Source organism: Bacteroides sp. GD17 (genome assembly GCF_038448625.1).
Taxonomy (GTDB): domain Bacteria; phylum Bacteroidota; class Bacteroidia; order Bacteroidales; family Bacteroidaceae; genus Bacteroides.
This window is the reverse complement of record NZ_JBCEZS010000008.1, coordinates 115,343-173,013: the sequence shown is the minus strand read 5'-3', so window position 1 is coordinate 173,013 and position 57,671 is coordinate 115,343. Positions and strand designations below refer to the sequence as shown.

At 46.6% G+C, this 57,671-nt stretch carries 55 protein-coding genes and 1 pseudogene (2 of these 56 running past the window's edge); 14 read left to right on the top strand and 42 right to left on the bottom strand.

Annotation, left to right across the window (positions count from 1 at the left end):
• The 6 genes from AAE250_RS14510 to AAE250_RS14485 all read right to left on the bottom strand — a co-directional run.
• On the bottom strand, positions 1-861 hold the 5' portion of the coding sequence (locus tag AAE250_RS14510; RefSeq protein WP_342289123.1) for an E2/UBC family protein. Its footprint begins 822 nt before the window's first position; only the first 861 of its 1,683 coding nucleotides appear in the window; the start codon lies at positions 859-861; the stop codon falls past the left edge of the window.
• 55 nt (positions 862-916) lie between these two features.
• Positions 917-1,903 carry a cyclic GMP-AMP synthase DncV-like nucleotidyltransferase gene (locus AAE250_RS14505; RefSeq protein WP_342289122.1) on the bottom strand — a complete coding sequence of 329 codons (987 nt, stop codon included), beginning with the start codon at positions 1,901-1,903 and terminating at the stop codon, positions 917-919.
• A 4-nt stretch (positions 1,904-1,907) separates the two neighbouring features.
• Positions 1,908-2,921 carry a CBASS cGAMP-activated phospholipase gene (locus tag AAE250_RS14500; protein WP_342289121.1) on the bottom strand — a complete coding sequence of 338 codons (1,014 nt, stop codon included), beginning with the start codon at positions 2,919-2,921 and terminating at the stop codon, positions 1,908-1,910.
• Positions 2,922-3,216: 295 nt separating this feature from the next.
• Positions 3,217-4,575, bottom strand: coding sequence for an AAA family ATPase (locus AAE250_RS14495; protein WP_342289120.1), 1,359 nt, complete (start codon positions 4,573-4,575; stop codon positions 3,217-3,219).
• 237 nt (positions 4,576-4,812) lie between these two features.
• On the bottom strand, positions 4,813-5,130 hold the full coding sequence (locus AAE250_RS14490; protein ID WP_342289119.1) for a helix-turn-helix domain-containing protein: 318 nt from the start codon (positions 5,128-5,130) through the stop codon (positions 4,813-4,815).
• 3 nt (positions 5,131-5,133) lie between these two features.
• A complete protein-coding gene (locus AAE250_RS14485) occupies positions 5,134-5,412 on the bottom strand; it encodes a helix-turn-helix domain-containing protein (protein ID WP_342289118.1) in 279 nt (92 codons plus the stop codon).
• Positions 5,413-5,990: 578 nt separating this feature from the next.
• Between AAE250_RS14485 and AAE250_RS14480 the strand changes: the two genes are divergently transcribed.
• The 4 genes from AAE250_RS14480 to AAE250_RS14465 are packed head-to-tail and all read left to right on the top strand — an operon-like array spanning position 5,991 to position 8,871.
• Positions 5,991-6,227, top strand: a complete 237-nt coding sequence (locus tag AAE250_RS14480) for a hypothetical protein (protein WP_342289117.1) — start codon at positions 5,991-5,993, stop codon at positions 6,225-6,227.
• A 10-nt stretch (positions 6,228-6,237) separates the two neighbouring features.
• Complete coding sequence (locus AAE250_RS14475; RefSeq protein ID WP_342289116.1) at positions 6,238-6,447, top strand: hypothetical protein; 210 nt, start codon at positions 6,238-6,240, stop codon at positions 6,445-6,447.
• A 35-nt stretch (positions 6,448-6,482) separates the two neighbouring features.
• On the top strand, positions 6,483-8,492 hold the full coding sequence (locus tag AAE250_RS14470; RefSeq protein WP_342289115.1) for a ParB/RepB/Spo0J family partition protein: 2,010 nt from the start codon (positions 6,483-6,485) through the stop codon (positions 8,490-8,492).
• A gap of 52 nt (positions 8,493-8,544) precedes the next feature.
• Positions 8,545-8,871, top strand: a complete 327-nt coding sequence (locus tag AAE250_RS14465; RefSeq protein ID WP_342289114.1) for a molybdenum ABC transporter ATP-binding protein — start codon at positions 8,545-8,547, stop codon at positions 8,869-8,871.
• A 305-nt stretch (positions 8,872-9,176) separates the two neighbouring features.
• On the opposite strand, the gene AAE250_RS14460 is transcribed toward AAE250_RS14465, so the two are convergent.
• The 18 genes and pseudogenes from AAE250_RS14460 to AAE250_RS14375 all read right to left on the bottom strand — a co-directional run bounded on the left by AAE250_RS14460 (position 9,177) and on the right by AAE250_RS14375 (position 22,892).
• On the bottom strand, positions 9,177-9,620 hold the full coding sequence (locus AAE250_RS14460; protein ID WP_342289113.1) for a PH domain-containing protein: 444 nt from the start codon (positions 9,618-9,620) through the stop codon (positions 9,177-9,179).
• 162 nt (positions 9,621-9,782) lie between these two features.
• Positions 9,783-10,235: a DUF3872 domain-containing protein gene (locus AAE250_RS14455; protein ID WP_122127224.1), complete on the bottom strand. Its 453-nt coding sequence runs from the start codon at positions 10,233-10,235 to the stop codon at positions 9,783-9,785.
• Between the two features lie 12 nt (positions 10,236-10,247).
• The gene (locus AAE250_RS14450; RefSeq protein WP_342289112.1) at positions 10,248-11,132 is read right to left on the bottom strand and encodes a DNA cytosine methyltransferase; all 885 of its coding nucleotides are present in this window, start codon (positions 11,130-11,132) and stop codon (positions 10,248-10,250) included.
• A 7-nt stretch (positions 11,133-11,139) separates the two neighbouring features.
• Positions 11,140-11,727 (bottom strand): conjugal transfer protein TraO, encoded by a 588-nt coding sequence (locus AAE250_RS14445; RefSeq protein WP_342289111.1) that lies wholly within the window; start codon positions 11,725-11,727, stop codon positions 11,140-11,142.
• 2 nt (positions 11,728-11,729) lie between these two features.
• Complete coding sequence (traN, locus tag AAE250_RS14440) at positions 11,730-12,683, bottom strand: conjugative transposon protein TraN (RefSeq protein ID WP_342289110.1); 954 nt, start codon at positions 12,681-12,683, stop codon at positions 11,730-11,732.
• Between the two features lie 26 nt (positions 12,684-12,709).
• Positions 12,710-14,110 carry a conjugative transposon protein TraM gene (gene traM / locus AAE250_RS14435; protein ID WP_342289109.1) on the bottom strand — a complete coding sequence of 467 codons (1,401 nt, stop codon included), beginning with the start codon at positions 14,108-14,110 and terminating at the stop codon, positions 12,710-12,712.
• Positions 14,091-14,378, bottom strand: a complete 288-nt coding sequence (locus AAE250_RS14430) for a TraL conjugative transposon family protein (protein WP_342289108.1) — start codon at positions 14,376-14,378, stop codon at positions 14,091-14,093. Before AAE250_RS14430 ends, traM begins: the two co-directional genes overlap by 20 nt.
• Positions 14,379-14,386: 8 nt before the next feature.
• On the bottom strand, positions 14,387-15,010 hold the full coding sequence (gene traK / locus AAE250_RS14425; protein WP_122127230.1) for a conjugative transposon protein TraK: 624 nt from the start codon (positions 15,008-15,010) through the stop codon (positions 14,387-14,389).
• Between the two features lie 14 nt (positions 15,011-15,024).
• The gene (gene traJ, locus AAE250_RS14420) at positions 15,025-16,023 is read right to left on the bottom strand and encodes a conjugative transposon protein TraJ (protein WP_342289107.1); all 999 of its coding nucleotides are present in this window, start codon (positions 16,021-16,023) and stop codon (positions 15,025-15,027) included.
• Positions 16,024-16,026: 3 nt separating this feature from the next.
• Complete coding sequence (locus AAE250_RS14415; protein ID WP_342289106.1) at positions 16,027-16,647, bottom strand: DUF4141 domain-containing protein; 621 nt, start codon at positions 16,645-16,647, stop codon at positions 16,027-16,029.
• Positions 16,648-16,709: 62 nt separating this feature from the next.
• Positions 16,710-17,003, bottom strand: a complete 294-nt coding sequence (locus tag AAE250_RS14410; RefSeq protein ID WP_342289105.1) for a DUF3876 domain-containing protein — start codon at positions 17,001-17,003, stop codon at positions 16,710-16,712.
• A gap of 21 nt (positions 17,004-17,024) precedes the next feature.
• Complete coding sequence (locus AAE250_RS14405; protein ID WP_342289104.1) at positions 17,025-17,486, bottom strand: DUF3876 domain-containing protein; 462 nt, start codon at positions 17,484-17,486, stop codon at positions 17,025-17,027.
• A gap of 35 nt (positions 17,487-17,521) precedes the next feature.
• Positions 17,522-20,120 (bottom strand): annotated as a pseudogene (locus AAE250_RS14400) (TraG family conjugative transposon ATPase).
• Entirely contained in the window at positions 20,113-20,448 is a 336-nt protein-coding gene (locus AAE250_RS14395; RefSeq protein ID WP_122333319.1) for a DUF4133 domain-containing protein, read from the bottom strand. Before AAE250_RS14395 ends, AAE250_RS14400 begins: the two are co-directional and overlap by 8 nt.
• 22 nt (positions 20,449-20,470) lie before the next feature.
• Positions 20,471-20,773, bottom strand: coding sequence for a DUF4134 domain-containing protein (locus tag AAE250_RS14390; RefSeq protein ID WP_122126476.1), 303 nt, complete (start codon positions 20,771-20,773; stop codon positions 20,471-20,473).
• Positions 20,774-20,934: 161 nt separating this feature from the next.
• Positions 20,935-21,669, bottom strand: a complete 735-nt coding sequence (locus AAE250_RS14385) for a hypothetical protein (RefSeq protein ID WP_342289103.1) — start codon at positions 21,667-21,669, stop codon at positions 20,935-20,937.
• Positions 21,670-21,681: 12 nt separating this feature from the next.
• Positions 21,682-22,116: a DUF3408 domain-containing protein gene (locus AAE250_RS14380; protein WP_342289102.1), complete on the bottom strand. Its 435-nt coding sequence runs from the start codon at positions 22,114-22,116 to the stop codon at positions 21,682-21,684.
• Between the two features lie 5 nt (positions 22,117-22,121).
• Positions 22,122-22,892, bottom strand: coding sequence for a ParA family protein (locus AAE250_RS14375; protein WP_122333323.1), 771 nt, complete (start codon positions 22,890-22,892; stop codon positions 22,122-22,124).
• Positions 22,893-23,559: 667 nt separating this feature from the next.
• Between AAE250_RS14375 and mobA the strand changes: the two genes are divergently transcribed.
• Genes mobA through mobC form a run of 3 tightly spaced genes read left to right on the top strand, consistent with a single transcriptional unit; the run spans position 23,560 to position 27,286 of the window.
• Positions 23,560-23,988 (top strand): conjugal transfer protein MobA, encoded by a 429-nt coding sequence (gene mobA, locus AAE250_RS14370; protein WP_342289101.1) that lies wholly within the window; start codon positions 23,560-23,562, stop codon positions 23,986-23,988.
• A 4-nt stretch (positions 23,989-23,992) separates the two neighbouring features.
• Positions 23,993-25,237, top strand: a complete 1,245-nt coding sequence (gene mobB, locus AAE250_RS14365) for a conjugal transfer protein MobB (RefSeq protein ID WP_342289100.1) — start codon at positions 23,993-23,995, stop codon at positions 25,235-25,237.
• Between the two features lie 36 nt (positions 25,238-25,273).
• Positions 25,274-27,286, top strand: a complete 2,013-nt coding sequence (gene mobC / locus AAE250_RS14360; protein WP_342289099.1) for a conjugal transfer protein MobC — start codon at positions 25,274-25,276, stop codon at positions 27,284-27,286.
• 34 nt (positions 27,287-27,320) lie between these two features.
• On the opposite strand, the gene AAE250_RS14355 is transcribed toward mobC, so the two are convergent.
• Together AAE250_RS14355 and AAE250_RS14350 are read right to left on the bottom strand one after the other, a co-directional pair.
• Positions 27,321-27,896 carry a hypothetical protein gene (locus tag AAE250_RS14355; RefSeq protein WP_342289098.1) on the bottom strand — a complete coding sequence of 192 codons (576 nt, stop codon included), beginning with the start codon at positions 27,894-27,896 and terminating at the stop codon, positions 27,321-27,323.
• Between the two features lie 6 nt (positions 27,897-27,902).
• The gene (locus AAE250_RS14350) at positions 27,903-29,909 is read right to left on the bottom strand and encodes an ATP-binding protein (protein WP_342289097.1); all 2,007 of its coding nucleotides are present in this window, start codon (positions 29,907-29,909) and stop codon (positions 27,903-27,905) included.
• Between the two features lie 209 nt (positions 29,910-30,118).
• Between AAE250_RS14350 and AAE250_RS14345 the strand changes: the two genes are divergently transcribed.
• Complete coding sequence (locus AAE250_RS14345; RefSeq protein WP_342289096.1) at positions 30,119-31,642, top strand: DUF4099 domain-containing protein; 1,524 nt, start codon at positions 30,119-30,121, stop codon at positions 31,640-31,642.
• Between the two features lie 32 nt (positions 31,643-31,674).
• Complete coding sequence (gene topB, locus AAE250_RS14340; RefSeq protein WP_342289095.1) at positions 31,675-33,786, top strand: type IA DNA topoisomerase; 2,112 nt, start codon at positions 31,675-31,677, stop codon at positions 33,784-33,786.
• A gap of 95 nt (positions 33,787-33,881) precedes the next feature.
• On the opposite strand, the gene AAE250_RS14335 is transcribed toward topB, so the two are convergent.
• Positions 33,882-34,013 (bottom strand): hypothetical protein, encoded by a 132-nt coding sequence (locus tag AAE250_RS14335; protein WP_342289094.1) that lies wholly within the window; start codon positions 34,011-34,013, stop codon positions 33,882-33,884.
• A 186-nt stretch (positions 34,014-34,199) separates the two neighbouring features.
• Here AAE250_RS14335 and AAE250_RS14330 point away from each other — a divergent pair, with 186 nt between their 5' ends.
• Both AAE250_RS14330 and AAE250_RS14325 read left to right on the top strand, forming a co-directional pair.
• A complete protein-coding gene (locus tag AAE250_RS14330) occupies positions 34,200-34,397 on the top strand; it encodes a hypothetical protein (protein ID WP_342289093.1) in 198 nt (65 codons plus the stop codon).
• A gap of 276 nt (positions 34,398-34,673) precedes the next feature.
• Positions 34,674-35,201 (top strand): antirestriction protein ArdA, encoded by a 528-nt coding sequence (locus AAE250_RS14325; RefSeq protein ID WP_342289092.1) that lies wholly within the window; start codon positions 34,674-34,676, stop codon positions 35,199-35,201.
• 124 nt (positions 35,202-35,325) lie between these two features.
• Here AAE250_RS14325 and AAE250_RS14320 read toward each other — a convergent pair whose 3' ends face one another.
• From AAE250_RS14320 to AAE250_RS14265, 12 genes are all read right to left on the bottom strand, one after another.
• Positions 35,326-35,664, bottom strand: a complete 339-nt coding sequence (locus AAE250_RS14320) for a helix-turn-helix domain-containing protein (protein WP_446715760.1) — start codon at positions 35,662-35,664, stop codon at positions 35,326-35,328.
• 13 nt (positions 35,665-35,677) lie between these two features.
• On the bottom strand, positions 35,678-35,986 hold the full coding sequence (locus AAE250_RS14315; protein ID WP_342289091.1) for a helix-turn-helix domain-containing protein: 309 nt from the start codon (positions 35,984-35,986) through the stop codon (positions 35,678-35,680).
• 554 nt (positions 35,987-36,540) lie between these two features.
• Complete coding sequence (locus AAE250_RS14310; RefSeq protein ID WP_342289090.1) at positions 36,541-37,104, bottom strand: dihydrofolate reductase family protein; 564 nt, start codon at positions 37,102-37,104, stop codon at positions 36,541-36,543.
• Between the two features lie 317 nt (positions 37,105-37,421).
• Positions 37,422-38,246: an RteC domain-containing protein gene (locus AAE250_RS14305; RefSeq protein ID WP_342289089.1), complete on the bottom strand. Its 825-nt coding sequence runs from the start codon at positions 38,244-38,246 to the stop codon at positions 37,422-37,424.
• 74 nt (positions 38,247-38,320) lie between these two features.
• Positions 38,321-38,905 carry a hypothetical protein gene (locus AAE250_RS14300; protein WP_342289088.1) on the bottom strand — a complete coding sequence of 195 codons (585 nt, stop codon included), beginning with the start codon at positions 38,903-38,905 and terminating at the stop codon, positions 38,321-38,323.
• Positions 38,906-38,951: 46 nt separating this feature from the next.
• Positions 38,952-39,440, bottom strand: a complete 489-nt coding sequence (locus tag AAE250_RS14295; protein WP_342289087.1) for a FimB/Mfa2 family fimbrial subunit — start codon at positions 39,438-39,440, stop codon at positions 38,952-38,954.
• Positions 39,441-39,450: 10 nt separating this feature from the next.
• Positions 39,451-40,455: a DUF5106 domain-containing protein gene (locus tag AAE250_RS14290; RefSeq protein ID WP_342289086.1), complete on the bottom strand. Its 1,005-nt coding sequence runs from the start codon at positions 40,453-40,455 to the stop codon at positions 39,451-39,453.
• Between the two features lie 199 nt (positions 40,456-40,654).
• The gene (locus AAE250_RS14285) at positions 40,655-41,689 is read right to left on the bottom strand and encodes a reverse transcriptase domain-containing protein (protein WP_342289085.1); all 1,035 of its coding nucleotides are present in this window, start codon (positions 41,687-41,689) and stop codon (positions 40,655-40,657) included.
• A 269-nt stretch (positions 41,690-41,958) separates the two neighbouring features.
• Entirely contained in the window at positions 41,959-45,105 is a 3,147-nt protein-coding gene (locus AAE250_RS14280; RefSeq protein WP_342289084.1) for a hypothetical protein, read from the bottom strand.
• Positions 45,106-45,130: 25 nt separating this feature from the next.
• Positions 45,131-46,102, bottom strand: a complete 972-nt coding sequence (locus AAE250_RS14275) for a FimB/Mfa2 family fimbrial subunit (protein WP_342289083.1) — start codon at positions 46,100-46,102, stop codon at positions 45,131-45,133.
• Positions 46,103-46,213: 111 nt separating this feature from the next.
• Positions 46,214-47,566, bottom strand: coding sequence for an Mfa1 family fimbria major subunit (locus AAE250_RS14270; RefSeq protein WP_342289082.1), 1,353 nt, complete (start codon positions 47,564-47,566; stop codon positions 46,214-46,216).
• 56 nt (positions 47,567-47,622) lie between these two features.
• Positions 47,623-48,984, bottom strand: coding sequence for a DUF3575 domain-containing protein (locus tag AAE250_RS14265; protein WP_342289081.1), 1,362 nt, complete (start codon positions 48,982-48,984; stop codon positions 47,623-47,625).
• Between the two features lie 303 nt (positions 48,985-49,287).
• Here AAE250_RS14265 and AAE250_RS14260 point away from each other — a divergent pair, with 303 nt between their 5' ends.
• The gene (locus tag AAE250_RS14260; protein ID WP_342289080.1) at positions 49,288-50,160 is read left to right on the top strand and encodes a helix-turn-helix transcriptional regulator; all 873 of its coding nucleotides are present in this window, start codon (positions 49,288-49,290) and stop codon (positions 50,158-50,160) included.
• Between the two features lie 342 nt (positions 50,161-50,502).
• On the opposite strand, the gene AAE250_RS14255 is transcribed toward AAE250_RS14260, so the two are convergent.
• The 3 genes from AAE250_RS14255 to AAE250_RS14245 form a co-directional block, all read right to left on the bottom strand.
• Positions 50,503-51,768, bottom strand: coding sequence for a site-specific integrase (locus AAE250_RS14255; protein ID WP_342289078.1), 1,266 nt, complete (start codon positions 51,766-51,768; stop codon positions 50,503-50,505).
• 252 nt (positions 51,769-52,020) lie between these two features.
• Positions 52,021-52,983, bottom strand: coding sequence for a nucleotidyl transferase AbiEii/AbiGii toxin family protein (locus AAE250_RS14250; protein ID WP_342289144.1), 963 nt, complete (start codon positions 52,981-52,983; stop codon positions 52,021-52,023).
• Positions 52,984-53,044: 61 nt separating this feature from the next.
• Positions 53,045-53,653 (bottom strand): DUF6088 family protein, encoded by a 609-nt coding sequence (locus AAE250_RS14245; protein ID WP_342289077.1) that lies wholly within the window; start codon positions 53,651-53,653, stop codon positions 53,045-53,047.
• 483 nt (positions 53,654-54,136) lie between these two features.
• Between AAE250_RS14245 and AAE250_RS14240 the strand changes: the two genes are divergently transcribed.
• Both AAE250_RS14240 and AAE250_RS14235 read left to right on the top strand, forming a co-directional pair.
• Positions 54,137-55,645, top strand: coding sequence for a cellulase family glycosylhydrolase (locus tag AAE250_RS14240; protein WP_446715761.1), 1,509 nt, complete (start codon positions 54,137-54,139; stop codon positions 55,643-55,645).
• Positions 55,646-55,766: 121 nt separating this feature from the next.
• Positions 55,767-57,671 carry the 5' end (the start) of a hybrid sensor histidine kinase/response regulator transcription factor gene (locus tag AAE250_RS14235; RefSeq protein ID WP_294601648.1) on the top strand. 2,181 nt of this gene lie beyond the right edge of the window, so the window shows 1,905 of its 4,086 coding nt (coding positions 1-1,905); it begins with the start codon at positions 55,767-55,769; its stop codon lies beyond the right edge, outside the window.

The window sequence follows — 57,671 nt, the reverse complement described above, 5'->3', positions numbered from 1 at the left end:
TCGTTCCAATAGTTGTTTCTTTTTTTCAAAACGCAATAACACATCACATGCTGTAAGTTTATTACAGCGAAATCCATTCTTTTTTGTATTCACTCTATCTATATAAATACCACCTATTGTAGTTTCAGATAGCTGAAAGACTATAATCCCACCATGGTGAGTATTGATATAACGCTTAATGTTCTTACGATCTTCTGTTGATGAAGTATATTTCAAAAGCTCTTGCAATGTTAGACAGTATGGCGTCTTCTGTGGCACACAGACACTCTTTATAAATAATGCCTCAGTTTCTTCCACCTTGTTATGGCATTTTAAATAGCGTTCAATAGCTGTCTCTTCATCATTCTGTGGAAGCAGCAAAGCTCTCGTTATAGTCTTGGATTTTTTTGTTCCTAAAAGCCTTTGGTCATAAAGTAAAACTTTTAGAGTACAAGTTTCAATAGGAAAGTCCCCACACATTAACCAATAGTCAAAAGTATCAGGTTCTCCATTATATACCCGCACCCAATAGCTATTTATTTCCGCATTGAAGTCGTCTATATTCTCTCCTTTGATACCCTGCTCAATTAAAATTTTTGCCCGTCTCAAGCAATGTCGTATGATTTCGTAAGGATTATCTATCGGATAATTGGTTCCGTCAGCCATTAAGCATAACTTTCCCCCCACACTCTCTATGTGGGGCAAATATCCAAAAACCTTACTTGGAAAGTATACATCGGGGAACGTGTAAGGAAATGACTTTTTAAATCCAAAATAGAGCTCTATTTCCTTAGTCTTATCATTTATGTCTACTTCAGTTATAACTTTCCATTGTTCGGCATAATAATCCGTACGAACATCAGGGATTTCCTCTACACGCATTACATTCTCTATTCTATAGAGTTGTTCAAAGCATGAGATCAATATGTCTGTTAGATTATGCAAAGCGACTATTGGTGTTTAAGGCTCCTGAAAATGATTTTGCCTGTGCATCTTCATCCTCATCCTTTGCCGTACTACAAGAGAATCTATCGCCAAAATGCTTTTGCCATTTCATACAAGCATCATGGGGATTCTTACATTCAATTGCTCGAGTTGCATCATCCTTAAAAGATTTGAGTTCTGCAAGAAACTTCTCTTTACGAGTTTTTTTGTAATGCTCAAACAAATCTTCATAAGGATATGTCGGTCGCCAACAATGGAATCCGTCATCTTTACTCAAAGCATTATGCATTGCTGTTAGAATATCACGCATTGCAATATCTTCACGTAAATCGGCATTATTCTTATAGTATTCAGCAGCAAGCATTGTCATAATGCAGCCGGTTGGCATCTTAAAATCTTTTTCATTGTTAATATTTTCACACCAAGCCTTGAAGTAGCGTACTAGCCGACGTAACATTGTCTTTTTGCCACATTCTTTACTAAACCAGTCTATTAACTCACGAGGATCTGAATACATCCAAGGGTCTTTACGATGTGCTAATTGAGGATGGTCATCTCCATCTACCATGAAGTAAATAGGTAAGTCTATATGATGTCCGTCAGCATAGAGAACTGTTACACAAGGAGCATTGTCCTCGGCACCTTTTGTTGTATGTTTTTCTACCGCTTTTAGTACTTCTTTATGATACCAATCTAAGTCCTTACGTTCATCTTGCGATTCTCCAACAAAGTATACGCCATCGTCAAGATCGTAAGCACCCAACCCCTCCTCGTCTTTGATAGGAGCAAGAATCGTATGCATAGCATACGATCCCTGCCAGTGAAAATTAGGCTGAATATAATCAGAATGATTTTCTTTGAAGTATTTTCTTATACGATCACGTAACGCATCACGATTCTTCTTCAGTGTCGTTCGTCTATTTTTGGTTGCATTTATGGTATCATGAAATGCATTAAATTGCTCTTGATTATTTGCCATGTATTTAAATCTTTAAAGTTTTATTTGTTTCAAAAAAAGCCTCAATTTCCGAGTCCATTTTTATATTATTTGCGACATTCTGTCCGCAAGACTCAAGTAGTTTCAATGAACTATATGATGCATTGTCCATATCCAGGCAATCAATATGATCCTTTGATTGTTTAACGTGGTCTATTCTTTGATAGTTGATATTCCAATGAGGAGATAGCTTTCGTATAAAAAGATCGGTAAAAAAACTTTGTCCATCAGAATATGCGTCAAATAACTTTGCACCCCAATTTAAAAACCCTCGAACAGAATTTGCATCTGCATTTTCTCCCTTAGGAGAGGATAGGCATCCAATAGATAAAACGGATAATTTCTGATATGCTTTACCCTCTCCAACAAAATATTCATACGCCTCAAGAATACCACACAATGTTGGATTGTTAGCCCATAACCCTCCATCAATATGCTGATCAGGACCTATATTAACTGTATTAAAATAAGTAGGAGCCGCAGTTGTTGCCATAGCTACCTCCACACATGTCTTATTATTATCTCGAGTTAATAGAGGGGTATGATCATATTTGAAAACACAAGGTGTCCACTGTGTGATATTAAAAGAAGGAATACACAGTAAATTATTACTTTCTCCTATTTTTCTGTTTCCAAATACGGAAACCAAAGCATTTCTTAGTATATTACTCTCATACTTAGGTTTACAGAGCATACGATATGAAGGTAGATGCTTTATTCTATAAAGATATCTCTTTAAGAAGTGCTTTTTTTCTCTCTCACTAAAAATATCAGGACCATGTTCTCGATAAAAGTCACACACTTCTGCCATTGGAATTTTCATAGCAATGGCTAAGGCAAGAATCCCTCCGGTTGATGTACCACAAACTAAATCAAACATATCTGAAATGTACGCTTGCTTTCTTTTTTCAACATCAGCCAAAATAGTCGCTCCAAATAACCCTTTTATTCCTCCTCCGTCAAGAGATAGCACCTTAAAAACCTTGGATTTTTCATCCATAACTATACATATTTTACATCGACCTTATTCGATGGTTCTATGAAATTATTAAATAAACAATAACTCATTCTCATGAATCATTGTAGTACCAAGGCTGTTTTTGTTTAAAAAATCTAAGAAGAATGGTACTTTGCCATTTTTCTTCTATCTTTGCCGCAAATAAAAGACCATATAAAATTCGACTATTTTTTATATGGCTTGTCCCCAGCCAAAGGACATACTTTCGAAATAGAGAGCGGCCCCTTCCAAAAGCATGCTCTCTTTTTCTTTATATTTCTAGTCGCTAACCCCTTCACTACATCATATGCTCATCTATTTTTTTATTTCCATTTTCCCAATTTAATGTCTTAACATCAGCAAAGAATGGTATTGCACCATAACGTCCCTGTAAGTAACTCTTACGAATATCTTCGCGAGGTTTAAATTCAGCCAATAACGTTAATTTAGTAGACCCATCCTTATCTTTTTCTACAAACCAAACCTCATCTGTGCGAATAAAATTAGTATCCAGCAAATGAGACTCATGGGTAGTACAAATCAATTGAGTGTTTTTATCTTTAGACAATTGCGAAAAATAGTATTCCAACATCTTTTGAGACATCATCGGATGCATACTACGATCAATTTCATCTATAAGATAAACGGCTGAATTAAAACGCAAGTCAATAAGCATAGGAATAAAATCTAACAAACGAATAGATCCATCAGATTCTTCATCCATATCAAAAATGACATCTTCATTTTGACTATTCTTATGAACCGTTTTTTGCTTATATATCTTTGTTTGCCCCTCTTTATCTGTTTCAAAGAAATACACAGACTGTTGGTCCGAAGAAGCTACGCAGCAGTTCTCATCAGGCTTAGCTTCTGATAAAATTTGTGATATTAGTTCTTTGGGCAAATCTGTTTCTTCCTTACATGTTAAAACTCTTTTAATATCTGATATCCCAGTATTAAAGAAACGTAATAGTTCTTTTGTTGCTTCGGAAAATTCATCATCCTTTTCTAACCGAAAAGATAAACCTTGAAAACGAGTTTCAGGAAAGATAATCTTCAAATCATTATCGAACCAACTGTAAACATCATCAATAGCGACTATTCCTTTCCCATTTCTTTTACAATATTCGGAAAGAAAACTTCTATCCAATGGAGTTCCATTAGATAAAAACCTAACAAACTGTCTAGCCTCATCATCTCCTTCAATATCCCCGAAAAAATAATCCACTGTATCTGTTTCACATTTTCGCTCAAATATTCTTTTCTTCGTCCGACTATTAATTTGATGTAAAAATTCATTCTTGATTCCCTTGATACTAAAGACTATACCGTAAGAATAATATGACGAATTAACCTTTATTTCTATTTCCAGCTTAGAGTCTATCTTTTTGTCAGTGGCAAGTTTGAACACATTCCAACTATTTTTAGGAAATCCACCTAATGCAATTTCTTTCAGAATACTTATGCAACGGATAGTATTAGACTTACCAGATGCATTAGCACCATAAATAATAGATGATCGTAAAACCGATATATCGTCTCTTTTTTCAGCTCGATAAACGTGTTCCGAAAGAGATGTGCCTTTTCCTGCTATGAAATTAATTTCCGTTTCAGAGTTAAAAGATAGTATATTTTCAAATTTTGCTCTTAATATCATTTGTCGTAAATATCATTTTTTTTGCAAACATACGACATATACTTGAAAATAAAAAGAAATTTCGTCTTTTTTTGCAAAAAAAACGCCATCTATTCAAATTTCTATTTCAGAACATATGTTCCGACATGAAAATGGTTCAAAGCAAAATAAGTTTGACCGAAACTTATTGATTTCGGGAGTCGCGGGTGTCGGAATAATGAAAAGGCTATCTGTTGGAGTTCAGATAGCCTTTTTCATTCACTTAAATACCTTCCGGTAATTGTCTTTCAGCATTTTCTCTATATCGGATTCCTTATACAAGACCTTGGTCCCTATCTGATAATAGGGTATTTTCCCTTCGCTCCGGTAATCCTGCAAGGCCCGCCTGCTTATCTTCAACCGTTCGGATAACTCCCGATCGGTTAAATATCTCTCCCCGTTAAGGGGCGGACGGCCCTTCTTCGAGAGTTTCTCGATCCTGTCAAGCATCCGGTCTATGGAATCAAAAAAGGCCGCTATTTGAGGGGCTGTCCTCGTAAGGAGGGTATTCAGTCCCTCCGCATTTAATCTTTCCATCGCTTAACCTCCTACAACATCCGTTATTAATCTTCTCACATCTTCCGGCTTATAGAATATCTTGCCGTTAATCATCGAATAAGGTATCTTGCGGGAGTTCCTTAAATACTGCAACTTCCTTTTCCCTATATTCAGTATCATACAAACATCCTGGCTGTCCAGCCATTGTCTCATTTCCTTTTCCTCGCCTTGATCGCAAAGCGTATCGACTTTCTTCGTAAACTGCTCGAAGCGGTTTAACATCTGCTCAAAAGTATTCTTCTCAATGCTTACTATTTCCATATCATTCTTTTTTTATTCGTAATTATCACGGGGAGGACAAATATAAAGCATTAATATTCAGCTTGTATCGGTTTAACGGTCGCTGGTCGCTTGTGGCTGCGAGTGGCACAGCCCTTTGATTGTCGGGCTGTGTCACTTATCTATATTCAGCCGTTATTTGCGACACCACTAAGAGGACTAAATGGTGGCGTAGGGATTTTTTTCGACTGTTTCAATCCTAATTTCTTCCCCGTTTTAAGCGGTAACTGTTCGTTGCCTATCAGATTGTTTCGATTTCAGGCGCGAATTTACCGCCGTGCCCGGCCTCGCAAGGTGGCTGCACTTTGAAGGTTTGTTCCGCTGGTTGCACAAAAAATCTTCCTCTTTCCCTCCATTCCCTTATCCGGGCGAGCGTATTTCGCGCGAAAGCCACCCGCTCCTCTTATCGAACGCTCCGCGTCCGTACCCCCGGCGCAGGCGGCTTTTGTTTGTGCAAACCTTGCTGTGATGCCTATACAAGGCGGTTTACTGCCCCCGAAACTCGAACACTCCTAACCGGCTCCGAGCAGCATTGCGGTTAAAAAAAAAGGTCAGAAATTATGAAACAGACAGAAAAAAATAAAGAAACTCGATCCTCCAACCTTCCAATCAGCATTGGGTTGGTTTTGAGAATAGCTCTCATGGTTACGGGATTTGCCCTTTGGGGCTGGTCTTTCGTGGCGGTGGCGGTAGGTATTCAAATAGCCCTTGCGGTCGTTAAAACCCTGCTTTCGTGCCTTGTCTCCCTGCTCGCACTGGCTGTCATAGTCGCCCTGGCCTTTGGTTTAATCTTCTAAAATTAACGGTATGGAAACAAAGTATTTTAATTCAGTGGATGCGGTAAGGGATTACGCACAACAAATGTACCCCGAAAACTATTTCCGGGTAGAGTATGTCCCCCAAAAATGCCGATGTAACGGCGTTCGGTGCGGGTATGAAGTGAGCGACAGACAGGACAGGGAAATACTGGAAATCCTTGTAGTGTGCCCGGTCTGTGCAAAAGAGGAAAGCAAGTAAATAATCAACTAATAATCACTTAAAAAATTAATGTTATGACAACGAGCAAGAACAACAACGGCATAGCCGTAACAGTAAAAGAGAACAGCAACAACGAGTTATTAACCGCAGTAGTGGCAAGCAAACCCGCAGACGGCGCAAGGAAAGCCGTGCCCCTCCCCTCTGACAAGATAGAGCCGAGTGACTACAACGCCCGTAAGACGTTCGACCCCGAAGCTCTCCGGGAACTCTCGCAAAGTATTTCCGTACATGGACTGATACAGCCCGTTACGGTACGTGCGAAAGGCGAGGGCGAGCGTATGCGTTACGAAATCATTTGCGGAGAACGGCGTTTCCGTGCGTGCCGTTTGCTCAACATGAAAGAAATCCCGTGCATCATCCGGGAGGCAACGGACGAACAGGCACGGCAACTGTCCGTAACGGAGAACGTGCAACGGGTGGACGTGCCCCCAATGGAAGCCGCCGAGGAATATAAATACCAACTGGAAAAAGGGTGCGACGTGGCAAGCCTCGCCATAATCTACGGCAAGAGCGAAAAACATATTTATCAAATGCTGAAACTTTGCGACCTCATACCGGGCATAGCCCGGCTCGTAAGGGAACGCAAACTCTCCGCTTCCGCAGGTATCGTCATAAGCAAGTACGACAAGAAAATACAGGCGGAAATACTGAACGACCGTTTAGGAAAGGACGGTACGGGAGACTGGTGCTGTATCTCTGCGGGTGTGTTGGAGGGCAAGATACATACTTGCTATACCAACAAACTTGAAAATTATCTTTTCGACAAGGCAGCTTGCATGAAATGCGCTTTCAACACCTCCAATTTTGACCTTTTCGCAGAGGGAAGCGGATGCGGAAGGTGTACGAATAAAAAATGCCTCTCCGACAAACAAACGGCGTTCCTGGTGGACCAAGCCAAGGCCGAGGCACTCAAAGACCCGAAACTGACATTCATAAACGACTCATACGGCAGCGCAAGCGAGGCGAAACAAATCATTCAAAAAGCCGGGTACGAATTTAAGAACGTTCAGACTTACAACCTTGTCAGCTATCCGAAAGCCCCGGCCGCACCCCAAGCCACCGACTACAAGAAACCGGAGGACTTCGAGAAGGCACAGGCAAGGCACGACAAGGATATGAAGCAGTACGACAAAAGGGTTAAAAAACTTCAGGAACTTAAAGAGCAGGGAAAAATCCGGGTATATGCCAACATCACAAGGGATGCCGTTACCCTGCATTACAAGGAAGTGGCAACCAAAGACACCAAGAGCAACGAGCAATTAATAACCGAACTAACCGCCAAGAAAAAACGGAACGTTGAAATACAAGGCGAAAAAACCGCCGAGGGATTGAAAGAGCTTTTACGGACTGAAAGCCTCCCGGTGTCCGCATTTACCGCAGACGAGGAAACGGCGATGTATTTCTTTATGCTATCCAAGCTACGCCGTAGCCATTATCCGGCGGTAGGATTGGAAGAGAATGACTATTACGCTTTGACGGACGAGAAGAAACTGGAAATCGCCCAAGCACTGACAGAGGAACAAAAAACAGTGATACGCCGTGATTATCTGTATAGCCACCTCACCGAACACACGACCACGGTAGCCAATGCCAAAGGAGGTATCTTACTGGCCTTTGCCCGTCAACACCTACCCGAAAAAACAGAGGCTGTCGTGAACGCACAAAAAGAAGATTACGGCAAGAAGAACGCCCGACTGGACGAACGTATAGCCGGACTGAAAAAATCGGAAAAGAAAGCCAAAAGCGAGGCCAAAGGGAAAGCGGAAAAGCAGAAAGCCCCGAAAACGGCCGGAGCGGAAGCCGTGGCCGTCAAAGCAGGGAATAAGGTGCAGAAACAGCCGACAACCACCCCGAAAACCGGGGCGGTAGAGGTTACAAGCTCCATAAAGACCGATACAAAAGCGAAAGAACAGGTACAAATGCCCCCCGCTTCGGGTAAGGCGTTGATTGTTTCCGTTCCGGAAACCCAGCCCAAACCCGCCACCGCCACAGGCAGGCCGGAAGCGATACCGCAAGCAGTTTAAACCAAGTATTAACCGGGACGGGAGAAATCCCGCCCCAAAAATAAGCAAGTGGATGAACGCAATAGCCATAAAGTTTACCCGGTGGGATGTTTCACCCCTCGAAACCTTGAAGCAGTCAAAAGTTTACGAACTTCGGGAGAGGTTAAACGCCGGGGAGAGAATAAGCCGGGAAGAAAAGAACTGGATAACCGCACAGGTGAACAACAACCCTTATTTCAAAAGCGCAATACCTTTGAGAGGTTACCGCTTCGATTTCTCGGACGTATTGAAAACCTATTTGGTTAAGCAATACGGCAGATATATAGAGTATAGAGCGATTGATAAAACGAGTTTACGGGCCATGTTATACGGGCGTGTGGAACGTATCATACAAATTTAGCATATATAGTATCATATCATAGGGGAGGAACGGGTGCGGAGAAATTTGCACCCGCTTCTTTTTCCATGAGCAATGAACGAGGCTTTATGCGGAGAAAAAGAAGCAAAAAGCCGGGTGTGCCGTTCCTTCTCCGGGATTGACAGGAACAGTTACCCCCTCCGGGGAGATTACTTTTTCCATGAGCCGGTAACGAAGATACAAGCGGAGGAAAAAGTAACAAAAAGCCGGAAGATACGGGATATGGGCTTTACATCCCTTACATATTGGATAAATCCGGCCGTTCGAGCCAGATTTATTTTTTAGATTTATCCTATCTGCGTATTAATCTCCCGCTTGAAACCTACGGGATCGGACAGGTAGGGATAGCTGCTTGTCGCCCCTCCGGTAGTTACGGTTATCGTACCGTAATTCAATATCCTCCCCAAGACGGATTGTTTAATCTGCAGTCCCTCGCATTTTGCCAGTACCAGATCGAGTGCCCGGCGACTGATTACCCCGGTTTTAAGGATTACACGCTTGTTCGTGACGGCGTACACGGAGCCCGCCTTTACCATGATACGTTGGACAAGCGACACCACCCCCATAAACAGCAGGAATATCCCTCCGTAATGAAGCACTTTTATTTCCATAGTGCACAACCACCAGCCCGGCAAAAAGAGTAATGCGGGCTGAAAGAACAGGGCTGGATGCAGCTTTGCCACATATTTGATTTCTTCCCCCGGTTGCAAGTTCTGTTTTAAGTAGTCCATATCCTTATAGATTGATTATGGCGGCAAGTTAGCGATTCGCCCTTATATAGTACCTGACACTTTTTTACCTTTACATAACCTTTTTTGACCGGGGAATAAAATTCCCTTCGCCCAAGAAAAAAGCCCGGCAACTCCGGGCTTTCTCTTTTCACTGATTCTGTGCTATCTCTCTTTTTCTTCATCGCCGCCGCCTTCATTCTGAAAGGAAAAGGAAACAGAAACGACCTGCCCGTTATTATCCTGCACATATATATCTATCGTTTGCTGATCGGTACAATGCGAGGTATAATACAACCGGAACACCATTCTATCGAGCGGGTAAAGGTCGTTCGGGGCAAACACCGTACCGTCATCCAGGCGAAGCTCGCCTTTGCCGTCCGGCTGGAAATAACGGATATAGTACCGCGTCCGGTCATAATCGCCCTCCCGCCACAACGTACAACGGATTTCCGCCGTTTCACCGTCTATGATCTTCTTTTGCACGGGCATCGTTTCCAACCGGAAACCATACACCTGCTGTACGTCCAGGTCGGTATCGCAGGCTACCAGCAGGAGGATAATCACGCCCAAGCCGACACATACCGCCAAAATTCTTTGAATACTTATCTTTTTCATCGTCTTACATTCCTATAAATTAGTAGTTAATTTAATATTTGTTCCCACTTGTTCCACAACCGGAACACTCACCGCGTTTCCAAGAAGCCCGTATCTTATACTACGGCTTATCTCACGGATTTCTCCATCGTAATCCCCGTAACGGGTATAATCGTCAGGAAAGCCCTGCAACCTTTCACCCTCAATCTCGGTTACCATCCTCAATGAATTATAATCTATGGCGGTCATAAGTGGTTTGTAATGACCACCCGGAGGTATAACCTGTATATAGGGGACGATATTCGAGGCACGCCCGTAGCTTTTGGTTATCGTTCCGATATGGGAGGGTACCGGTTCTTGTGAAGCTCCACTACCTTGCGTATCCTCGCTTCCGACAGGAAATATATGTCCGGCACATTTTTCTGACATACGTCCGACAAGGTAGATTCTCTCCCTATTTTGGGGTAGAAACCATGCCGTATTAAGCAGTTGCCATTCGATGTGATAACCCCCAACGTCGGTAAACGCTTTGAGGATTGTAAAGAGATCCGTGCGATGTCTTGTGAACAGCACTCCTTTAACGTTCTCCCAGATAAATACGTCAGGCCTGAAATACCTAATAACTTCGATAGCGTAGCTGATAAGAGAACTTCTGTCCCCTCCAAGTCCTTTTCCGATTCCCGCAACACTGAAATCCTGGCAAGGAGAGCCGAAAGTGATAATGTCTGGTCGCTCGATTCCGGTTTCAATAACCGTTTCGACCTTTCCGATATATTCTGCATAAGGATAATTATATTTAAAATTCGCGATAGCGTGTCTGTCAATCTCGGAAAAATAGAGTTTGTCAAAATGAAAACCGGCTTTTTCCAGTCCGAGACTAAACCCGCCGATACCTGAAAATAATTCTAACAATACCATGCTGAAACTAATTGATTATAAACTTTATGCCCACCCCGAACTGCGAATGGAAGTGTCCGGTGGAGTTACCCCACAACACCCTTTCACGCCCGGTCAGCAGCAATACGATTTTATCGGTCAGATAAGTTTCCATTTCCAAAGTCATGCCCCCGCCACCGATAAAGCCGTCCTCGTCCCGTAACGTAGAGCCGTCATACAAGGATTTTTCGCCCCAATTTACCGTCTCATATCCGGCCAGTCCCGACACGCCCAGGGAAAGCAGGAACGTCTTGGAAGGGTCGGAGACGATTTTAAGGTAATAGCCGCCTTCCGCGGTAAACTGGGAAACCGGGATGCGGATCGCCGCCCGGTACAGATTGTATCGCTCCATGAACTCCGCCCCGAATACCCATTTATTCCCTCTTTTCGCGTAGGTAGCCATAGCCACACCGAAGTAATACCCGGCCTCATTGTCCAACGCGGACGAATAAATACCGTCCGTCATGCCGCCCGTAAGCTGGATGCCCCGCATACCGGGAAGCTGACGCTGCGCGTGCGCCCGGTCAGCAAAGACCAGGCACAACGCGAGCGATAAAAGAATCGTTATCCGTTTCATACTTATTTCACCTTGAGTTCGTTAATGACCTTCGCCCGCACCAAATCGGCGTTATCCACCTCGAAACGTTGATGCCGCCCCCCGTTCTGCTCGTTCAGTTCCACGACCAGCATCTTATCGTCCGGGATCGTGAATTTCTCCAGTGCGAATACCGTCCGACCGGTACGGCGGCCGCCTATCACCGTCAGGTTATTATACGCCCGTAGCGGCCATATAACCCGCTCCTGGATAGCCGTGCGCTTGGCGATTTTCCGGTCTACGATTTTGAATGTGATATAATCAACATTGAAAGGCACGTTGGACGAGTTTTTCAGTTGCAGGTGGAAATAGAGCAACCCGTTATGCGTATAAATCCCCTTTAAGGTATGCTGGATTCCGAACCGCTTGCTGCCGATATGCTTTATTTCCCGGTCGTTATTCTTGTATATGGACTGCATGATAAGTTTTACCAGCAACGGGGATTCCTGCCCCAATTCCCGCATATAGATGGCAAGGGCGTTATTCGGCCTGTTTACCGCCTCCCCGTCGTGTAAGAAGTCCGTCATCTCGATAGAGAGTTTTACCGGCTCGTCCGCGTATTTGACGTTGAACGTATAATAGGCCCCGTCCTCCGTAATGACTGACAGGTTGCTCTCACGCGAGAAATCCCGCAGGGCGGCTTTGACCCGCAGCACGTTTTCCGTCCCGTCCGCTTTCGCCGCCAGGAGATCCGCGCTGCCTAAATCCACGTAGCGGATTGCCGACGGGAAAATAAGGTGTACGGTCTTGTTGAACGTCACCTCCAGCGCGTAAGGCGGGATCATCCGGTTAAAGGTCAGCGGGCGTGTATAGCCCTGAAAATAGTCGCCCGTCGAGAGGCTGGTAGCGACCGGCTGTGTTTCGGTCGTTTCGACTTCCTGCGCGTTCGCGGCAGTTACACCCGCTACAAGGGCGAGTATCAAAAAGATTTTTTTCATTGCTTGATTTTTTATTATTCATATTCCTATTGCATTTTCGGGAGTAAAAGCAGGCCGTGGTTCGCTTTTACCGTCACCTTGACCACCCCCAGCTTCTTGCTCACATACTGCGATACGCCCTGGATAAGGCTTTTACCCATGTCGGCGGCGAACTGTGACCCGGCCTCGTCCGTGATCGTGATGCTTGTCCCGGCGGACTGCGCCATTTGCGCGGCAATCTCCTTGGTGGCGTTGATCTCGTCCGAGTTCGGGACGAATATCCCACGTTGGCCGTCCGTTTCATATACCAGCAGTTCCACCGGGATAATGTTATCACCGTATTGTATGGAGCTTACCGAGACGTCCATGCGTTCCCCGCTGATACGGCAAGACCCGGTTATGACCGTATTCGCCGGAATACGGAAATTACCCGCCTGCATCGGTTCCAACAGACGCATTTTCAGTTCGCTGCCCGATACCAGGGTGGCCGTTTGGTAAACACACGCCCGGATGCTGTTTTTATCCCGCACGCCCTCATTTCCGGCAGCGGTAATAAAGCCCATGTTACGGGGACGGTTCCAGGAGTCGATAAACTCCCGGTCGCCCGTCGGTGCGGAAAGCAGCGATACCTCGCTTTTACGCACCCGGCTAACGGGCTGGACATTCACCTTTTGACCGCTATTCTCGGAAGCAGCCGGCGGGGTGGTCGCCGTTTCTTCCACCGGGGCGGGCTGCACGCCGCCGGGCATATACCGGGCCGCCAGTTGGTACGATTTTTCCAGCAGCGCGGTCTGTTCGTCCTCCTCGGCCTTTTTCGCCTCGGCCTCTCCCAGGCGGCGTTCCAGTTCCTGCACCCGCCATTCGACGGCAAGCTGCGCCTGCTCGTCCTGTTCGGTCGCGGGCCGGTCGTACCATGATCCTAATTGCCGGTTTATATCCTGATAAGCCACCGCGGAGGTTCGGATCGCGTTGCCGTTACCCGCGGGGGACGTACCGCTCCGGGATCGTCCGGAATCACCGCCGTACCCGGCAGGCTCCGGGACTTTCCCCGCTTGTTCTTCGTCCTGCCCGAGCATCGTGGAAAAATCCGAAAGGCTCCGCACTTTCGCCTGTTCCCGCTCACGCCGGGCTTCCTGCTCGTAAGCCGTACGCTTGTCGGAATAGATACCCTCGTCGGTGGGGGTAGGCAGTTCCACGTTCAGGCCGCTTTGCCTGGCGGTATCTGCCTTTTCACTGCCCGAAGGGGCGAAAATCAGCCATATGGCCCCGCAGAAAACAAGGAAGAATAGCGGCAGGACCACCATCTTACGGCGTCTCTGCAACTGCGCGGGAGTCAGTTCCTTTTTGGGGGAAGTCGACTTCGGAGACACTTTCCCGGCCTCCGGTTTCACTTCGGGCGCGTGAGCTCCGGGCTCCTGCCGCACCGGGTTATTCATCTGTTCGTCCATATTCAAACTCATTTAGATAGTTAATACTGTCCTTCTTTACGTCCGGTCGGAGTTTAAGGCTCTCAATGCGCCCGATTTCGAGCCTGCGGCCTTTCTCCTTACCGAAATTGTAAATCGAGGAAACGGTCATGTAGATAGAGAGGCCGCTGAGAAACAGCAGCATGGTAACGGTTACGACCAGGCGTTTATCGGGGGTGATCTCCCCGCACAAACGGCGTAGGAAAGACTCTATATCCCCGCCGATATTACGAAAGAAGTTCTTTGCCATCGCCTGACCTACCTCTCCATTACCCGGATGTCCCGGTTCTCCACGATCTCAAATTTCTCCATGATGAAACCGTGGGGGTTGTTATCACTCCGTACCGAATTGATCAGGTCGCACCGCGTGACCAGGCTGCGCTCGGTCACGTTCGACTGCCGGATGATCATTTGCCGGGCGTACGTCACCGCCTTGTAAGGGTACACGTCGAAATTGCAGGCGATACTGTCCACCTGTATAATCTGGTTGATGTTACCCGATACGATGCGGTTGTAATAGCCCTTCTCCGACATATCCTGATAATATTTGAAGGCGCTTTTGTCCACCAGGAACAAGGCGCGGGTTATATTACTCTCGATCGCCGACTTGTCGGGCGCGAGAGTGAAAAAGAGTTCATGGAAACGCTTCACGTGTTCCCGGCCCTCGACGGGCCTGTTCTGACTCATATCCTGGGAAAGCGCGAGCATAAGGCTCTTGCCCCCGTCCATCACATAGATACGCCGACGTTGCGCCTCGGCGAACCGGTACGACGAATACACGGAATATCCGGTTATCCCCGCACATACCACCAGGAACACGATACCGAAAAGGCGTATCTGCTTGAAGGATGTTTCTATATTCTTTAATGACTTAAATTCCATTGTTTCAATTTTTACTATTTACCCAATAAGCGGCCCGCTATATTTCCACCGGCGGCCCCGGCGATACCTCCGGCCATCGCAGCTCCCTTGCTCGCCACCGTATTCATCCCGCGCGTACCGCTGTTGCCTCCGGCCTGGATGATCCAACCGGCGACGGTCGGCACGGTGAAATAGCCGATAATACCGATGATCAGAAAGATGATATATACGCCGTCGCTCCCGTCCGGGATATAGGAAGGGTCTTGAAGCCTGGCTATATCCGTTTGCAGCATAAGCGCCTGGATCTTGGAAAGCACCGCCGAGAACAAATCGGAAACCGGCAGCCACAGATAGACGCTGATATAACGTGAGAGCCACGCCGTAAGGGTGGACTGGAAACCGTCGTATATCGCCAGGGCGAACGACAACGGTCCCAATATGGACAGCACCACGATAAAGAAGGTGCGTATCGTGTCGATGGAGAGGGCGGCGGCGTTGAACAGCAACTCGAAAAAGTCCGAGATCAGTTGCCGGAACCACAGCTTGATCGAGTACCAGGTATGTTCCCACCACATACTGACCATCGTGCCGATCTGCCGGATGCCGAGCTCTGAGAACTTTTCCTCGTACACCTCGTCGTTGACCAGCCATTCCTTACCCTCACGCACCCGTGCGTCATATTCCAGGTTGTCACGTTCGGTTTGCAGTGCCTCCACGTCCTGTATTTGGCCTTCCATAACCGTATGGCAACCTTTTACGACGGGGGACATGACGGCGTTGATCGTTCCCAGCACGATTGTCGGGAAGAACATGATGCACAAGCCCAGCGCGAAGGGGCGCAGCAGGGGGAACACGTCGACAGGCTCCGCCCTGGAAAGGGCCTGCCAGACCCGGTACGCCACATAGAATAAAGCACCCAGCCCGGCCACTCCTTTGGCCACTCCGATCATATCCGAACACAAAGGCATCATTTCCTGATACAAGTCGCGCAGGACCTGGTGCATATTATTGAAGTCTATTGCCAGTAGTACCATAGCTTACCAGTATCTTTCGGAAGGACTGCCATAAAGCGCACGCACTCTCTCCGTATCGCCCTTCTCCTTGCTGCGGATGAAGGACACGGCGATATTCTTCCGGGAGTAATAGCTGACCAGGTTACGGTAGCTCACCATTTCAGTATGAATCCGGTCGATCAACCCCATGCGTTCGGCATCCGTCATGGAAAGCCCGTTGGAGGAGGAAACCAGTTCCTTTATATCCGAAAGAAGGTTGCCGCTCTCTTTCAGCAGTATGGCATATCCGGCGGATATGGCGGAGAGTTCATTGGCGGAGAAATTATTATCCGACAGCATACGGTTGAAATTGTCGGCGTATATCTGCGATATTTCGCTGACCATCTCGACCGTTTCCTTGACCTTGCGGGCATCCTTGATAAGGTTATGCACGCTTTTCAGCTTGTCGTAATACTCTTTTCCCTGGGAATAGATCTTTTGCATTTCCTGAAAGGAGTTTATCACGTTCGCCGCCGTCGTGCCGGTCTTTCCGACCGTCAAGACGTTTTGCGCCAGGTTGGACGGGTCTATGACCGCCCACTGCGCCCTTGCCTCATGAGTGCCGCATACGGCCAGCACCAGGAGGCTGAAAAGAATCTTTTTCATTGCGATAAAATGTTTACTTGGTTTAATACTTGGGCGGAAAGGGAAGCAACCCTTCCACGGGGTTACTCCGCCGCCCGTTGATATTCGCCGTAGGCGGAAAGCAGCAGCACGTCACGCCGGGAGTCATAGGCCAGCCCGATACGCCCGAACAGGTCGAAGTACCGTACCTGGCACAGCTCCCTGATCGGCAGGTGGAATACGGCCTGCGGGTTGTTGTATGTAAATTCCAGCAGGTAGCCTTCCGTACGGGTGCGGTATATCCGCACCGACGGCGCACCCTCCGGGCTTACCCAACGCCCCGTGATTTCCCGCAGGTCAAATTCCAGCCAGTTTTCCGCCTCCGATTTCTGCTCCATGCACGGCCTGAACATGATTCCTTACCGGTTATCGGTTTTTACCCGTTCATAGGTCGCGCCGGGGTACAGCGTGATCGTGTCCGCTTCCCGGTCGTAACACAGGAAGGTCATGCCGAATCCGGCATTGAAACAAAGCCTGCCGTCCTGCTCATGGAGCAGGTAGCAGTCACCCGTCGCTCCCTTCTTCGGCTTCTTGCCCAAGGCTATCATATAGCCGGGGGAAGCCTTGAAGATAAGAAGGTCGGGGTCGCGTTTGCCCGCTTTCCAGTCACCCACCAACAGGGCGGGATCGTAATCCGGCACGCCGGCCGTTTCCTTTTCGCCGTCATTGACGACGAAAACATCTATCTCGATGTCCGTTTCTACCCGCTCCGTCCCGGTATCGGTCCGCACGGAAGCCTCCAGCATAGCCTCGGCAAGGACGCTGTTTATTCCCGCCGTGTGAAGAGCCAGCCTCGTGAGTTGTTCGTTACTTAACTTCATGATTTTTTTAGTGGTTATGGAGCCATAGGCTCCGGTTAATACTTATTTTCTTTACGCCGTCTGGCCTCGGCGATCTGTTTGACCGCCAGTTCATAGTTACCGCCCAGTTCGGCGGTCTTGTTGAAAACTTCCAGCTTCTCGCTTTCCTCGGTGGTGTACGTGAGATATTCCTCGGCGCTGACCTCCGTGGCGTAAACAGCGGACTGCACGCCTCCCAACCCGAACCACACCTCCTTGTAAAGCCTGCCCGGATTATTGGCCTGGTTGATTGACAGTATTTGTCCCTTTTCCTTATCGGTCAGGCCTAAAAGGGCCTGGATGCTGTCGAACTTGTTCACATATTTCCGCTGGTCCAAAAGGATTTTACAATCGGAGTTGTTGATGATCGCCTCCTTGACAATGGGAGAGGCGATGATGTCGTCCACCTCTTGCGTCACCACAATGGCCTCGCCAAAATATTTACGGACGGTCTTGTACATATATTTCAGGTATTCCGCCATGTTCGCGGACGAGAGGGCTTTCCAGGCTTCCTCGACGATCAGTTGTTTCCTGATACCCTTTAACCGCCTCATTTTGTTTATGAAAGCCTCCATGATGATGATCGTCACCACCGGGAACAATTCTTTATTTTCCTTGATCGAATCAATCTCGAATACGATAAAGGATTTACCCAGCAGGTCGATATTCTCCACCGAATTGAGCAGGAAGTCGAAACGACCGCCCCGGTAATACTGCCTGAGGGTGGTCAGGAAGTTGTCGATATTGAAGTCTTCCCGGCTCACCTTGATCTCCCGCCCGTCCAGCTCCTTGCGGTAATCGTCCCGGATATATTCGTAGAAGGTATTAAAGGACGGCACGATACCACGGTCTTCCGTGATCCGCTGGATATAGGAGGAAACGGCACTGCCGAGTTCTCCGCTCTCGGTCTTGCTTATCCGGTCGTCATCGGATTTCCACAGTGTCAGCAGCAGGGTCTTGATACTGTCCTTCTTTTCCACGTCGTACTTGTAATCGTCGGTATAGAAAGGGTTAAAACTGATCGGGTTCTCTTCCGTGTACGTGTAATAGATCCCGTCCCGCCCTTTGGTTTTCCGGCGTACCATCTCGCAAAGGCCCTGATACGAGTTACCCGTATCGACCAGGACGACGTGCGTGCCCTGCTCCCAGTATTGCCTTATCATGTGGTTCATGAAAAAGGACTTGCCCGACCCGGAAGGCCCCAACACGAATTTATTCCGGTTGGTGGTTATTCCGCGTTTCATCGGAAGGTCGGAAATATCCACGTGCAGGGGCTTGCCCGAAACCCGGTCGCACATCTTAATGCCGAAAGGCGACGGAGAGGACTGATAGTTCGTTTCCTCTGTGAAGAAACACAACGCGGGTTCGATGAACGTGTAAAACGTTTCCTCCGAGGGGAAATCCCCGCCGTTTCCGGGCATACCCGCCCAATAGAGGGTGGCCGCGTCAACGGTATTGTGCCGGGGCTTGCACTCCATCAGTGCCAACTGGCTGCCNTCCGGGCATACCCGCCCAATAGAGGGTGGCCGCGTCAACGGTATTGTGCCGGGGCTTGCACTCCATCAGTGCCAACTGGCTGCCGACATCGTTACGGATATGTTTCAGTTCCTCCGCATCTTCCGACCACGCCATGACATTGAAGTGAGCCCGCACGGAGGTAAGCCCGAAGCTGTGCGCCTCGTTCAAATACTTGTCTATCCATTCCTTATTGATCTGGTTGCCCCGCGAGTAGCGGGAAAGGGAGTGCATATTACGGGCGGATTTCTCAAAGCGCCGCAGGTTCTCGGCCGAATCGTCCAGGAAGATGTACTGGTTATAGATATGGTCGCAGGACAGCAGCAGGCCGACAGGCGCGGCGAACGACAAACGGCAGTCGCTCCGGTCGGTGGACAGACGTTCGTAACGCATATCCGTAGCGACCGTTCCCGGCAAGTCCTCCACGTCGGAAACCGTATGCAGGCAGACCTTTTTATCACCCACCCGCAAACCGTCCGCCCCGAGTTCCATATCCTCCAGGCAGGTCGTATCATCAAGCGACAGGGCAAAGTATTTTTCCACCAGCCCCGCGCTTTCCGGCGTGCCCGTTATTTCCTCCGATGTCAGCCGGGTTAATCTCACAAAACCGCTGTCGTTTACGATACGCTCAAACTGGCCGGACGCCTCCAGGAATTTTACCGTCGTGTCCCTGTTTACCTCCCTGGGGATGATGTTTCCCCGGCAAAGGCTCGAAAAGGAGGACTGCATACGCATCCGCTCCTTTGTCGTCCTTGTCAGGTAGAGGAAACAGGTATGGTTTAAATAGGGCCGCTCGTTAAAATGCCGCTCGAAGCTGCGGGAGAGGAAACTCATATCTCCCTGATCGGCGGCGGGCCGGTAGTTTTCCCGTATAAACCAATCCTGCTTATGGATAACGGTATAATCGGGAAGTACCTTTACGGCCTTGTTCCAGGCGGAGTGTATCGCCTCGTATTCGGCACCGGTCACTGTATAGAGTTCCGGCAGATCCACCCGGTAGGCCACCGTGATGTCCGCGTCCTTGCTGATGATGCAATCCCCCTCGACGGCCAGCAGCGGGAACTTGCTCTCGATCGTGGCGGCTTTCATTACGTTACGCATGGGCCGCCTCCTTTCTCTTCGGGCATCGGAACAGGCGGCGTGCGTTGCGCCGGTTGATAAGGTAACGCGGATGACGGCTTTTGGCCATGATCTTCATTAACCCGTGTTCCCCGTACCGCGCGTTCAGGCGGAAAGTAAACCATACCAGCACCGAGGCGGCGACGAGTCCGAAACCGATACATATCCATTGGCCGATACCGATCATGTACATGATGATAAAGACCACGAATACGGACAGCAGGCCTCCCGCGAAGATGAACAGATATTGCGATTTAAGTCCCCTGAACTCGACGCTTTTTCCAATCCCCTTATTTACATTATACTCCATAACTCGCTCGTATAATGTCGGATTACAGGAAGAAGGAACGAAGGATTGTCGCCGCCACAATCAGAAAGATACACGCGCCAAACCAACTGGCGGCGGTTTTTGCGGTGTCGGGATCGCCGGACGAGAATTTGCCGTAGACCTTGACGCCGCCGATTAAGCCGACGACCGCGCCGATCGCATAGATCAGCTTTGTGCCCGGATCAAAATAGGAGGACACCATATTGGTGGCGTCGGTAATGCCGCCTACTCCGTTGCCTTGCGCGAAGGCGTTCGCCGCGGCAGCCATAAGGACGACCGCCGACAAAAAGAATTTCTTTTTATTCATTGCTTGATTTTTTAAAGGCGGCAGGGGGTGGGATGATTCCCCCTGACCGCCGGGATTCTTGTTTACTGATTACTTCTCTGATTTTTTTAATGGTCGAACGGCGCGAGGCTATCCGTAATCTCTCTGTTTCATTGTTTCTTACTTTTTTGATTTTACTTAATTCAGGCAAAGCCGCGCACGTCAAAATCGGCAGGGGCTTTTACCGCCGGTGCGGGGTCGGCTTCCCGCAGGCGGTAGTAGGCGGCGAAGTAGTCGTCCATAAGGGCAGATACCACTTTCTTTTTAGGCTCGTCAGGCGCGATCTGGCCTATTATGTCAGTCATCCGCACCTCGGCAAGTACCCGCCCGGCTTCCTCTCTTTCCCGTGGGGTGGCACGCCCGGCGTTCGCCACCGTCCGCGCCATTCCCGCCAGTTCCTCGAAGCCGATGCCCGTAGCCCGGCCACCCGCGCTTTCATCCTCCGTCCCTTCGGTTTCCCAAACATCCAAATCCCCTTCTTCCCCGGTATCTGATTCCCCCTCCGGCTCGTTTTCGATAACTATATCTATCTCGCCTGAATCAGCGTCCGAGTTTTCGGGAACAGTGCCCGTTTCACCTGCGGGTCGAAGGACTGCCGCCGGAATGCCCCGCGGGTCGGTTTGCCCGTTATCGCCTGCAAATATAACCGCATTTTCAATCGCTTTTTCATTGATTTCCAAAGTGGTAGCTTGTGGCTGCGAGTGGCGCAGGGTAAATTTGCTTTTTCCGATTATATCCTCTTTCGGGGCAGGGCGGAAGAGGTTATAACCCTTTTTTCGTGCGGTGTTCTTCCCGCGCTTTACCTTTCGCTCCCACAGCAGGTAAATTACAACCACAAGGGCGTACAACAGAATCGCATAAATGAAATATCGTCCCATGACTATACATTATTATAACAGGTCGCCCTGACGTTCACGGTACAGTGCGTTGATTTCCTCTTTATGGAGTTGCAGATGTTCATTCATTACCGTATCAATGTAGCCACCGACGGTTATATCATTTCCGGCATCGGCCAAAGCCCTGACAAGTTTCGTGATAACCGAATGTACCTCATGGCTGATATAGACACATTGACGCAACTTCATTTCATTGCGTTTTATGAATGTTTCCTTATAGCTTGCCACCTGGGTGCGTTTACGCTTGGACCGCTCCCGCTCTTTTGCCCCCTCGCTCTCCCTTTCAATCTCCGGCAATGGTTCGGATACCAACTCCGGTTCCGACAGGGGATCCGGAGCCGGCACGGGAGAGGTTACCCGGTTACTCTTTTTGGCCTGACCGATAACCATTGCCGCATCAATACCCGATGTATCCACTTTTTTACTCATGGCAGTCATTTAAAGAGTCCTAAAAGTTCATCTGCCAGTACATCCAGGTTGGACCCTCTCACAAGGGATTTATCTGCCGGGAACAGCGTAGACCGGAATAGGGATTTATGGCTTGCGGATTGTTCGCGCCGAAAACGTTTGCTGTCCGGGATAAACGTTTTAAGCAAGGGTAAATCCAATTCCTTAATTACCGATTCGTAGACTTCGTACAGTTCTGATTTCTCCCTCCCGTCCACAAGATTCCAAAGAAGGTAAATACCCTTAATATTGGATTTTCCGGTATTGACTATGTTATCTCTCACGGAAATAAGATAATCCAGGGTACTTTCCAGCACAAGGCGGTCGGCGGAAATAGGAGCCACGATATAATCCATACTCGCAATAGTACGTACCAGACCTTCGTTATTCAATGTTCCGGGCAGGTCGAAAAATATAAAATCATAATCTCCTTCTTTTATCAAATCCTCGGCTTCATTCAGCGCTTCTTTCGTATCACTTTCAATCACCGGATAGGCTTTCTTTTCTTCCAAACGCAGAAACTGTTCGTACAGCATCCCTTTATAATACTCATCATTTTCGCAGGTTTTAAAATCCCGCTCGCGCATTTCGGCGATCGAATGCTGCGGATAATCGCAGTCGATCACGGCTACCGTATAGCCTTTGACATAATGCAGGTAACTTGCAACCAAAACGGTAAGTGTGGTTTTACCCGCTCCACCCTTCTGTGTAGAGAAAGCTACATACATCGGTTCTTTTTTACTTTCTTGATTTTCCATTGTTCCAATGTTTTTAATTGTTATTGAATTATTTTACCGTACCATTCAATCGGCACTTTTTTAAACCAGTTTATAAATAGCAAGACAAGGCTTCATTTATTCGTTTCGGTTCTGACGGACACCCTTTAGCCGATACGACAATACGACAGTACGACAATACGGGAGTATGGGCTTCAATCTCCAACTAACTGTTTCCCGACCTGTTTACTCATTAATCGCCCTGTCTAATCAAATCATTAATTCATTTTCCAAGGCAAATAAAACACTTCTTTTTGGTACTTGCACTATGTTTTTTTGAGGTGGTCGCTTGTGGCTTCGAGTGGCACAGTGCTTTGTGATACAGCGTATTATATAAGCCGATAACTTTGCGGCATGAAACGTTACGGCTAATCGTCCGGGGCATTTTAAGTTGTAGTACCCCTCCCTACAACGCCCTTCCCGGAACAAATCTTACCCGTTAATATGAAGGGTAATCTTTGCCCCTCCGCAGGGCAAAATCCATTTGCATTTGGGCAAATAGCAAGATGTGTTATTTGCATCGCAAAACAAGTTTTGCAGCAAATAACCTCTTGCCCCTGCCGGGGGTGTCGCTACCTTCCGAAGTCAGTCGCTCGATTGGACGGCCGGGCCGTAACGGATTTATGTATCACTTAAAAAAATCCGTATTATGAATCAAAAGAATGTACCCCGCAGGCGGGGTAAAGGGGGACGCCCCCCGAAAGACGATCCGGCGTTTCGCCGTCTGACCGTGAACCTGACCGAGCAGCAACACGCCGCTTTTCTCTCCATGTACGAGCAATCGGGACTCGCCTCGCTCTCCGCTTTTATCGCCGCCCGTATCTTCGGCGACGAGTTCCGGGTAGTGAAAACGGACGCGACGGCACTGGAGTTCGTCACCAAGCTGACCGTTTTTTACGGGCAGATCCGTGCGGTCGGGACGAATTACAACCAGGTCGTCAAGCAGCTTCACACCGTTTTCGGGGAGAAAAAAGCGTTGTCATTGCTCTATAAACTGGAGCAACAGACTATCGAACTGGCTGGGATCGGACGCCTGGTACTGGCACTTTGCGAGGATTTCAAAACCAAAATCGGATAACGGTATGGTGGCAAAGATCAATCACGGGAGCAATTTATACGGCGCGTTGGCTTACAACCAACAGAAAGTGGATGGGGATAAAGGGAAGGTTTTGGGGTGTAATTTAGTCCTGGAGCCTGCCGACGGGAAGTTCAACGCGTATTCCTGCGCGGAGGATTTCGAGCGTTTCATGCCTTCGCATATCCGCACGAAAAAGCCCGTCGTACATATCTCGCTCAATCCCCACCCGGACGACAAGCTGACCGACGCGCAGCTCGCCGACCTGGGGCGGCGGTATCTCGAACGCCTGGGCTACGACAGCCAGCCGTATATGATCTTCAAACATGAGGATATAGACCGCCGGCATATCCACCTGGTCACTACCCGCGTGAGAACGGACGGCTCCCTTGTACCCGACAAATTCGAGAAAGAGCGAAGCACCCGGATTGTGGCGCAGTTGGAAAAGGACTTTAGCCTGATACCGGCCAAGGGGAAGAAGCAGGGCGAGGCGTGGCGGCTCACCCCGGTAGACGCCGCGGCGGGGAATCTTAAAAAGCAAATTTCCGGGGTTATAAAACCGCTTTCGGAAATGTACCGTTTTCAATCCTTTGCCGAATACCGTGCCCTGCTCTCCTTATATAATATAGGTATAGAGAAAATCGAGGGGAATAACAAGGGGAACAGATACGAAGGGCTGGTTTACTCGGCCCTGGATGCTGACGGCAAACGTGCAGGCAAGCCGCTTAAATCCTCCCTTTTGGGAAAAACGGCGGGCATCGCCGCGCTGGACAAACGTATGAAGGAATCCGGTGAGATGATAAAGTCCGGAAAGGCAGTTGCCGGGACAAGGGCCACAATAGCCGAGGCCCTGCAAAATGCCCGTACCGAAAACCGGGTACGGGAAGCCCTACAAAAGAAAGGCATTGACCTGGTATTGCGTCGCAACGATACGGGGCGCATATACGGTACTACTTTCATCGACCATAACAGCCGCACGGTGATAAACGGCTCCCGTCTGGGAAAGGAGTTTTCGGCCAATGCCCTGAACGGACGCTTTGCTAATGATACGCACCGCGAGGATCTGCACGCTCCGGCGCGGAAGCCTGCGACCGCCCCCGCCGGTAAGAAGTCCGTAACGGAACTGCCGGACATGATCGCTGCGGGCGGCCTGCTCTCCGTATTTACGCCCGAATTTGAAGGGCAAAATGAAAATCCGCCCGTACCCCGTCGCCGGAAAAAGAAGAAGCGGCGGTACGGCAGGCAGATGTAAACGACAAGTATTTCAAACCATTAAAATTTTAAGATTATGCAAAATGAAGATGATCTTCGCGGACTGGCTAAAGTCATGGACTTTATGCGCGCCCTATCCATATTGTTCGTAGTGATTAACGTGTACTGGTTCTGTTACGGGGCCATACATGAGTGGGGAATCAATATCGGGGTGATAGATAAAATCCTGATGAATTTTAACCGTACCGCCGGACTGTTTACCTCGATCCTCTGGACGAAACTTTTCGCGGTGGTTTTTCTCGCACTTTCCTGCCTCGGGACACGAGGCGTCAAAGATGAAAAGATAACTTGGGCGAAAATTATTGCCGCCCTTACCGCCGGTTTTATCCTGTTTTTCCTGAACTGGTGGCTGCTCTCCCTGCCGCTCCCGCCGGAAACCAATGCGGGATTTTACGTCTTTACAATGACCGCCGGTTATATCCTGCTGCTCATGGGCGGTATATGGCTTTCCCGCCTGCTGAAAAACAATATGTTCGACGATGTATTCAATACCGAGAACGAATCGTTCATGCAGGAAACGAGGCTGATAGAGAATGAATACTCCGTGAATCTGCCGACCCGGTTCTACTATAAAAAGAAGTGGCACAAGGGGTTCGCCAATGTCGTTTCAATTTTTCGTGCGTCCATCGTCCTGGGAACGCCCGGCTCCGGCAAGAGTTACTGTGTGGTCAATCAGTACATTAAGCAGAATATAGAGAAAGGATTCGCCATGTACATCTATGACTTCAAATTTCCCGACCTGTCCACCATTGCCTATAACCATCTTTTGAACAACCGGGAGGGGTACGTCAAAACACCCACGTTTTACGTGATTAATTTTGACGACCCTTCCCGTTCGCACCGCTGTAACCCGATCAATCCCGCCTTCATGGAGGATATTTCGGATGCCTACGAGTCCAGCTATACGATCATGTTAAATCTGAATCGTACCTGGGTAAGCAAGCAGGGCGACTTCTTTGTCGAGTCACCGATCATTTTATTCGCGGCGATTATCTGGTTCTTGCGGATATATAAAGACGGGAAATATTGCACGTTCCCCCACGCAATCGAGTTCCTGAATAAACCCTACGAGAAAATCTTTCCGATTCTCACCTCATACCCGGAACTGGAAAACTACCTGTCACCCTTCATGGATGCGTGGCTCGGTGGGGCGGCCGACCAACTCCAGGGACAAATCGCAAGTGCGAAAATCCCGCTCTCGCGCATGATCTCCCCACAGCTTTATTGGGTCATGAGCGGCAATGAGTTCAGCCTGGATATAAATAACCCGGACGACCCGAAAATACTTGTCGTCGGCAACAACCCCGACAGGCAGAACATATACGGGGCGGCACTGGGGTTATATAACAGCCGTATCGTAAAACTCATCAACAAGAAAGGACAGCTAAAGTGCAGTGTCATAATAGACGAGCTACCGACTATTTATTTTAAAGGATTGGATAATTTGATTGCCACCGCACGAAGCAACAAGGTTGCCGTGCTACTCGGTTTCCAGGACTTTTCGCAGCTAAAGCGCGATTACGGGGACAAGGAGGCCGCCGTTGTGATGAACACCGTAGGCAACATCTTCTCGGGGCAGGTTGTAGGAGATACGGCGAAAACACTCTCCGACCGCTTCGGGAAGGTATTGCAGAAACGCCAGTCCATGACCATTAACCACAATGATAAATCGACCTCCATTTCCACACAGATGGACAGCCTCATACCTCCGTCGAAAATCTCCAATCTGACCCAGGGTATGTTCGTCGGGGCGGTAGCGGACAGCTTTTCGGAGCGGATAGAGCAAAAGATTTTTCATGCCGAGATCGTAGTGGATAATGAGCGGGTAGCCGCAGAGGAAAAGGCTTATAAGAAAATACCCGTTATCACGGACTTTACCGACGAGAACGGCGTGGACAGGATGAAAGAACAGATACAGGAGAATTACGAGCGAATCAGAGCCGAGACCAGGCAGATAGTCGAGGATGAGATACAGCGAATAAAGGATGATCCCGACCTTTGCCAGTTGCTGCCGAAAGAGGAAGAATAAAATAATTAGAGCCGCAATTTTGCGACTCTATTATTTACTGTTTAAGAGGTAATGTTTCTAATACCTCATCAGTATCAACTCCTATTTCATCGTATATCAATTTTTCGAACACGGGTACGAGTTCCATAACTATAGATTCTGCTTCTTTTAATAATTTTCTCATATGATTAGCATCACTTCTTTTATCAAACAGATATAATTGATGAATAAGGTCGTTCCTATCTTTTCTAATCCGATGAAGGGTTGCTTGCAGCTCATTAGAGATTAAGCCTAAAGAAGAAGCCTTATTTATTGCATTATTAAAAGTCATATCTCGTGCCTGCTCTCGAATTATATTACCATCAAAATAATAATCATCCTCTTTTACAATTTCTCCATTTGCTTTTTTTGCATCAAGCTCATCAACAAGCCTACAATTTTCATCCCAGCAATTTTTAGTAGCAACAAGATACTTCAACAGATTTTCTGTCAAACTATATAATAATGTCGTTTCTTGAAAATAGAGGGACGCATTTTCCCTTCTTAAAAATGGTAACCAACATTTATCTTGATTGAGAGTTTTTTTTACTTCTTTACCTATTTGATTAGTAATATCAATAATATTTGCCATATCTGACTATTTTAAATTAGTAACAACTGCTGAATTATTCTCTACTTCTTCCATGACTTCCTCTAAGTTATTTGCTTTAGATAGTTTAGAGCGTTCTATCTTCAACTTCTCCAATAGGTATTTTAATCGCCTTTCGAGCTCATTTGTAATCTCACTCCATTTCTTCACAAAGAGACTGTAATTATCTCCAGTTAAGACTAATCCATTGTATTTGTTCGTAATACGGCGTCCTACAATGTCATCATAATCTTGGCCTATTAAAATAAATGTCCAATATTCATTCGCATCATTGAAGCAATCCTGCTTCAATATTACATCCATATATCTCTCTAATTGAGTTAATTGTTCTGATTTTAAAGTCTTAATTGTAGTCGGATTTTTAATCTCTACGATTACATTATGAGGCTTACCGTCCCGGAAGTCAGTTCCGGCTAAGAATAAATCCATTTCTTTATATTTATCAGGATGCGCAACATAAGTAGCTTCATCAATACCACGAAGTATATAAACGTATCTTCTCAATGCTTCTTCAAATTTCACTTCTTCTGCACAAACTAATCTATATTCTTCTCCAAAAATCCAATAATGTTTTTCTATGAATGATTGAAGATGATTCACTTCATTGGCTTTTAATTCGTGATTAAAAACAATCTGTTTCAAATTTTCAAGGGTTGATAACCTATCCGATATTAGTTTTATTGTGGATATAACTTGTTTAAGACGAGTTGTTTCCAAAATTTTAGCAAACTCTTTCCTGTCATTTGAATCCAATTCTACGACTGCATCCAGTATTTTAAACAAGTTATTTCTTTCTCCCGAATCCATTACAAGATTTAGAAGTTCTAAAAATACCCTCTTTTGTTCTTTATTCAATTTCATAAATACAGCAGGCTCAACTTCGTATAGTCTTTTTACTAAATCTTCCAAACCTTGTTTACGAGTTTTATCCCATTCGTTGTCGCTAAATACCGGAAATACCTTTTCTTCCTCATATTTGTTCACTAAAGCAACAGCTTGCTGTCTTAGAAATGGTCGTCTTTTACCTCTAAGAAAATCATTAAGTTTCTCAATCAAATCCTTAAACAATTTCCGATCTGCCACCTCACTAAACAATTTTCTTTGAGCAATATTTTCATCCTCAATATCACAATTTATTTCATTAAAAAAATCATCTATAACAATTACACTGTGCCAAAATTTATCTCCTTTCTTATTCAATAATGTGGTTTTTGTATTTTTCAATTCCAAATCATTATTAAGAAAATAGAATCTGGAATATTCATCATTCATTTTTGTATTCCACTGTATATACTTACAATTGAACGTTTTTTTCTGATTATACAGTCCACTGGCAACGACTGGAAAATTCTCATTTTTCTCTATTATTGAAGAATAATCTAACTCTGTATCATTAATAAATATTTTATATTCGTCTTTAAGTTCAAGAAACCAAGCAAATTCAGCCTTCAAATAAGGAATGAGGACTTGCTCAATGAAAGAAGTTGAGATAGCTGACGTAATTTCATTAAATATAACGCACGTTCCTGTTTCGGGTTCTTGTGATTTAATTGGAATTGTCGGAGTATAATCCTTTAGATTATCGTTACTTATATCTATCTCATATGACATTATGCCATTCCCTTTTTGATAAAAAGTTTGCCATTGGGCGAAACGAGCAAATTTATGGAATGTAAAACGCCCATATCCATTTTTTCCACGCGTCAAATCGGCATTATTATCATTAGCAATGCTTTTTTGAGATTCATAAAACTGCTTAAACTTACTTGGTAACTCTTCATAACATATTCCTATACCATTATCACAAACTCTGATTTCTTTTACCGTATCAAATTCCTGGCTATCAAATTCAAAATTTATTTTTACAATCGTAGCTTTAGCATCAAATCCATTCCATACATATTCTGAAATAGCACGCTCCGGCGTGTATTTATTCAACATTTTACGGATTCCATTAGACGTAATCTCTACGGACTCAACAGTTTGTGATTTCATAATTTATAATTTACTAATGAGTTACAAAGATATATGATTTAGTTGAGAATATTAGAAAAACGACAATTCAAGTGGTCTTTTGTTTCAAAACTTTAACGCCACTCCCAGCCACAAGCTGCCACCCATCAAAACCCTTGCAATCAATTCATTACTAAGCCATATCTTCGTTCCGCATTAATAGTGATGCAGAATTAAAAACCATTTTAATCATGGACGAGAACATCAAAAACGAAGAGCCTAAAGTCTTACTGACCAAAGGCGAGGACGGCAAACTGAAAGCCGTCAGCGGAATGGAGAAAGACGGTAAATTGAATACCGTCGATCCCACTAAAAAGAACACGGACAAATTCTTTCAGGTCAATCCCAGCGGAAACCTGATAGAGAATTTCATGCAGAAATTTTCCGGGCAATACCGGCAACCGTCACACACGGGGCTTTATGCCGTTGCCGGGAGCGCGGTCGATAAGATTGCGGCTTTCCTGGACAAGATCATCAAGATGAATCCCGACGACAAGGTGCTCGTGCCCTACAAGGTAAAACCCGACGGGCAGATGCAGGAACAGTCCCCGGGAAAGTACCAACCGCTCGACCTGAATAAAGTCGATTGGAAGGATGCCGAAAAGTTGGGGCTTTCGGGCGATCAGTTACAGGACACGCTCAAAGCGATGGCATACGGGCATAAATCCCCCGGTCTGGTGGATATTAAAGCCGAGATTGACGGACAGGAAATAACGGTCAAAGCCCGGCTTTCCTTACAGGAACAACCCGACGGCTCCATCAAGATCCAAACACATCCCTTTCAGGAACAGCCCGATTTCGAGAGTCCCTATATGGGGGTAAAATTCACGCCGGAAGATATAGAGCAGTTCAAACAGACGGGTAACGGCGGACGGGTATTCGATTTGGAACCCGTACCCGGAGGCGAGAAAATACCCTCGCTTATCTCACTTGACAAGCTGACCAACCGTTTCGAGTCCGTACCTACTTCCGAGATCAAGATCGGCCCGACCATAAAAAATGCCGTACTCTCCCAGGAACAGATAACCACATTTGAACATGGCGGAAGCATATTGATAAAGGGCATGGACAAACGGGTAAAACCGGGCGAGGAGCCGTCCAAGATAGACCGTATAGGGCAATTCAACGCCGCCAACCGTAACATAGATTTCCGCTTTACGCCAGAACAGATACAGCAGTATCAACAGGAACGGCAGGCCAGACGGGAACAAGCCGAAGAGAATGGCCCGCTGAAAGCCCGTAAAGTCGGGGATATTTGGATTCGCCCTGTTCAGGGCGGCGTGGAACTGACCCGCGAACAGTTCCAAAAAGTTTGTAAAGGCATACCGGTATGGGTGGAAGGTATGCAACAGACCCCACCCAAACAGAAAGAGGGGGCACAACAGATCGAGACAGCCGACTGGAAAGGACAGAAATACAACGCCTGGGTATGGCCCGACCCGGAAAGGGGGTATGTACGCCATACCTCGAAACATCCCGACGAATTACGGGCGGGACGCAAAGTCACACCCGCGGACAGCCACAAAACGCAAGTGGCCGTGAACAACGAGGGTAAGACCAACGAAGCCACCAAGCACGCCCAAAGTAAAGGCGAGCCGTTGAAGTCCGGGCAGACTAATCCCACTGCCCGACAAGACGAGAAGAAAAAAGAGCAGGAGCAGAAGCAATCCCCCGCAGCCCCCAAGAAAAGCACGGGCAAGGGACGCAAAATGTAATCCCGATTAATAACCACTAAAAAAATCAGAGAATGAAAGTTATAATAGCAGAAAAGCCCAGCGTAGCGCGGAGTATTGCCGCCATCGTGGGCGCGACCGTCAAAAAGGACGGATATATGGAAGGTGGCGGATACGCCGTAACCTGGGCGTTCGGGCACCTGGTCGGACTCGCCATGCCCGAAGCCTACGGCTTTACGGGTTTCAGACGGGAAAATCTGCCGATACTCCCGAAGGAATTTACCCTTGTCCCCCGGCAGGTACGGGAGGGCAAAGAGTATAAGGCCGATTCCGGCGCACTCAAACAGCTAAAGATTATAAAGGGGTTGTTCGACCGGGCCGATGAAATTATAGTCGCCACCGACGCGGGCCGCGAGGGAGAGTTGATATTCCGCTTCATATATAATTATGTGGAATGCAGTACCTCCTTCCGCCGCTTATGGATAAGCTCGCTCACCGACCGGGCCATCCGTGAGGGGATGCAGACCCTTCGCCCGGGAAGCGATTACGATAACCTGTATCTCTCCGCCCGCGCACGTAGCCAGGCGGATTGGATCGTGGGCATCAACGCCTCGCAAGCCCTCTCCATTTCCGCTGGAAGCGGCGCGTGGTCACTGGGCCGGGTACAAACGCCCACGTTGGCCATGATCTGCTCGCGTTACCTGGAGAACAAGGACTTTATCCCGCAAACCTATTTCAGGCTAAAGGTGCATACCGGGAAAGGCACGACGGCGTTTGCCGTTCTTTCAGCGGATAAATATGACAGCCGCGGCGTCGCCGATCAGACGGACGCCATCGTGAAGGCTGCCGGGGAACTGACCGTTACATCCGTCGTCAAGAAGGAAGTCCGGCAGGAGCCGCCTCTCTTATACGACCTTACAGCCCTGCAAAAGGACGCTAACAAGCGGCACGGCTTTTCCGCCGACAAGACACTGACCATAGCGCAGGGATTATACGAAAGCAAGTTCATTTCCTATCCACGTACCGGCTCCCGGTATATATCCGCCGATGTCATGGAGGAAATACCACACCTGATCGCAACCCTGCGGGCGCATCCCAAATTCGGCGATTATATTGACGCCCGGCCCGATACCCAGCCGGGGACACGTCCGGTAAACGACGCGAAAGTGACAGACCATCATGCGCTGATTATTACGGAAGATCCCGCGAGGGGATTATCCGAAGATCAGCAGCTTGTTTACGATATGATAGCGGGCCGTATGCTGGAAGCCTTCGGAGAGGGTTGCGTCAAAGAGAACACCGCCGTAACGCTGGAAGCCGGCGGCGTACACTTTGTCGCAAAGGGCAGTATCATGTTACATCCCGGCTGGCGTAATGTTTTCGGAGCCAACCGGGAAGAAACAACGGACGAGGATTTAACCGTACTGCCCGATCTGACGGAAGGCGATAAGCCGGCCGTCCGTGATGTCGAAGTGCAGGAGAGACAGACCAAGCCCAAGCCCCTGCACACTGAAGCCACGTTGCTCTCGGCGATGGAGAGCGCGGGCAGGGAAATAGAGAATGAGGAAGAACGCGAGGCCATGAAAGCCGCGGGGATCGGGACACCGGCCACCCGCGCCGCCATTATCGAGACACTCTTTTCGCGGGAATACATCGTGCGGGAGAAAAAAACGCTTGTACCTACCAACAAAGGGCTGACCGTTTATCTGGCTGTACGCGACAAGAAGATTGCCGATGTCGCCATGACCGGACAATGGGAAGCGGCACTGGCGAAGATCGGCACGGGAGATATGGATGCCGGAGCGTTCCATCGCTCGATAGAGGTGTACGCCTCACAAATCACTGCCGAATTGCTGGATATGGCTTTCGCACGGCAGGATAACCGGCAGTCATGCCCCTGCCCGAAATGTAAGAGCGGCAACGTGGTTATCTTTAACAAGGTGGCCAAATGTCAGAACGAGGCCTGCGGACTTACCGTATGGCGCACCATTGCGAAAAAGGAGTTATCCGATACACAGTTTATATCCTTACTGACAAACGGCAAGACCGGGATCATTAAAGGACTCATTAGCGGCAAGACCGGTAAGCCTTTCGATGCCGCCATTGCTTTCGATGCCGATTATAAGACAGTGTTCGATTTCGAGCAGAAGAAAGGAAAGCCCGGAAGCAAACGTAAATCCAAGTAAATCATTATCTTTGCCACCGAAAGAATCTTTGCGGTTATTGCTGATAGGGATGTTTGCTTTAACTTCACTGATTTTTTTAGTGGTGGCGTCCGGGGCTATGCTTCGGACGCCTTTTTATTTGCCCGTTTCACGGACAAGCCTTGCGGGGATTCATCCGAGAGAAGATTGTCGTTACCTCTTTTCCGGATCGGTGCTCCGGGACGACACCATACGTCGGAATCCTCCATATCTTATCGCTTACCACGGTCAGGGCGATTTTTCATAAAGTTCCGCATATAGAACGGCTTATGCCGGATATCAATGTTCGTATGAAACCGTAACAGCCGTCCTTTATATCCATTTCGGCAATCGTCTTGACGCCATATACCCGTCATATCTTTTCTTCCGTCCCCATAGGCTGCCTTTATAAGCCCTTGAAAGGCAGAATACGTTTTCGTCCCGTTCCCGGCTATAATTTCCTTGAAGGTTATCCCGTGCGCTTTCCCCATTATAGGACGGCAGGGCAATCCCGGATATTCTATGCCCCGGCCTCTTTGCCTCCGAAAGGCAAGCCTTCTTATTACTTCCATCGGTATTATGGAAAGGTCTTGCCACTTTCCGGAAACCTGTAACAAAACATAAGTGCCGTTCTTCCCGCTTTCTGTCAGTCCATAACCTTATCCGCCTTCCTCCCGGCAAGGGTTGTTATTTCCGCGGGCAAAAGTGCTTACGTGGTCTTAACGGGCAGTAAAGTTCCTTCGGCCGGAGGTTCACCCGAAAAATCTTCCGACATCCCTTCGGGACATGGCGTATTTGTTCGGTGAAAACTTGACAGTCCCTAACCACTGCACCGGAAGAGGGCCCGTAAAAAACAACCGCCCCAAGGGTCGGTACTAAAAATTAAGGTTATGGAGAATTTATCAGAAGCAAGGATTTATGTAGGCACTTATGCCAAGTATAACAACGGTTCCATTTATGGAAAGTGGCTGGACCTATCGGATTATTCCGATAAGGAAGAATTTTATGAGGCTTGCCATGAGTTACACGGCGACGAGCCGGACGCCGAGTTTATGTTCCAGGATTGGGAAAACATACCGTCCTCCCTTATCGGGGAAAGCTGGTTATCGGACAACCTCTTTGAAGTGATCGAGGCCGTCTCGGAATTGGACGAAAACGAACGGGAAGCCTTTTATATATGGCTGAACGACGGCAACCGTGATATGGATACGGAAGATATAAACGGGCTGATCGATTCGTTCCGCGACGATTACCAGGGTAATTACAAGGACGAGGAGGATTACGCTTATGAGATTATCGAACAGTGCTACGACTTGTCGGAGTTCGCTTTAAGCTATTTCGATTATGAGAAGTTCGCCCGCGACCTGTTTATGACCGACTATTGGTTTGAGGACGGACACGTATTCCACCGGGCCTGACAGCTTCGATACCAACCGGAAGGCGGGAAGTTCCCGCCTTTTTTTATGGCATATCCCCTTATTAAAAACGCGTCCCGCCCAATCTCACGACTGTACGGGACGTTGACAAAGCACAAATAAAAACCTATTCCTCCGCGGAATCATCCTCGCAGGTCTCATCGTCGCCTTCATTTTCGCCTTTGGCGAAGTTCGCATTAATGAAAGCCTCCACGTCACTCTCGCGGTAATAGGTTTTATGGTAGATGGTCTGGTAGGGCAATTCGCCCGATGACCGGTAACGTTGCAAGGTGCGTTTACTCACATGGAGCAACTGGCACACTTCCTGATTGTCCAGAAAGCGTTCGCCGCCTAAAAAATGATACCTGCCCGACATATTTTCCAGATTGGTGTCCAGCCGGTCAAACCGTCCCATGAAACGTTCAAACCATTCCTGTAACCACACCGTTAATTCATTCTCTCCCATATCGCACGATTATTTAGAGGTTGTCACTCTTTTCCTTACGGGGAAAGACGCGGCCGGCGATAAGCCGCTCGATCTCCGAAAGACGGTAGCGTACCCGGCCGCCCCGGATTGAATAGGTTACTTCCCCGGCAGAACGCAGGCGTTGGAGGGTACGGGTACTGACCTCCAGTAATTCGGCCGCCTTCGCGTTATCTATCCATACCGTCGAGGGATCGGACGGCACGGCCCGCTTTTCGGTCTGCCGCTCAATATAATTATAAATCCGCTCGATCTTTTCTGCAAGTGACTTATAGGCATCACTGTCAATGGTGATTCGTTTCATATCTGATTCGTTTTTGATTTCGCAAAGGTCGGGAGTTTATAATTACCTTAAACTGTGGCACATATCACTTTTTTATCAATACGTCCGGGAACGGCTTCGGGAGGGGATTCTGAAAGAGGATTTTGTGGAAATTTGCAGTAAAATACACAGAAAAGACACAGTTACCGTTTTTATCAGAGGCGCCGAACACCTCGTGTTTTCAGGGGATAGCGGGCTGTTTTGCCTTACGGCCGAAAAACAGCAAATCCCCGCCAGGCACTCAAAAAAATATTACCGTCCGCATTTTTATCCTTCACGGGAGTAAAATGCGGATAGTAATAACACGCTTTACAAGCCTGTTGTTGTGTTCCGGATTCTTTTTAACGATTCCATAGTCCGTCTCTATGCCGGGAAGTGTATTTTTCCGCATATGCTCGTCGCACGGCGGAGAAGGAACACTGCGAACCTGTAATTATGAGTAAATATTTCCGGGTTTCTAACGAGGCCCGAAGGGATTAAATATATATTCTATTAAATTCCGGTCTCGGTTAAATATAAAGAGGTGTGCTTACCGGCTAAGGCCGGGGGACATAACGCATTTGCATCACGCCGTTATCGAAACATTGAAAACAGGCCATATCCCAAGACTGTTCCGTCCGGTTACGGCTGAAAAGCGTATATCCGTTTCCGAGTATGACGGGCACTACGTTTACCGTTATCTCGTCTATCAGCCCGTGTTCCATAAGCTGGGATAACAGCTCCCGGTCACCGGCCAGCCATATATCCCCGGAGGTCTCACGCCGGATCGCCTCGACAGCCTCCACATATCCGAAACCGCTCTCCGGCCTCAAAAGCACAAAATCGGGCATTCGCCCCGGTGTCAATACGGAGTAGTCCGGCAACAGCACTTTCGTTCGTATTCCTCGTAGCGGCCGAATATCGGCAGCCTGGAGCATTGCGTAGTGAATCCCGTTTAAGACGGCACAACCTACCGTCTCGGCAAATCCGCCGAAACCGTAGTCCCTGTCCGAGGAAGGCCGGGGATAGTCGGTAAGCCAGTCGATACTTCCGCCCATCTTTGCCGCATACCCGTCCAACGATACGAAGGAAAAGGTCTTAATTTTACCTGTTTTATCCATTTTTCTGTCAGTTTTTCCCGACGATGTAAAAGAGGCGTGGAAATTACGCCGCCGAATCGGGAGGTACTGACAAATACCTTAAACGAGAACAACGCAACTCCACGCCAAATTAAGCATGAATATCGCGCCATGTTTTCCTCGTTTATCCGTTTAATTGTCAGTTTCCCCGATAAAAAGAATACAGCGTATATTCAGTTTCCGGCATCCGCAGGCGGATAGGCTTCGCAAGATCGGACGCCGACAGTTCATTTTTACCATTTATTACATCATAGGCATTATTCGTTTATATTCTTATCGTTACCACTTACGCGGTATCGTTATCTCCTTCTTTTCGTATGGCTCCGTTCTATCCGGAGCAAAAGCGCGTCTTTCAACAAATCGAAAATCTCCGTTACATTATCCAGGTCTTTGATCTCGGAAAAGACGCTGGTATAATTCCCCAGGTCGATGCCCAGCAAGTGCTCCATCGCCTTGACCACCCGGGAAAGGGGTATCTTGCCGAAGGCACGGAATGAATCCAGGGCGTATAAAAGCACAATGAGGTATTTCTTCTTTGTATTCCAGAGCAGATGCGGCTTCTCGTCGGGATGTTCCAGTTCGTCCAATTGGGATTTCAGCAGGATTTCCAGCCGCTCGTTCGCCAGTATCTTCGCCAGCTTGTAATCGCAGTTGGTGGAATATCTCGGCTCACGCTCGCTAAGGGTAGGCTCCAGGTATTGCAACCCGATCCGGAACTTGCCCCGCGTAAAATAGCAGACGTCGTTATGCGTCGATCCCAGGCGGTAGTAACTGTAAAACTCCGGCCGGCGGTCGATATAATCCTGCAGGTTCTCCAGTTCCTTGTTCAGGTATTCCCGCTGAATATCCGTACCGCCATGCGGACGGTTCATTTCGATGTTGTACACCTGGCAATGATAGATCAGTTGCGACACAAGTTGCGGCTTGGTCTGCTTGAAGAAATAGATCTCTTCTTCCTCGCTGGAAAACTCATAATCCATTATAAAGGTTTTCAGCCTCGAATTGGCATCTGCCAACGCGAGGGCCGTGGCAAAGGAACGTTTCAGGGTGTCTTTCTCGGTCGCCTCTATTTGTCGTACCTTAGCCGACGTTTCTTTCATCAATTCCTGCAAAAAGCCGTTCATAAATTACTTCTTACGGATGTTAGGATGTCAGTTACTGAAATGCTTTTATAATATATCTCCATCATTAATTTGTTTTATAATTCTCCCACCGTTTCGTTTTCATGCAGGAGCGGAAAAAAGAGCGTGGCCAGTTCCCCGGCCGTATAGAACGACCGCATAAGCATCAATACCGCGTCATAAACGGCGGGGTAATGACTGTCATCCGTCAAATAGGCGAAAAAACTTTTTAACACCCTCCCCAGCTTTTCACGTATCGGTAGGGAGGTATTTTGCGGTTTCTCCCGGAAAGGGATATTTCTTAATTCTTCCATGAACGACACGTTACCGCCGGTTTGAAGGCCGGTACAGCCCAATATGACATAATTCGAGGACAGCAGTGTCGCGCAACTTATCTCACAATGCGGGGGAAGCAGTATAAATTCCCGCTTGTCAAGCAGGATTCTTCCCAAGAACGCACCTTTGAGGTATATCTTGCCTTCCAACAGAAAGAACAGGCGGTAGTGGTTGCTGCTACCTATGTATTCCACCCGCCCCTTTAGTTGCTCGCGGCAGACCATATCGTTATCTTGATCCGCGTCAAATCCGTTCAGTCGTTCCAATAACATCCTTGTTATTCCTCCCGAACTGTTATATGCAATTTTCTCTTTTAATATATTCATACTGTCTTTTCTTAAGAGGGATAACCCCGTTTATTTTTTGGCTCCGCTAAATGTCTGCCTCTGTTCCCCTATGCGTCCATCCGTTGACGGTAAGGCCGATAACGGAAGATGCTTTTTCCAGCATAATCTCAATATCGGACGATCCGGCTTTCAATAGCCGTGTACAGTTTCCAACCCATAGGTAGGGATTGTCACCTGCCCGGGCGGTGGCCGTTACCTCATGGTAATGCGTTTGACCCGGCTTAAAGACCTGCGGGGTGATGGTATAGTCCTCCGTGTTTATGAAAACAAGGATATAGTGCGTTCCGCTTTCGATATTCAACTTGATACCGTCGCCGGTTATTTGGTCGGTATAACGGCTCTCAAAATAACCGTCAGCATCGAACAGAAGTATCTCCGATGTTCGGGTATCGTACTGTTCGGTGGCTCGCAGGGACACATTTACCGCCACGGGTAAGCGTTCCTCCGCTTCTTTGTCTGCGCAGGAGTAAAGCAGGAACGCCAATACTGAAAATGTTACTATGCCTTTTTTCATAATTTATATATTATATTCTGGCTGTTAATACCGGTATGACTTGTTCTATTACCGCGTCCCGAAGCAACACCCGTTTATTCCTGTCAAGCAGATACAGCGAAGGGATTGCACGGATAGCGTACAGTTTACTTTTTATTTTCTTCGTCGCCGTATCATCGCAGGCGTTCAACCATGTGGGAGGGATAGCGGACCGGTAGGCTTTCCATGTTTCTATATCCTCATCAGGATACAAGGCAAGAATCTTTAGCTTTCCGCTGTTTACCAATTCTGTGACTTGCTCTGATTGCTGCAAGAATTCCCGTGTATGCCGACAGTCCGGACACTCCGGGTCATAGAAGAATAGAAGCGTATAATCGGCTTTTATCCCGTGGAGTGTTCCTTTTTTGCCGTTGGCAAGGGTGTAGGTGAAATCCGAGGCCACGTTGCCGGGGCGGTTCTTGTTTATCTGTTCCAGTTGTGCCTTAGGGCAGAGTTTATAGATTTCGTCCACGTCCGGGTTGTTTACGATATGTTCTACGACTATCGCATAACATTCTTCGTCACGAAATGGGGAATTGACGTCGTAAAGATATTTGTCGAACATACCGATAAACCAATTAAAAATGCTTTGCTGTGCGAGGGATTTATCCAATATTCCGCCGATTGAAGCAGTTACTACTTTCGGTGTGGTATGCGGCAGAAGGGAAAGGTAATCCGAAAATGCCTGCTCTATCTGATCGGGGGTTGCCAGCCAGGTAGTATCGGCAAAAGAGAAGTTATCCCAATAATGCGATATGAGATATTTGGCCCTCTCTCCGGGATTGGTTATTGTAGCGGGGATTTCGGGCAGGGTAAAGGGCTTGTGGGCTATTTGAGTTGCTTGCTTTGCACTCACTTCGGGTTGCTTTACTTTGATATGGGTACAACCGGCTGCTAACAGTGTGCCGACTCCGAACAAACAAATGAAGCAGCCGGTAAGCATTACCGACCATCCGCAGATTATATCCCAGCGGTATTTCCTTAGTATGTTTCCCATTACTCTCATTTACTGTTTAGTTATTCATCTTTACTATTTTTGTACATTCTTCTTTGGACTCTATATCTTTTCATCAAGTCATATTTACCAATTCACCGATAAGCCGTACCTGCTTCCTTTGCAACGATAATAGTTGTGTTAGTTGGGCTTGCATCTTTTCCAATGTTTCTACGACACGGGACTGTAAGCCACAGCCAGTTTACTTCATAGTCGTTACAGGTACGGGGCGGTCTCCACCGTTTTTAGACCGTTCAGTCGGTCGATTGGCTTCACGTGCCTGCATAAACAGTGTACTTAGACAGTGTAGTCCTAAAGCAGACAAATGTTTTACCGTGTATCCTTTGAATCCACCTAAATGACTTAACCGGTACCGGACTGTTTTACGGATGAACATATCCAGAGCCCGAAACTGCCCTGCCACATGGCCGAACTTGTAATAGTGCCCGAAACCGTCAATTTTCCTATTCAGCATTTTAATAAATGTAGCGATGTCAGCACATTTGTTTCCGCAGATAAAGTCATGCATGCGCTGCCGGAAAGCGACCAGTTTCTCCTCTGCTATAACGGCATATCCACCGGTGAATCGCCAACTGCAGAATTCAACGCTATTCCTCGAAAAACGGCCGGATGATGTATTGAATGTATTCAAGTCCAGTTCGTAATTTATCTGAAGGTAATTTCCTATGTAGGCATATATTTCCATGCTCTGGTTTTCATCTGCCGTGCATATCAGCACATCATCCATATATACGATGAATGGTACTCCGAATCGTCGTTTTACTTGCAACCACAGGGAAATGAGCATCACCGGCGCGAGAATCGCTGACAGAGGACTGCCGAGTGATATTCCTTTATACAGCGGCAAACACCTGCACCACGTGGCAATCGCTCCGACATACTTTTCTTTGAAACTGTGCGGCACGTACCGCAGGTTCAATAGGTCCCGATAAGCTAACTGACAGCCTGCGATAATATCCCGATGGGACACCGACGGATAGAACCGTTTGATGTCCGTGCGGATGAAACAAGGGTATTTTACCTTGTGTCTACGGATGAAATTCACAATGAAGTCGTGCCGGTATGCGCCCAAGTGGTGTCCGGGTAGCAGGCGTTTGACTTTGGGGACAAACTCCCGTCGCAGAGTTGCTGCAAGGCGATAATCATCCGAGCTTCCCGCACTGTTAAAGTAGGGAAGCGAACGAATTTGTGACGGATATGCTTTGTTCTCTTTCATTTTTATCCTTTTTTGCAGGGTCGGATTGACATTAATCCTGAATAATAATATATTAGCATTATCTTCGGAATTCTTTATCATTTCCTTCCTCTATTTTTTTGTTTTTCCAGTTCGGTAAAGAAAGCTAAACGCTTGGCTTGCAGTCTTTACCTGCGAGGATGTATTTTTACTGTTCTGAATTGTTTATTAGGGTATGTTTGTTCGACCCTCTATTTTGTTTATATGCCGGGGCTTTTAATGCCCCGGGAAATAAAGCAAATGAAACGAATTTATTCTCGGATGCACCGCACCGTGAAACTGCGTGTGCGCGTTTGGTTGGTTATATGTGCAGTATTGGCATTTATATCCATAACCCACATTTGTATCGTGTTCGATGATGCTGTCATATTGAATCCGTGATTCCCTTGGCTGTACGGAACCCCACTATAATCATTTCGTCCGCCCCCGGCTGGAATATACACACCGATCGATGGACTCATTTCCCCGCTTGTCGCAGTGGCACCAGCACCGAGCCAGCGCCCTGCTTCGACCAAGTAATAACCATAAGCATTAAGTCCATAACCGCTGTCGTCGTTTCCATCATTGTGAGTAATAGTGTTGCCGAAAACACCGCCGTTGGAAACACTGATTTGCTCGGCAATCAACTTATTGAATTCATCCGCTGTCGGCATACGCCACTTACCGCTTACCCATCCCTGTTTAGAGATATATCGGCAAATATCGCCCTTTCCACCGTTTGTTCCGCTTTCGTCATATCCGACACCATCCTCCCCATACCCCGCGAAATCGTCTTCGGAGGTGACGTTATTCCCGAATTTGCCTGTAGTTTCACTAATATAAGGAATGCTTGCATATGCGTAATTATACGTTCCAGTCGGTGAAAATAGTATATGACCGAGCGGATATTTACCGGCTTTATAACCTGTATCTGTTGACCCTGGAAGCAGTGCCGGACTGATCGCCACCAGTGACCCCCACTGGAAGAATACACCCTGTGAGTTAGCGGGTATCGTGGCATTGTCTGCCGGAGTCACGGCAAAGGTTAGGTAACCTCCTTGCGGATATTTCTCTAAATCATTACTTGGAACAAACACGATATTACTCCGCGCCCAAATACTGTTTACAATATTCAAGGTAACAGTAACGTCAGAAAACAAACCATCCTGGCTCTCAAATACCACATCAATAGTTCCGGAAATGCTTTGGGTCGGATCGGTAATTACACTGAATGTAATTGTCTCCCCATTAGCGGTATCGTATCCGCCGGTTTCTCCTTCAATCATATTGTCGCCATGCTGGAATTGCAGCATTGGGGTTTTACCGTCTGACGGAGCTTCTTTAATTCTCTTAATGCGCCATGCAGCGTTACTTTTCACATTGAAACTATATGTACTACCATCTAACATATAGTCGGTTGTTCCACTTACTACCAAATTGTAATTGATCTGTCTAAGGAAGATACTGGCATTCGCAAATGAAATACCATTAGTGGTTGTAAAATCAATCTTCGATACTTTTTCCAGGAATGGATTACCGGTCTGTTTGTCTACTTCTGCTGCCGTAAATGCATTCGGAGCAATAGTATAAGTGATTGTTCCTGTTCCACTATTTCCTGCTGGAACCGTTTCGCTGGTTGGCGCACCACTATTTGAAGGGAAGGCCTCTGTACCCACCTGCGCATTAATGACTGTCAGGTCTGCATTTTTCGGTTGCCAGTTTACCGTAAATGTCTGCGTTGCAGGATTAACACCCGCAAAAACCAATTCAGTTATCGGCTTGTTATTGCCATCCACTACCTGAATGCCCAATGCTGGGGTAAGCGACTGTGTTACCTTCACCGGATAGCGGAGCCTTCCGGCTGCAATCCAGATAATCGCACTACGCTCCGTAGTGGTCTTATTTTCTTCAACCTCTAGGAAAACTTCCGCTAGATTGTCTGCTGCGCCGTCTCGTTGTGAAAGATCGACCCATGTGACATCAACAGTTTCGTCGTTTGCGTCTACAATCTTTTCCACATACCAGCCCGACTTACCTCCTGTTGCGGTAGTCTTATAATCTGTCATAATGCTCAGTACGTTATCTTCCTCTTTAGATATTTTTGCATCACGGGAAAAGAAATAGCTGTCCTGACTTACACTTAGTATATTCTGACCGTCAAAAACATTGTTACCTAATCCTGCTTCATTCCAGTATAGAGTTTCAGCAACCATATTAACCGACTTACTTTTATAGGCCACGTCCACCGATTCATGCCCGCGCCCCTTTACATCAGTGATATTAACCACGTACTGATAATTACGCAGAATATCCCGCAGGGTCTTTCCATCGCTTTCAAAGAAGTCTACCCGGTAATAGGTCTCGTTGGTATCATCACCGTACAGCCCGCCGATCACAAGGCAAGTTGCCTTCATCCGATCTTCGTTTGACGGAGCCTTGGTCTCAAATGTATAGATAGCCCCTTTCATGGCAACATCCGGTGTTCCGGGCGCAGTGAAATCGGTGTATTCAATCGGCTCTTTCGAAAGAACTGCATCGGAAGGAACGGTTGGCTCTTCAACAAATAAATAACGTTGGCTGGTATTACGTATTTCTTCTTTTACTGCCGCTATCGACGGTACTACATGACCGCTTGTATTCGTATTGTAGAGGTGTACGCTTTTCATCTTGAATTTATTCGTAAGTCCCGATACCGTTTCATCCAACTGAACGTTTATCTTGGCAATCATACGGAGCATGGGGATAGCCATTGAAAGACTATTGGTGCTTCCCGTTATCTTTTCCGTACCGCTTTCCCCCCACATCGGGAAAGCGGTATAATCGGATGCGCTGATTACTTTCCAGCGATCTTCCGATGTTTCTAAAGATACTTTCAGATTGGCCAGCATATCTGCCTTATCTTTACCATACCACGCGGCATGGTCACCCGTAAGGGTCGTTACCGCATCCTCAGCATTGGTAATGACTACAAAACGTTGCTTATAATCCTTCACTCTTACCTTGACAGTAAAACTCTGTGAGGAAGCTCCTTCGGTATTCGTTGCTGATTTTATGCCGATTGCCGAATAATCGTAGGTTTCGCTCTTGATTGTTGTACCGTTCTGGTCATATTCCACTTTGAACGCCAGCACATAAATATTGCCAATCGTATTTTCTTCGTCTGTCCCTATCGCACGGCTCTGTGTCCCGGCTTGCGTCCCGGTAGGTGCGGCATAGGGAACAGCAATTAAAAAGTTCACTTCCCTATCCGTTTGATTACCGCCGGATTCCGAAGGATAGATTTCTTCTTCGGATATGCAGGAGGCAGCTAACCCCATCATACCCAACAGCAATAAAGATATGGATTTACGCAGTCCGTTCCGCTTTTTACTGAAAGGGCCGGAAAAAACAGTCGTTATTCTTTCTATTCGTCTTTTCATTCTATATATTTTTTTATTTCATCTTTTAATAATCGGGGTACAGTTCATTACCGGAGTCATTTACATTCCAGCCGTCCACTGTAACGGTAGCTTCCATGTTCGTGTCGAAGTCGAGCGTGATATGGAAAGTATGGCGGCGGTCAAAATTGACTGTCTTGCCTTCATACGCCTTTAAGATTAACTGTATGAGATCTGTTTGTTGACCGGCATAACTGGGATACAGTGTTTCCCCGGTCGTCTTATCGAGGAGGGTAAACTGCGGATTGCGGTTACTACCAAGCCGAAGAACGGTTATCGTGCCATCCAGCACATCAGAGTTTGCCGGGAACAATGCCCCGGTAGTATATTGGAACGCTTTACATGAAGCGTAATTATTGTCAAAGTCGTAGGAGCCGTTATCATCGGCTATGTTGAACGAATAGGTGTTATCCGTCCGTTCCAACCCGTTTACTGTGAATATAAGCGTGTTGGTATTCTGTATCAAGTTGAAGTCGATTATCTGGTCGTCGCCGGTAATCTCTTTGTTATCCACCTTTGAAAAGAGTAACCGGGGAAGTGTGAAATCCACTATCCGGTTAGCGGGTATATCCAAATTCATTGTGCTTTCTTCCTTGCCGGGTTTAACTACCGGAAAGTCTGCGAAAGCGGGCAGAGTGTAATAGGGTGCTTTTTCTCCCACCCACACCACGAAATTATAGGTGTCGGGAGCAAGGTCTATATCCAGTTCATATTCCCTGCCCACCACAATATCATTACGGGAGGACATGGCTACAAACCGATTGTTACGGTCAAAAATATATAGGGTAGCTTTTTCCATAACCCCGGCATTGGACAGCCCCGTTTCTTCGTCCTCCGTATTAATCGCAAAGCGTACTTTTACGGATGCGCTTGGGGGCGGACACTCAGACAAATCCTCTTTGATGCAGGAGGAAAAGGCAAGCAGGGTACTTATAATCACAAGTACGGCAGTTATGTTATATAGCTTTCTTTGATTCATTTTTTATTTGCTTACATTTTTTCAGTGATTGTTTGAAAGGAGCCGGACGGAAAGAGGGTACGGCCTGTTTTCCGCCCGGCTTTTCTTTATTTACTTTGATATGTTAGATATTTAAGGCTCCAACACATAATCAGAAGTAATCATGTTCCATTTCAGTATTTCAATATTCGTAAAGATATTGGTTTCCGCATCCGGCTTTTGATCTGGATTATTCACTTCGGGCGTTGGGTTACCCGGAGCAACGATACGGGTAATCTGACAGCGGAAAAATTCGTTGCGTACAACATCCCACTGATAGCCTTTTTTACCGGTTTCTTTGTTGAGGAACATATTCCAGTAGCAAAAACCATTTTCGTATTCGTTCACATCACTATTATTTAAACCGTTATCGTTGGCATAACTTTCTGCGACATTTTTATCGTAGAAATAAGCTGTACCCGAAGTAGCACTGGCTGTAACGGTATAGAATGTTGTTGTCGGGACAGTAATGCCTAAAGTCGTTCGGTCTACGGTTTCATATCCGCCGTGGTTATCAGATACTGTAATCACATCCGGCATAAAGGTCGCACGTACCGTAACACGGGTGATTTCACCCATCGTTTTACCCTCCGAAGTGTTTTCAGCGGCATAGTGAGCATCGAGGTCTTTCACGTCAGCAACAGGTGTTACAACAGTTTTCCAATCCGCAGTTGTGGCTGCATCCGAAAATTCAGAGGACAGGTAGCTACCCGAAGCCCAGTTGGGATCTTCAAAATTCGGGGAAGCTTTTTGTACCAGGTAGGATCTTTCGTTGAAATTGTTAATGGCAAACTCCAATGTACCGAGTTCTCCTTTAACACCACCTTGTGTCATACTGGACGATTTTTCTACTGTCACCTTTGCCACCATACGCTGTACGGTTGCGATAATGGTGTTGCGCGAATCAGTTTCGTCAGCAACGAAATCTCCGTTTACCACAGCGGTAGAGAACATCGGTATACCGTTTGTTAAATTCGTCAGTTGAGTGCGGGTAAGTGTCTGGGGAGTTGTCAGTACCTCACTCAACGTTTTATTTTCCAATCCTGTTGCTATTCCGTCAGGGAGATTGATACCGACCAATATGGATTTAAATCCCGTTGTGGTTGGAATCTTCGTTTGAGCTTCGTAAGTAGTTCCGTCTTGGGAAACTGACGCCGTTTTAAATGCACTGGCATCAAGACGATTACGTGATAGATACGCACCGCTAGCAGTGTAAATATACACGTCCACGTGTTTTATTAATACTTCGTCATCGGTTGCATTATTATCACCCGTTGCACGTGTCTGCGGATCATTCGTACTTGGGAAGTTAATGGAAACCTTCATGTAAGTTTTCGTACCGTTGTCGGTTTCTCCACCCGTTACATCGTTATCATTAGAACAGCTTGTTAAGCCCAGCGTGAGGGCAGCGACAGCCATAATCGCATACTTAAAGTTTACTTTCATCGTTTAATAATTTAATTGTAAAAATTGTTTTTAACTTGTTACCAATCACTTATTTATTATTCATTGTTTCTATCTGTCGGGCTCCAGTAAACCCGGATGAATGTACCGTTACGCAGTTTGGGGAAAAGATTCGTTTTCATATATTCCCAGCTATGCCCACCATTTAATTGGTGCAATAGGGTTTGCCGTCCCGTTTGCGTCCGACTGTCCCATATCGGGCGGGTGTCGATTATCTCCAACACTTCACGCTGTGAGGGGACATTACTGTCAGCGGCAACAAGCCGTCGTAATCCCTGCCAGTCTGCCGAGCCGTTATGCAAGAGTATCGTTTCCTTGCTTACCGGGGTGTTTGCCAGTATATAATCCCGAACGGCCGCAGCCCTTTCTCCGGCAAGTTGTTCGTTTACACTCGCAGAGCCTTCCGGTGAGGCAAAGCCGGCAATCACAATACGGCTGATTTCGGCTTTTTCACTATCAACTATGCTTCTTACAGCATCAAGTAACGCAGCCAGTGTAGCGGCATTCCCGGCAAAATAGCTTTCGATTACGCTCTTATTGACGGGATAATAGACCGTAAGTACATTATCGCGTTCGTCATTATAATACCGTATGGGATTCGCCGGGTCAAAATCCGAAGCCGGAAGTACGAACGGGTATTTCTCGGACAGAATTTCGATTTCTGATTTCTCCGGCAGAATAGGTATCGCCTCTGGTTCTGTTTCTTCCACTGGTATAACCGGTGTCGTTGTTTCAGAAACAACCTCCGGTATATTCTGCGGGGCAGGACTTACAGTGGCCTTTTTCTTCCCTCCGAAAGTATAGATAAGGGTTATGCCTGCTTTAGTGGGGCCAAAATAATGCCTGGTCGCGTCTCCCAGCTTCTTGCCGCAGGTTACACACTCGCATTTACTATAATTCAGATAAGCGTAGCCAACCCCTAAAGTGGCTTCCATCCCCCAATTACGGGTAAAGTTCCAACGATAACCGTATGACAGCCCCGCCCCGGCAAGCCAGCCCTGGAAGCGGTGTGTCGCCATATAGTCGGAAAAAATGGAATTTGGAAGACCGCCTATATTATAGTAGGCATAGTGTGCGTGGAGGCCGAGGAAGTGACCGGAAAAGGTTTCTTTCGTCCAGTAACGAAACTCCGGCTGGATCAGTAAATGCTTCCACTTGCGGTTATCGGAAAAACTGAACGGATTCCAGTTAGCCGACATATCGAACGAAGTACGCCTGCCCGTGCGAAACTCAACGCCCAAGTTCAACGTACTTGTCGCATCGTACAGCAGGTTGGTCTTTATGCCGACCGCAGGGGGCGGACTGACAATTTTCTCCTGTCCGTGCACTTTCTGTATCACCAATAGAAAAACAAGGGTAAGAAATACCCATTGACTTAAATACAATCTGTAATTCACCATTAAATATTTGTACTTTGTTTAATCTCTTGAATGAATAATCGTTACCGACACTTTAGAAGTGTGGGTAACGATTTTAGAGAAAATGATATGCCTTAAATATCAATCGCTTACATAGCTTTTAGTTTTAATAAAGCAAGGGTTTGTTAAACATTAGTAAAACATGGCGTTTGGATTCCGGCCATAAATAGCAGAGACGATAACCCGTAAGGGTTACCAATTACCGGGTTAATGGTAAGTCTTTGGTGTAGGTTCGGTTTCTTAATTTGTAAAACATTAGTAAAACAATCTAATAATCACATAGTTATGGATATTTTATATAAAGCGGAACATTTGGCTTGCCCTTACTACGAACAAGGGGAAAGGCCGGTTATTGAGGTGGCAAAAATGGTAATAGGAGAAAAGAAAAAATTGTCAGTTGCCAATAACGAGATCGTTTGCATGATTGAAGGGCGGATGAGATTCTATTTCCTGGAAATTCGGACATACGAGGCTGTAAAGGGAGAGATTTTATTTCTTCCCGTTGGCGGCAATTATTCCTATGAGGCTTTGACAGAGTGCATGGTTGTGATTTTCAGAGTGCACAAGCCGATCCAATTTTGTGAAAATTATTCCATTGAAAAACTGTACGGAAACAATAAATTCATATCCCCGGAAGATTTTGATACACTGCCACAGACCGTACCTGCCGGGATTTTGGAAATCAATTCGCGGGTATGGTATTTCCTGGACGGGGTTATCGACTGTATAACGGACGGGCTAAAGTGCCGTTGCTGGTTTGATTTGAAAATCAAAGAATTATTTGCCCTTTTCCGTGTTTACTACACAAAGGAAGCATTATCATGCTTTTTCAATACGATACTCTCCGGAGACACGGCTTTTTCCGAATATGTCCGGCTGAACTGGCGGCTCTATCATTCTATTGATAAGCTGGCCGAGTCCATGAACTTGACCCGTAAACAATTCACAAAACGATTTGTAAAAATATTTGGAGAGTTACCTAATCGCTGGATGATAGAACGTAAAGCGCAGGCGGTACATAAAGAGATCACCTCGACAAAAAAATCATTCAAGCAAATAGCGATGGAGAACGGTTTTAATTCAGACACGGTATTCATTCGCTTTTGTAAAAAAGAACTCGGAAAAACACCTACCGAATTACGGGAAGATGCGAAGTAAGGGAAAAAAGGTAAGGAGAAAGTGAAAAAAAGTCAGGTGGTGGTAAGGAAATAGTGTCTATTTTTGCACCCGTTATGCTGACAAAGTACGAGTAGAGGGTATAAGGTATTCCCACACTTCTAAAGTGTCGGTAACGACACGATACCATAACTACAGTACAAAGGTACTAAAATCTCAAAGTTCGGACTAATTGTTTCCCGTTTTAACACTCATGTATAAATTATCGGTCCCCGTAAGTATAGGCACATGACATCCTTAGCCTACCGTATAGCGACAGGCTTTAGTGGAAGTTTGGAATGATAAAACAGTTATCCTTTGTTCGTGCCGCGGCACTAAAAAGGATTACCCGTAAACGGCGGATGTTATCTTGTCATTGGCTGAATCCAGCAGGGAGTTATCCAACTGATCCAGGTAGATTAACGTCGTTTTTTCCGATTTATGCCCCAGGCACTCACTGATTACCCGTAAAGGTAAATCCTGCTGCTTACCCATATTTGCCCAGGAATGCCGGGCCCAGTGCGTACTTAGCTGCCGGGGAATGTCAGCCATGACAGCCAGTTTCTTCAACCGCAGGTTTTGAATACGCAATCCGTTCTCGTATTGTGGCCTGTAATCTTTTCCCATATCCCGGATTATAGGAAATAAAAAAGGGCTTCCGATGGTTTCTTTAGAGAAGCTATCAATGATCGCTTTCATTTCGTTATTGACCTTCACCTCCATTTGCTGACCGGTCTTTTTACGTACATACTTGATAACCCCGCTTCGGATATTACTTTTCTGCAAATAGGCCAGGTCGATGAAGCACATACCGCGAGCGTTGAAGCAGAAGGCGAAATAACGTTGCGCGGTGTAGAGTTTTTCCAGTTCGATGCGCTTTGCGTTATCCGGCTCCTGCTCTTTGACAAGGCCGTTCAAATCCAGAGAGAGCAGCTTTTGTACTTCTTCCAGCCTCAACGCGCGTTTCATGGTTTTGGTTACGCCGGTATATACCCCGGCAAACGGTTTCTCGTCCCGGCCGCGTATGATCTTCTCGGCAACCGCCTTGTTGTAAATCGCCCGTAGGTTCCGCATATAATACGAAATCGTATTGGGCATACAGCACGTTTTCAAGTATATCTCAAATTCCTTTATCAAACGGGCGTTGATCTCCCGCAAGGGAATATCCTGCCCTTTATTAAATTTGATAAGTCCGCGTGTTACGGTACGGTATGCGTTGGCGGTGCGGCCCTGCCCCAGCCGTTTGAGTTCAGACGCGAGCGTATCACAGTAACCCGAAAGCGTACTGTTGTCTTTTCGCTGGCGGTAGAGTCTTACCAAATCCTCCACACTATACCGCCCTTGCTTTTCCAGCGTCTGCAGGTGGGTATTCAGCAACTCCACCTCATCGTTCACACGCCGCGCCAACAGTTCCAATGCGGCCAGGCGGCGGGGATTGTTGTCGGGGTAAATCACTTCCTGCGTTTCCTTGTTCCATTCTTCGGGGTAAAGACGGCAACCCGGAAGGGTTACGGTCTTTACCTGACGGTTGTGAATTACACGCAGGGATAGGCTTCCTGGATGGTGGCCTTCCTTTGTGGAAGGACGCAACACTAAATTCATGCTTGTCATACTAAATATTATATTAAAAATCAGTCACAAAAGTATAGTATGACCGCAACAAATTTCTTCCTATGCCATATATAAAGACTTTATAATTAAAAGGTAAGAGGGTAGCATATCATCCTGTTACTTTTTTGAATAGACCATACCCATAACTCCGTTACCATGTATTTTGTTTTCGGTTACCTCCCAAACCGATCAGGCTGGCTGCCCCGGAAATAAGGCCATATCCTTTCCGAAGATTACGAATTATAGTAGATATTAAAGTTTACCAAGTCCTATCACCCGGAAGCGGGATTGCAATTCCTCGATACGGGAAACAAGGGCATCAAATGTGAGTTTGTCTCCGTAAATCATAGAGGCTTTCATTGCTTCGTAGTCGGTACGCATTTTGTCGCGGATTTCTCCAGTGGGGCAGAAAGCAATTGTCGCAGGGAGATTGAGATTGTAGTTCACACCTCCTACATGGTAGAAGCGGCAACGGTGCGCTATAATTTCCTGATAGAGTAACATATCGGCAAGAGCTATTGTGGCGAAGGGGGTATTCATCAGTCGTTCCAAGTCGTAGAGGTGACGGCTCATACGTTCGGTACGTGGGTTCTTACGTTGATACTCCTCGTTGAGCAGGAATGCTTTTTCGAGAAATGTACGGGTCGGGCTAATCGTCGGTATATCGGCCGTTGTCTCGTTATCGATTTGAGGAAATTTATCACCGACAAGAGAAGTTATGCGCTTAACTTCATAAGGCTCTTTCATCGAGAGGCAGCTAACTTCGATTTTTATTATCGGACGCACATACAGGTCGGATTTAAGTCTCGGTATATAATGCACCTCTATCACAACCGGGTCGCTGTCATGATCGATAGGTGTGCCATCGTCCTTATGTGTCACCGGTAATACTTTACACTCAAGACCAGCTTCGTCAAGTCTCGTTTTCAGTTCATCAACGAACTCTCCTATAATGTAGTCACGGTTAATGATGCGCAAATTCTTAACTTGGTTATTTGTCGCAGCCTTTGCGCACTCTTTACCAAGTTCGACCAAGTAAAAGTCACGATATAAGGCTATGTCAATGTCCTCTGAAAATCGGTCAATTAAATTCCAGCCTTTGCTCAAACTTGTACCACCTTTGAAAAACATATATGGAGCAGGAGACAGCGTAAATAACGCTTTGAGAACGGCAGTTACCCACCAGTCTTTTTCTACTGCACCTTCGCTTATCATCTTTTCCTCGGCAACAATATGTGCAGATTGCTGTCGATCAGGATACGATGCGTCAATCCATTTACTCATGGTCGTATATCTTCGCTTTAATATTGATTATTATTAACCTTATCCAGTTTGGTGCGTGAGCAATATCTTCTTGCCATGTATTTTCTTCCGGATTCTTTTTCAGCACACCGTACACGACATCAAGTGTCTTATCGGTAATGTTATCTTGCCCAATGGATTGTAATGCCAATACAAGAATCGGCAAAATTTTTCCTTTATAGGCGAAAGTGCTTGGAACACGATGCTTGAATGTTATCGTGCGATTCCCGATTTTTAGTTTTCTCGAAGTACCGGAGGTCAGATATATTATGTTCATCGGCACCTGTGTCGAGAAGCCGAGATAGTTTTCGGCTGTCGTACCATGAGGCAATAATTGGGCGTCATCACGCTTGGCCACAGCCTCAGCTATTTCATATGGCGTCGGCATCACCGGCCCGAAACTCGACATTAGAGGTTTTACGTAAATACCGAATGCCACTCTCACAAGTTTTCCGGCTTTGGTAAGTTCTGCTAAAACATTTGCTGCGTGACGTGTGTCAATAGGCATAAAACTGTCTGGCAAGAAGATAGTACCCTTCTTGCTTCGGTTTATCTTTGATATGATAGCCTGCTTCTGTTCCATATTCATGCTTCAAAAATGAAAATAAACATGTTATTTTCATTTTTATGGAATACAAATTTAGGCGTTTACTTCCAATATACCAAATAATTATATCGAATATTTGGTAATCTCACATATAAGAGAATCAGGCGGTCATTTAATAGTCTTTTTGAGTTTGCTTTGTTTAAGGTAGGGAAATCATTATATATGTGAGGCCGCTACAATGCTCTGAAACCATAATAGAATCTATATTGCCACTGTTCTAACGTTTAACTCGCATAATATTGACAACCGACGAGTTATAAATACCTTATTAATTTAATTGTTAGTTTTCTTATGTTAGGAAAGAGATCGCTATACATAAAAACGATTTTTTCATTGATAATCAGATATTTTTCTTTATATTTGTATCGTATTGGAAATGGAAACAGTATTGCCAAGCAAAATGCCGAAAAAAGCACTATGTTCATTCATTTGCGCGGTTGTTTTGATACTCTATAAAATATTATTAATGTGACAGTTACCAAAAGAAATCCCGTTCTGGTGGCACTGTCTCTTACTCTTTGCTCCTTTGTTGCCGCATGTTCCGGTGACGATGCCGAGTCTGTAACACCGGAAGTTATAATACCGGAGAATATATTGAATACCGGAATGACCTTTTCCAAGGACGGAGGAACAATCTCATTGAGTATAAAATCGAATGTGCCGCTGGAAGTCATCAGTAGCGCATCGGACTGGTGCAAGGTTACTCCCGAAACTTCTGCTTCGAGCACCATCTTTAAATATGCAGTTACTGCGGAGCCTAATACGGATACGAATGACCGTGAAGCTGTGATTACGGTAAAGGCGGATGGCAACGAAGTGGGGCATTTTTCCGTCGTGCAGGCCCGGGGAGAAGGCGACAGTATGGGCAATGATGCCAAGACGCTTGCTGCCCAAATGTATGCCGGTATAAATATAGGCAACACGTTGGAGGTGCCCGGAAATGAAACGGCTTGGGGAAATCCTAAGGTGAGCAAGGCATATATCGACGGTTTGAAGAAGCTGGGATTCAATGCAGTGCGCATACCTTGTGCGTGGGATTCGTATATCATCAATCAGACGTCGTATGAGATAGATGCTGCATGGCTCGACCGGGTAAGCGAGGTAGTGGGCTATTGCGTAGCCAATGATATGTATGCCATCGTCAATATCCACTGGGATGGCGGCTGGCTCGAAGAAAGTGTCGTGAACGGTTACAGCAGTAAGGTGGATGCCAAACAAAAGGCATTGTGGACACAGATTGCCACCAAACTCAATGCTTATGACGAACATTTGCTTTTTGCCGGATGCAACGAGCCGGGACAACAGGCGCAGGATAAAGTGGATGCATCGGTAGTAAAAACAATCATAGCCTATGAGCAGACATTTATTGATGCCGTACGTGCCACGGGTGGGAATAATGCAAGACGCTGCCTGATAGTTCAAGGCCCCTATACCAATATAGATAAGACGGTGAAAGAATATACAATGCCTGTAGATGCGGTGCCCGACCGCCTGATGGTGGAGGTCCACTTCTACGACCCCTATCAGTTCACCATGATGAACCATGATGAAAATTGGGGCAAAGTATTCCTTTATTGGGGTAAGGATAACCATGTGGCTGGTTCTATTCACAATGCCACTGCTTATGAGGAAGATTATGTGAAAGAACAATTCCAGAAGATGAAGACAGCTTATGTGGATAAAGGCATTCCTGTGATTGTCGGTGAGTACAGTGCTATGAAGCGGACAAAAGCGGACAAGATAGACGGTACTTCCGGGCTTGCCTATTCCGACATCGACGAGGAAATGCATAATAAGAGTCGTGCCTACTGGAATGAAGTTGTCACCCGTGAAGCAAAAAATCATGGTTGTGTTCCTTTCTATTGGGAAACGGGCGGTGACATGGAACGTACATCGGGTCAGGCAAAGGAAGCTTACGCCATCGATGGTGTTATGAAGGGAGCCAAAGAAGGAAAATATCCCTATTAGGCCCGTATCATGTGGCTTTAGTGGATGTACTTCTCCGATAAAAAAGCTCCGGATTTCTTTGTTTTTTGTCGGCTTTTTGCTTCATTTGCAATAAAAAATGAACTCCCCTTATTCTGATAGTATGAAAAGATTGCAACTGCTTATCTTGTGGGTTTGGACGATCTGTTTCTCTGCTGCTGCACACAACTATATGTTTAAACATCTGGAGGTAAAAGACGGGCTTTCCAATAATCAGGTTAATGCTATTTACAAAGATTCAAACGGTTTCATGTGGTTTGGCACGGCTTCCGGTTTGAACCGTTACGATGGTTATGACACCAGGATTTACCGTAGCCAGAAAGACGATGTCAACTCCCTGCCCGACAATTACATAGAAGAGATACAAGAAGATGCATCCGGCAATTTATGGATACGTACAGGGACAGGATATGTCCTTTATAACTCTGTTACCGATAATTTCGACCGTGATGTCGAGGCTTGGATGTGGAATATCGGTGTTAGTGGAACTCCTTCGTTAATCTATATCGACAAAGGAAAAAACTTTTGGATGTATGTTGCCGGTAAAGGCGTCTATCAATACAGTGTCGGACAGAAGGGTGCCGTAATGGTGGAGGGGCTGGACGAAATGATATCGAAAGCCGGAATTACGGCTATGGCAGAGTGCAGTGAAGGAGTATTGCTGTTTTTTAATGACGGTGTTCTGGTTTGCCTGGACGAAAACAACTTGAAACCTAAATGGACCAACCGTGATATTGCCGAGGAATGGAAGGAAAACAGGGATGCTACCTTTTCTCTGTTTGTTGACTGTAATGAGCGGATATGGATATTCAGTGTCGAAGGGATATGGGTTTATCATTTACCCCGGAAAGCTTGGGAACTGCGTTCTCCCAGAAACGATACTTATAACACGGTGCGTGCCGTGTCGCAAGACAAATACGGATGTATATGGGTGGGAAAAGACCAGGATGGCCTTGAAGTGATAGACCCGTCGGGAAAGACTTTGCGATTGACGAATGACCCCGGTAATGGGCGTACCTTATCCAACAATACTGTAACCGCTCTTTATGAAGATGAGGCCGGCACCATGTGGGTAGGGACTTATAAGAAGGGAATCTCTTATTATAACGAAAGTGCTTTCAAATTCGGCATTGCCGATATAGGTGATATAAATTGTGTGGAAGATGGTGGAAATGATGTCGTGTGGCTGGGTACGAATGACCGGGGACTGATCCGGTGGAACAGCGTGACGGACGAGCGGAAAATCTTTTCGCACACGGCAGCCCCTGGCTCTATTTCGAGTGATGTGATTGTCTGTCTTCTCCAGGATAGTAAAGGCCGCTTATGGGCAGGTACTTTCTGGGGTGGCCTGAATTGTTACGACGGAAATCGTTTTATCCATTACCGGGCAGATAAGGGAAACGGTAATTCACTGATTTATGATAATGTATGGGCTCTGGCAGAAGATGCGGACAGGAATATCTGGATTGGTACGCTTGGGGGAGGGTTGCAGTGCCTGAATCCTCAGACCGGTGTTTTTACCACTTATGCAACCGGCAATTCAAATCTGGTGTCTGATTATATCTCTTCCATCTGTGTGGGGCGTGACCATACTTTGATTATCGGAACGTCGGCAGGTTTGGCTGTCATGGATTTGAAGACCCGGAAGATAACAAACTTCACCGGTACAAAGTCCGGTAAAACCCGATTCTCAAACCAGAACATCAACCAGGTTTATGAAGACAGCCGGGGTTTGCTTTGGCTGGCAACACGTGAAGGATTGAATGTTTATAATCCGAAACAGGATGAACTGTATGAGGTACCCATCAAACCGGACTTCTCGAAATTGCTGATACTGGGCATTACGGAGGATGAGAACAAGAGCATGTGGGTAAGTACCGGAGGAGAGTTAATCAACGTTGTACTGTCCGTTGACAGTAAGACGGGGCACCCCGTATTCCGTTGCTATACCTACAACGACAAGGACGGACTGCAAAGCTGCGACTTCAACCAGCGTTCCCTCAAACGG

What these genes read in the sequence shown, in the direction of transcription:
- AAE250_RS14505 (WP_342289122.1), bottom strand. Translation starts at nt 1,903, where the DNA reads ATGGCAAATAATCAAGAGCAATTTAATGCATTTCATGATACCATAAAT.
- AAE250_RS14500 (WP_342289121.1), bottom strand. Translation starts at nt 2,921, where the DNA reads ATGGATGAAAAATCCAAGGTTTTTAAGGTGCTATCTCTTGACGGAGGA.
- AAE250_RS14495 (WP_342289120.1), bottom strand. Translation starts at nt 4,575, where the DNA reads ATGATATTAAGAGCAAAATTTGAAAATATACTATCTTTTAACTCTGAA.
- AAE250_RS14490 (WP_342289119.1), bottom strand. Translation starts at nt 5,130, where the DNA reads ATGGAAAGATTAAATGCGGAGGGACTGAATACCCTCCTTACGAGGACA.
- AAE250_RS14485 (WP_342289118.1), bottom strand. Translation starts at nt 5,412, where the DNA reads ATGGAAATAGTAAGCATTGAGAAGAATACTTTTGAGCAGATGTTAAAC.
- AAE250_RS14480 (WP_342289117.1), top strand. Translation starts at nt 5,991, where the DNA reads ATGAAACAGACAGAAAAAAATAAAGAAACTCGATCCTCCAACCTTCCA.
- AAE250_RS14475 (WP_342289116.1), top strand. Translation starts at nt 6,238, where the DNA reads ATGGAAACAAAGTATTTTAATTCAGTGGATGCGGTAAGGGATTACGCA.
- AAE250_RS14470 (WP_342289115.1), top strand. Translation starts at nt 6,483, where the DNA reads ATGACAACGAGCAAGAACAACAACGGCATAGCCGTAACAGTAAAAGAG.
- AAE250_RS14465 (WP_342289114.1), top strand. Translation starts at nt 8,545, where the DNA reads ATGAACGCAATAGCCATAAAGTTTACCCGGTGGGATGTTTCACCCCTC.
- AAE250_RS14460 (WP_342289113.1), bottom strand. Translation starts at nt 9,620, where the DNA reads ATGGACTACTTAAAACAGAACTTGCAACCGGGGGAAGAAATCAAATAT.
- AAE250_RS14455 (WP_122127224.1), bottom strand. Translation starts at nt 10,235, where the DNA reads ATGAAAAAGATAAGTATTCAAAGAATTTTGGCGGTATGTGTCGGCTTG.
- AAE250_RS14450 (WP_342289112.1), bottom strand. Translation starts at nt 11,132, where the DNA reads ATGGTATTGTTAGAATTATTTTCAGGTATCGGCGGGTTTAGTCTCGGA.
- AAE250_RS14445 (WP_342289111.1), bottom strand. Translation starts at nt 11,727, where the DNA reads ATGAAACGGATAACGATTCTTTTATCGCTCGCGTTGTGCCTGGTCTTT.
- traN (WP_342289110.1), bottom strand. Translation starts at nt 12,683, where the DNA reads ATGAAAAAAATCTTTTTGATACTCGCCCTTGTAGCGGGTGTAACTGCC.
- traM (WP_342289109.1), bottom strand. Translation starts at nt 14,110, where the DNA reads ATGGACGAACAGATGAATAACCCGGTGCGGCAGGAGCCCGGAGCTCAC.
- AAE250_RS14430 (WP_342289108.1), bottom strand. Translation starts at nt 14,378, where the DNA reads ATGGCAAAGAACTTCTTTCGTAATATCGGCGGGGATATAGAGTCTTTC.
- traK (WP_122127230.1), bottom strand. Translation starts at nt 15,010, where the DNA reads ATGGAATTTAAGTCATTAAAGAATATAGAAACATCCTTCAAGCAGATA.
- traJ (WP_342289107.1), bottom strand. Translation starts at nt 16,023, where the DNA reads ATGGTACTACTGGCAATAGACTTCAATAATATGCACCAGGTCCTGCGC.
- AAE250_RS14415 (WP_342289106.1), bottom strand. Translation starts at nt 16,647, where the DNA reads ATGAAAAAGATTCTTTTCAGCCTCCTGGTGCTGGCCGTATGCGGCACT.
- AAE250_RS14410 (WP_342289105.1), bottom strand. Translation starts at nt 17,003, where the DNA reads ATGGAGCAGAAATCGGAGGCGGAAAACTGGCTGGAATTTGACCTGCGG.
- AAE250_RS14405 (WP_342289104.1), bottom strand. Translation starts at nt 17,486, where the DNA reads ATGAAGTTAAGTAACGAACAACTCACGAGGCTGGCTCTTCACACGGCG.
- AAE250_RS14395 (WP_122333319.1), bottom strand. Translation starts at nt 20,448, where the DNA reads ATGGAGTATAATGTAAATAAGGGGATTGGAAAAAGCGTCGAGTTCAGG.
- AAE250_RS14390 (WP_122126476.1), bottom strand. Translation starts at nt 20,773, where the DNA reads ATGAATAAAAAGAAATTCTTTTTGTCGGCGGTCGTCCTTATGGCTGCC.
- AAE250_RS14385 (WP_342289103.1), bottom strand. Translation starts at nt 21,669, where the DNA reads ATGGGACGATATTTCATTTATGCGATTCTGTTGTACGCCCTTGTGGTT.
- AAE250_RS14380 (WP_342289102.1), bottom strand. Translation starts at nt 22,116, where the DNA reads ATGAGTAAAAAAGTGGATACATCGGGTATTGATGCGGCAATGGTTATC.
- AAE250_RS14375 (WP_122333323.1), bottom strand. Translation starts at nt 22,892, where the DNA reads ATGGAAAATCAAGAAAGTAAAAAAGAACCGATGTATGTAGCTTTCTCT.
- mobA (WP_342289101.1), top strand. Translation starts at nt 23,560, where the DNA reads ATGAATCAAAAGAATGTACCCCGCAGGCGGGGTAAAGGGGGACGCCCC.
- mobB (WP_342289100.1), top strand. Translation starts at nt 23,993, where the DNA reads ATGGTGGCAAAGATCAATCACGGGAGCAATTTATACGGCGCGTTGGCT.
- mobC (WP_342289099.1), top strand. Translation starts at nt 25,274, where the DNA reads ATGCAAAATGAAGATGATCTTCGCGGACTGGCTAAAGTCATGGACTTT.
- AAE250_RS14355 (WP_342289098.1), bottom strand. Translation starts at nt 27,896, where the DNA reads ATGGCAAATATTATTGATATTACTAATCAAATAGGTAAAGAAGTAAAA.
- AAE250_RS14350 (WP_342289097.1), bottom strand. Translation starts at nt 29,909, where the DNA reads ATGAAATCACAAACTGTTGAGTCCGTAGAGATTACGTCTAATGGAATC.
- AAE250_RS14345 (WP_342289096.1), top strand. Translation starts at nt 30,119, where the DNA reads ATGGACGAGAACATCAAAAACGAAGAGCCTAAAGTCTTACTGACCAAA.
- topB (WP_342289095.1), top strand. Translation starts at nt 31,675, where the DNA reads ATGAAAGTTATAATAGCAGAAAAGCCCAGCGTAGCGCGGAGTATTGCC.
- AAE250_RS14335 (WP_342289094.1), bottom strand. Translation starts at nt 34,013, where the DNA reads ATGGAGGATTCCGACGTATGGTGTCGTCCCGGAGCACCGATCCGGAAA.
- AAE250_RS14325 (WP_342289092.1), top strand. Translation starts at nt 34,674, where the DNA reads ATGGAGAATTTATCAGAAGCAAGGATTTATGTAGGCACTTATGCCAAG.
- AAE250_RS14320 (WP_446715760.1), bottom strand. Translation starts at nt 35,664, where the DNA reads ATGGGAGAGAATGAATTAACGGTGTGGTTACAGGAATGGTTTGAACGT.
- AAE250_RS14315 (WP_342289091.1), bottom strand. Translation starts at nt 35,986, where the DNA reads ATGAAACGAATCACCATTGACAGTGATGCCTATAAGTCACTTGCAGAA.
- AAE250_RS14310 (WP_342289090.1), bottom strand. Translation starts at nt 37,104, where the DNA reads ATGGATAAAACAGGTAAAATTAAGACCTTTTCCTTCGTATCGTTGGAC.
- AAE250_RS14305 (WP_342289089.1), bottom strand. Translation starts at nt 38,246, where the DNA reads ATGAACGGCTTTTTGCAGGAATTGATGAAAGAAACGTCGGCTAAGGTA.
- AAE250_RS14300 (WP_342289088.1), bottom strand. Translation starts at nt 38,905, where the DNA reads ATGAATATATTAAAAGAGAAAATTGCATATAACAGTTCGGGAGGAATA.
- AAE250_RS14295 (WP_342289087.1), bottom strand. Translation starts at nt 39,440, where the DNA reads ATGAAAAAAGGCATAGTAACATTTTCAGTATTGGCGTTCCTGCTTTAC.
- AAE250_RS14290 (WP_342289086.1), bottom strand. Translation starts at nt 40,455, where the DNA reads ATGGGAAACATACTAAGGAAATACCGCTGGGATATAATCTGCGGATGG.
- AAE250_RS14285 (WP_342289085.1), bottom strand. Translation starts at nt 41,689, where the DNA reads ATGAAAGAGAACAAAGCATATCCGTCACAAATTCGTTCGCTTCCCTAC.
- AAE250_RS14280 (WP_342289084.1), bottom strand. Translation starts at nt 45,105, where the DNA reads ATGAAAAGACGAATAGAAAGAATAACGACTGTTTTTTCCGGCCCTTTC.
- AAE250_RS14275 (WP_342289083.1), bottom strand. Translation starts at nt 46,102, where the DNA reads ATGAATCAAAGAAAGCTATATAACATAACTGCCGTACTTGTGATTATA.
- AAE250_RS14270 (WP_342289082.1), bottom strand. Translation starts at nt 47,566, where the DNA reads ATGAAAGTAAACTTTAAGTATGCGATTATGGCTGTCGCTGCCCTCACG.
- AAE250_RS14265 (WP_342289081.1), bottom strand. Translation starts at nt 48,984, where the DNA reads ATGGTGAATTACAGATTGTATTTAAGTCAATGGGTATTTCTTACCCTT.
- AAE250_RS14260 (WP_342289080.1), top strand. Translation starts at nt 49,288, where the DNA reads ATGGATATTTTATATAAAGCGGAACATTTGGCTTGCCCTTACTACGAA.
- AAE250_RS14255 (WP_342289078.1), bottom strand. Translation starts at nt 51,768, where the DNA reads ATGACAAGCATGAATTTAGTGTTGCGTCCTTCCACAAAGGAAGGCCAC.
- AAE250_RS14250 (WP_342289144.1), bottom strand. Translation starts at nt 52,983, where the DNA reads ATGATAAGCGAAGGTGCAGTAGAAAAAGACTGGTGGGTAACTGCCGTT.
- AAE250_RS14245 (WP_342289077.1), bottom strand. Translation starts at nt 53,653, where the DNA reads ATGGAACAGAAGCAGGCTATCATATCAAAGATAAACCGAAGCAAGAAG.